The organism is Kitasatospora sp. NPDC051853, assembly GCF_044452665.1.
GTDB lineage: Bacteria > Actinomycetota > Actinomycetes > Streptomycetales > Streptomycetaceae > Kitasatospora.
The window spans coordinates 750,154-805,750 of record NZ_JBITBY010000001.1 but is presented as its reverse complement, the minus strand read 5'-3'; the positions used below and the strand labels follow the sequence as shown (position 1 = coordinate 805,750).

The 55,597-nt window shown below is 74.3% G+C and carries 54 protein-coding genes (2 of these 54 running past the window's edge); 26 read left to right on the top strand and 28 right to left on the bottom strand.

Annotation, left to right across the window (positions count from 1 at the left end; all coding sequences use genetic code 11):
* On the bottom strand, window positions 1-429 hold the beginning of the coding sequence (gene tdh, locus ACIA8O_RS03525; RefSeq protein ID WP_396291837.1) for an L-threonine 3-dehydrogenase. It extends 600 nt beyond the left edge of the window; the window shows 429 of its 1,029 coding nt (coding positions 1-429); it begins with the start codon at window positions 427-429; the stop codon falls past the left edge of the window.
* Window positions 430-756: 327 nt separating this feature from the next.
* On the opposite strand from tdh, the gene ACIA8O_RS03520 reads away from it, so the two are divergent.
* From ACIA8O_RS03520 to ACIA8O_RS03500, 5 genes are all read left to right on the top strand, one after another.
* Window positions 757-1,608: a carbon-nitrogen hydrolase family protein gene (locus ACIA8O_RS03520; protein WP_396291836.1), complete on the top strand. Its 852-nt coding sequence runs from the start codon at window positions 757-759 to the stop codon at window positions 1,606-1,608.
* 72 nt (window positions 1,609-1,680) lie between these two features.
* The gene (locus ACIA8O_RS03515; protein ID WP_396291835.1) at window positions 1,681-1,869 is read left to right on the top strand and encodes a hypothetical protein; all 189 of its coding nucleotides are present in this window, start codon (window positions 1,681-1,683) and stop codon (window positions 1,867-1,869) included.
* A 9-nt stretch (window positions 1,870-1,878) separates the two neighbouring features.
* The gene (locus ACIA8O_RS03510; RefSeq protein WP_396291834.1) at window positions 1,879-2,604 is read left to right on the top strand and encodes a hypothetical protein; all 726 of its coding nucleotides are present in this window, start codon (window positions 1,879-1,881) and stop codon (window positions 2,602-2,604) included.
* Window positions 2,605-2,611: 7 nt separating this feature from the next.
* A complete protein-coding gene (locus tag ACIA8O_RS03505) occupies window positions 2,612-3,190 on the top strand; it encodes a GNAT family N-acetyltransferase (protein ID WP_396291833.1) in 579 nt (192 codons plus the stop codon).
* A 48-nt stretch (window positions 3,191-3,238) separates the two neighbouring features.
* Complete coding sequence (locus ACIA8O_RS03500) at window positions 3,239-3,799, top strand: Imm21 family immunity protein (protein WP_396291832.1); 561 nt, start codon at window positions 3,239-3,241, stop codon at window positions 3,797-3,799.
* Here the strand turns inward: ACIA8O_RS03500 and ACIA8O_RS03495 are convergent.
* On the bottom strand, window positions 3,709-4,830 hold the full coding sequence (locus ACIA8O_RS03495) for an ATP-dependent DNA ligase (RefSeq protein ID WP_396291831.1): 1,122 nt from the start codon (window positions 4,828-4,830) through the stop codon (window positions 3,709-3,711). The two genes, ACIA8O_RS03500 and ACIA8O_RS03495, sit on opposite strands and share 91 nt — an antisense overlap.
* Before the next feature lie 110 nt (window positions 4,831-4,940).
* Between ACIA8O_RS03495 and ACIA8O_RS03490 the strand changes: the two genes are divergently transcribed.
* From ACIA8O_RS03490 to ligD, 6 genes are all read left to right on the top strand, one after another.
* Entirely contained in the window at window positions 4,941-5,372 is a 432-nt protein-coding gene (locus ACIA8O_RS03490) for a low molecular weight protein-tyrosine-phosphatase (RefSeq protein ID WP_396291830.1), read from the top strand.
* 196 nt (window positions 5,373-5,568) lie between these two features.
* Window positions 5,569-5,952 (top strand): hypothetical protein, encoded by a 384-nt coding sequence (locus ACIA8O_RS03485; protein WP_396291829.1) that lies wholly within the window; start codon window positions 5,569-5,571, stop codon window positions 5,950-5,952.
* A complete protein-coding gene (locus ACIA8O_RS03480; RefSeq protein ID WP_396291828.1) occupies window positions 5,952-6,998 on the top strand; it encodes a hypothetical protein in 1,047 nt (348 codons plus the stop codon). The genes ACIA8O_RS03485 and ACIA8O_RS03480 overlap by 1 nt, the downstream gene beginning before the upstream one ends.
* Before the next feature lie 91 nt (window positions 6,999-7,089).
* Complete coding sequence (locus tag ACIA8O_RS03475; protein ID WP_396292113.1) at window positions 7,090-7,497, top strand: roadblock/LC7 domain-containing protein; 408 nt, start codon at window positions 7,090-7,092, stop codon at window positions 7,495-7,497.
* Window positions 7,498-7,564: 67 nt separating this feature from the next.
* On the top strand, window positions 7,565-7,906 hold the full coding sequence (locus ACIA8O_RS03470; RefSeq protein WP_396292112.1) for a hypothetical protein: 342 nt from the start codon (window positions 7,565-7,567) through the stop codon (window positions 7,904-7,906).
* Window positions 7,907-7,981: 75 nt separating this feature from the next.
* Complete coding sequence (ligD, locus tag ACIA8O_RS03465; RefSeq protein WP_396291827.1) at window positions 7,982-8,995, top strand: non-homologous end-joining DNA ligase; 1,014 nt, start codon at window positions 7,982-7,984, stop codon at window positions 8,993-8,995.
* 33 nt (window positions 8,996-9,028) lie between these two features.
* Here the strand turns inward: ligD and ACIA8O_RS03460 are convergent, their stop codons facing one another.
* Together ACIA8O_RS03460 and ACIA8O_RS03455 are read right to left on the bottom strand one after the other, a co-directional pair.
* Window positions 9,029-9,625, bottom strand: coding sequence for a GNAT family N-acetyltransferase (locus ACIA8O_RS03460; protein ID WP_396291826.1), 597 nt, complete (start codon window positions 9,623-9,625; stop codon window positions 9,029-9,031).
* Between the two features lie 20 nt (window positions 9,626-9,645).
* A complete protein-coding gene (locus ACIA8O_RS03455) occupies window positions 9,646-11,010 on the bottom strand; it encodes a hypothetical protein (protein WP_396291825.1) in 1,365 nt (454 codons plus the stop codon).
* 237 nt (window positions 11,011-11,247) lie between these two features.
* Here ACIA8O_RS03455 and ACIA8O_RS03450 point away from each other — a divergent pair, with 237 nt between their 5' ends.
* Window positions 11,248-11,691: an ATP-binding protein gene (locus ACIA8O_RS03450; protein ID WP_396291824.1), complete on the top strand. Its 444-nt coding sequence runs from the start codon at window positions 11,248-11,250 to the stop codon at window positions 11,689-11,691.
* A gap of 20 nt (window positions 11,692-11,711) precedes the next feature.
* Window positions 11,712-12,350, top strand: coding sequence for a GNAT family N-acetyltransferase (locus ACIA8O_RS03445; RefSeq protein ID WP_396291823.1), 639 nt, complete (start codon window positions 11,712-11,714; stop codon window positions 12,348-12,350).
* On the opposite strand, the gene ACIA8O_RS03440 is transcribed toward ACIA8O_RS03445, so the two are convergent.
* Together ACIA8O_RS03440 and ACIA8O_RS03435 are read right to left on the bottom strand one after the other, a co-directional pair.
* Window positions 12,341-15,523, bottom strand: coding sequence for a tetratricopeptide repeat protein (locus tag ACIA8O_RS03440; RefSeq protein WP_396291822.1), 3,183 nt, complete (start codon window positions 15,521-15,523; stop codon window positions 12,341-12,343). The two genes, ACIA8O_RS03445 and ACIA8O_RS03440, sit on opposite strands and share 10 nt — an antisense overlap.
* 54 nt (window positions 15,524-15,577) lie before the next feature.
* A complete protein-coding gene (locus ACIA8O_RS03435; protein ID WP_396291821.1) occupies window positions 15,578-15,874 on the bottom strand; it encodes a trypco2 family protein in 297 nt (98 codons plus the stop codon).
* A gap of 387 nt (window positions 15,875-16,261) precedes the next feature.
* Between ACIA8O_RS03435 and ACIA8O_RS03430 the strand changes: the two genes are divergently transcribed.
* Window positions 16,262-17,284 carry a hypothetical protein gene (locus ACIA8O_RS03430; protein WP_396291820.1) on the top strand — a complete coding sequence of 341 codons (1,023 nt, stop codon included), beginning with the start codon at window positions 16,262-16,264 and terminating at the stop codon, window positions 17,282-17,284.
* A gap of 19 nt (window positions 17,285-17,303) precedes the next feature.
* Here ACIA8O_RS03430 and ACIA8O_RS03425 read toward each other — a convergent pair whose 3' ends face one another.
* Window positions 17,304-18,092 carry an aminotransferase class IV gene (locus ACIA8O_RS03425; protein ID WP_396291819.1) on the bottom strand — a complete coding sequence of 263 codons (789 nt, stop codon included), beginning with the start codon at window positions 18,090-18,092 and terminating at the stop codon, window positions 17,304-17,306.
* A 132-nt stretch (window positions 18,093-18,224) separates the two neighbouring features.
* Between ACIA8O_RS03425 and ACIA8O_RS03420 the strand changes: the two genes are divergently transcribed.
* Window positions 18,225-18,893: a hypothetical protein gene (locus ACIA8O_RS03420; RefSeq protein ID WP_396291818.1), complete on the top strand. Its 669-nt coding sequence runs from the start codon at window positions 18,225-18,227 to the stop codon at window positions 18,891-18,893.
* 14 nt (window positions 18,894-18,907) lie between these two features.
* Here ACIA8O_RS03420 and ACIA8O_RS03415 read toward each other — a convergent pair whose 3' ends face one another.
* The 5 genes from ACIA8O_RS03415 to ACIA8O_RS03395 all read right to left on the bottom strand — a co-directional run bounded on the left by ACIA8O_RS03415 (window position 18,908) and on the right by ACIA8O_RS03395 (window position 25,479).
* Entirely contained in the window at window positions 18,908-19,873 is a 966-nt protein-coding gene (locus tag ACIA8O_RS03415; RefSeq protein ID WP_396291817.1) for a hypothetical protein, read from the bottom strand.
* Window positions 19,874-20,122: 249 nt separating this feature from the next.
* Window positions 20,123-20,746 carry a hypothetical protein gene (locus tag ACIA8O_RS03410; RefSeq protein WP_396291816.1) on the bottom strand — a complete coding sequence of 208 codons (624 nt, stop codon included), beginning with the start codon at window positions 20,744-20,746 and terminating at the stop codon, window positions 20,123-20,125.
* Between the two features lie 167 nt (window positions 20,747-20,913).
* Complete coding sequence (locus ACIA8O_RS03405) at window positions 20,914-22,098, bottom strand: 8-amino-7-oxononanoate synthase (RefSeq protein WP_396291815.1); 1,185 nt, start codon at window positions 22,096-22,098, stop codon at window positions 20,914-20,916.
* A gap of 161 nt (window positions 22,099-22,259) precedes the next feature.
* On the bottom strand, window positions 22,260-22,781 hold the full coding sequence (locus ACIA8O_RS03400) for a hypothetical protein (RefSeq protein ID WP_396291814.1): 522 nt from the start codon (window positions 22,779-22,781) through the stop codon (window positions 22,260-22,262).
* Between the two features lie 88 nt (window positions 22,782-22,869).
* On the bottom strand, window positions 22,870-25,479 hold the full coding sequence (locus tag ACIA8O_RS03395) for an ATP-dependent Clp protease ATP-binding subunit (protein ID WP_396291813.1): 2,610 nt from the start codon (window positions 25,477-25,479) through the stop codon (window positions 22,870-22,872).
* 239 nt (window positions 25,480-25,718) lie between these two features.
* On the opposite strand from ACIA8O_RS03395, the gene ACIA8O_RS03390 reads away from it, so the two are divergent.
* The 5 genes from ACIA8O_RS03390 (at window position 25,719) to ACIA8O_RS03370 (ending at window position 32,268) form a co-directional block, all read left to right on the top strand.
* Window positions 25,719-26,942, top strand: coding sequence for a glycosyltransferase (locus tag ACIA8O_RS03390; protein ID WP_396291812.1), 1,224 nt, complete (start codon window positions 25,719-25,721; stop codon window positions 26,940-26,942).
* Between the two features lie 139 nt (window positions 26,943-27,081).
* Window positions 27,082-28,845: a SpoIIE family protein phosphatase gene (locus ACIA8O_RS03385; protein ID WP_396291811.1), complete on the top strand. Its 1,764-nt coding sequence runs from the start codon at window positions 27,082-27,084 to the stop codon at window positions 28,843-28,845.
* A 258-nt stretch (window positions 28,846-29,103) separates the two neighbouring features.
* Window positions 29,104-29,865 carry a hypothetical protein gene (locus tag ACIA8O_RS03380; protein WP_396291810.1) on the top strand — a complete coding sequence of 254 codons (762 nt, stop codon included), beginning with the start codon at window positions 29,104-29,106 and terminating at the stop codon, window positions 29,863-29,865.
* A 126-nt stretch (window positions 29,866-29,991) separates the two neighbouring features.
* Window positions 29,992-31,545, top strand: a complete 1,554-nt coding sequence (locus ACIA8O_RS03375) for an APC family permease (protein ID WP_396291809.1) — start codon at window positions 29,992-29,994, stop codon at window positions 31,543-31,545.
* A gap of 9 nt (window positions 31,546-31,554) precedes the next feature.
* The gene (locus tag ACIA8O_RS03370) at window positions 31,555-32,268 is read left to right on the top strand and encodes a TetR/AcrR family transcriptional regulator (RefSeq protein ID WP_396291808.1); all 714 of its coding nucleotides are present in this window, start codon (window positions 31,555-31,557) and stop codon (window positions 32,266-32,268) included.
* A gap of 94 nt (window positions 32,269-32,362) precedes the next feature.
* On the opposite strand, the gene ACIA8O_RS03365 is transcribed toward ACIA8O_RS03370, so the two are convergent.
* The 3 genes from ACIA8O_RS03365 to ACIA8O_RS03355 all read right to left on the bottom strand — a co-directional run bounded on the left by ACIA8O_RS03365 (window position 32,363) and on the right by ACIA8O_RS03355 (window position 35,049).
* Complete coding sequence (locus ACIA8O_RS03365; protein ID WP_396292111.1) at window positions 32,363-33,043, bottom strand: response regulator transcription factor; 681 nt, start codon at window positions 33,041-33,043, stop codon at window positions 32,363-32,365.
* A gap of 345 nt (window positions 33,044-33,388) precedes the next feature.
* Window positions 33,389-34,348 (bottom strand): hypothetical protein, encoded by a 960-nt coding sequence (locus tag ACIA8O_RS03360; protein WP_396291807.1) that lies wholly within the window; start codon window positions 34,346-34,348, stop codon window positions 33,389-33,391.
* A gap of 134 nt (window positions 34,349-34,482) precedes the next feature.
* Window positions 34,483-35,049 carry a hypothetical protein gene (locus tag ACIA8O_RS03355; protein ID WP_396291806.1) on the bottom strand — a complete coding sequence of 189 codons (567 nt, stop codon included), beginning with the start codon at window positions 35,047-35,049 and terminating at the stop codon, window positions 34,483-34,485.
* A 188-nt stretch (window positions 35,050-35,237) separates the two neighbouring features.
* On the opposite strand from ACIA8O_RS03355, the gene ACIA8O_RS03350 reads away from it, so the two are divergent.
* From ACIA8O_RS03350 to ACIA8O_RS03330, 5 genes are all read left to right on the top strand, one after another.
* Window positions 35,238-36,581 carry a sensor histidine kinase gene (locus ACIA8O_RS03350; RefSeq protein WP_396291805.1) on the top strand — a complete coding sequence of 448 codons (1,344 nt, stop codon included), beginning with the start codon at window positions 35,238-35,240 and terminating at the stop codon, window positions 36,579-36,581.
* Window positions 36,582-36,678: 97 nt separating this feature from the next.
* The gene (locus ACIA8O_RS03345) at window positions 36,679-38,124 is read left to right on the top strand and encodes a choice-of-anchor A family protein (protein WP_396291804.1); all 1,446 of its coding nucleotides are present in this window, start codon (window positions 36,679-36,681) and stop codon (window positions 38,122-38,124) included.
* A gap of 303 nt (window positions 38,125-38,427) precedes the next feature.
* Window positions 38,428-39,138 carry a peptidoglycan-binding protein gene (locus tag ACIA8O_RS03340; protein WP_396291803.1) on the top strand — a complete coding sequence of 237 codons (711 nt, stop codon included), beginning with the start codon at window positions 38,428-38,430 and terminating at the stop codon, window positions 39,136-39,138.
* Window positions 39,139-39,184: 46 nt separating this feature from the next.
* Entirely contained in the window at window positions 39,185-40,546 is a 1,362-nt protein-coding gene (locus ACIA8O_RS03335) for a PAS domain-containing protein (RefSeq protein WP_396291802.1), read from the top strand.
* 40 nt (window positions 40,547-40,586) lie between these two features.
* Window positions 40,587-41,594, top strand: a complete 1,008-nt coding sequence (locus ACIA8O_RS03330; RefSeq protein WP_396291801.1) for a lytic polysaccharide monooxygenase — start codon at window positions 40,587-40,589, stop codon at window positions 41,592-41,594.
* 27 nt (window positions 41,595-41,621) lie between these two features.
* On the opposite strand, the gene ACIA8O_RS03325 is transcribed toward ACIA8O_RS03330, so the two are convergent.
* Entirely contained in the window at window positions 41,622-42,263 is a 642-nt protein-coding gene (locus tag ACIA8O_RS03325) for a hypothetical protein (protein ID WP_396291800.1), read from the bottom strand.
* Window positions 42,264-42,383: 120 nt separating this feature from the next.
* On the opposite strand from ACIA8O_RS03325, the gene ACIA8O_RS03320 reads away from it, so the two are divergent.
* Window positions 42,384-43,679 carry a cytochrome P450 gene (locus ACIA8O_RS03320; RefSeq protein ID WP_396291799.1) on the top strand — a complete coding sequence of 432 codons (1,296 nt, stop codon included), beginning with the start codon at window positions 42,384-42,386 and terminating at the stop codon, window positions 43,677-43,679.
* Between the two features lie 55 nt (window positions 43,680-43,734).
* Here the strand turns inward: ACIA8O_RS03320 and ACIA8O_RS03315 are convergent, their stop codons facing one another.
* From ACIA8O_RS03315 to ACIA8O_RS03260, 12 genes are all read right to left on the bottom strand, one after another.
* Window positions 43,735-44,985: an ATP-grasp domain-containing protein gene (locus tag ACIA8O_RS03315; protein ID WP_396291798.1), complete on the bottom strand. Its 1,251-nt coding sequence runs from the start codon at window positions 44,983-44,985 to the stop codon at window positions 43,735-43,737.
* 34 nt (window positions 44,986-45,019) lie between these two features.
* A complete protein-coding gene (gene ddaH, locus ACIA8O_RS03310) occupies window positions 45,020-45,886 on the bottom strand; it encodes a dimethylargininase (protein ID WP_396291797.1) in 867 nt (288 codons plus the stop codon).
* 39 nt (window positions 45,887-45,925) lie between these two features.
* Complete coding sequence (locus ACIA8O_RS03305; protein ID WP_396291796.1) at window positions 45,926-47,179, bottom strand: acyl-CoA dehydrogenase family protein; 1,254 nt, start codon at window positions 47,177-47,179, stop codon at window positions 45,926-45,928.
* Between the two features lies 1 nt (window position 47,180).
* Entirely contained in the window at window positions 47,181-47,750 is a 570-nt protein-coding gene (locus tag ACIA8O_RS03300; protein WP_396291795.1) for a flavin reductase family protein, read from the bottom strand.
* A 20-nt stretch (window positions 47,751-47,770) separates the two neighbouring features.
* Window positions 47,771-49,135: an FAD-binding oxidoreductase gene (locus tag ACIA8O_RS03295; protein ID WP_396291794.1), complete on the bottom strand. Its 1,365-nt coding sequence runs from the start codon at window positions 49,133-49,135 to the stop codon at window positions 47,771-47,773.
* Window positions 49,128-49,475 carry a hypothetical protein gene (locus ACIA8O_RS03290; RefSeq protein ID WP_396291793.1) on the bottom strand — a complete coding sequence of 116 codons (348 nt, stop codon included), beginning with the start codon at window positions 49,473-49,475 and terminating at the stop codon, window positions 49,128-49,130. The genes ACIA8O_RS03295 and ACIA8O_RS03290 overlap by 8 nt, the downstream gene beginning before the upstream one ends.
* Entirely contained in the window at window positions 49,472-50,779 is a 1,308-nt protein-coding gene (locus tag ACIA8O_RS03285) for an acetyl-CoA carboxylase biotin carboxylase subunit family protein (RefSeq protein WP_396291792.1), read from the bottom strand. The genes ACIA8O_RS03290 and ACIA8O_RS03285 overlap by 4 nt, the downstream gene beginning before the upstream one ends.
* Window positions 50,776-51,897 (bottom strand): NAD(P)/FAD-dependent oxidoreductase, encoded by a 1,122-nt coding sequence (locus tag ACIA8O_RS03280; RefSeq protein WP_396291791.1) that lies wholly within the window; start codon window positions 51,895-51,897, stop codon window positions 50,776-50,778. The genes ACIA8O_RS03285 and ACIA8O_RS03280 overlap by 4 nt, the downstream gene beginning before the upstream one ends.
* A 1-nt stretch (window position 51,898) precedes the next feature.
* A complete protein-coding gene (locus tag ACIA8O_RS03275) occupies window positions 51,899-53,485 on the bottom strand; it encodes a class I tRNA ligase family protein (RefSeq protein ID WP_396291790.1) in 1,587 nt (528 codons plus the stop codon).
* Window positions 53,482-53,862, bottom strand: a complete 381-nt coding sequence (locus ACIA8O_RS03270) for a cupin domain-containing protein (protein ID WP_396291789.1) — start codon at window positions 53,860-53,862, stop codon at window positions 53,482-53,484. The genes ACIA8O_RS03275 and ACIA8O_RS03270 overlap by 4 nt, the downstream gene beginning before the upstream one ends.
* The gene (locus ACIA8O_RS03265; protein ID WP_396291788.1) at window positions 53,862-55,148 is read right to left on the bottom strand and encodes a SidA/IucD/PvdA family monooxygenase; all 1,287 of its coding nucleotides are present in this window, start codon (window positions 55,146-55,148) and stop codon (window positions 53,862-53,864) included. Before ACIA8O_RS03265 ends, ACIA8O_RS03270 begins: the two co-directional genes overlap by 1 nt.
* A gap of 191 nt (window positions 55,149-55,339) precedes the next feature.
* Window positions 55,340-55,597 carry the 3' portion of a hypothetical protein gene (locus tag ACIA8O_RS03260; RefSeq protein ID WP_396291787.1) on the bottom strand. It continues 264 nt past the right edge of the window, so only the last 258 of its 522 coding nucleotides appear in the window; its start codon lies beyond the right edge, outside the window; the stop codon is at window positions 55,340-55,342.

The window sequence follows — 55,597 nt, the reverse complement described above, 5'->3', positions numbered from 1 at the left end:
CACGTCCAGGTCGACCGGCACCCGGTGCACCCAGACGTTGGAGGCGGGCAGCGCGACGTACTCGGCGAAGGCACCGTCCCGGTTGACGCCCAGGCCGATCGTGTTGCGGCACAGGTGGCGGCGGCCGGCCAGGCAGTTGCGGCACTTGCCGCAGACCAGGTGACCCTCACCGCTGACCAGGTCGCCGACGCTGACGTCGGTGACGCCCGCGCCGATCTCGGCCACCTCGCCGACGAACTCGTGACCGATCGTCATGGGCGTCTTGATGGTCTGCTGCGCCCAGCCGTCCCACTTGCGGATGTGCAGGTCGGTGCCGCAGATGCCGGTCCGCAGCACCTTGATCAGCACGTCGGTGGGGCCGATCTCGGGCATGGGGACGTCGGTCAGCCAGAGCCCGGGCTCGGCCTTCTGCTTGACGAGTGCCTTCACGGCGACGGCTCCTGACGCACGGTGGGACGGATGCGGGCGTGCCGGTGCGGCCGGAGCACGGCTGGTCGCCGGGGCCGCGCGGGCACTGTGCAATCTGCCTGCTGGGCGGCGTCCCGGTCCATCGAGGAATTCTTAACGCCCGCCACAGCTCGGCTTCACGATCGTGCCCGAGGTGCGCTGCCGCACCGCTGTGCCGTGCCGGGGATCACCCGGACGCCGTACGCCGCCTGCCACTCCGTCAGATCCGCGCCGCCCGCGCCCCGGCTGCGCCTGTAGCACCCGATCCTCCTTTTCTCCCCTTACCCACCCCTGCTAGGTTGACGGTCCATGGATGATCTCCGCGAGCTGCCCACCACCCCCCTCACCCTGAGCGCCGGCCAGGCTCCCTGCGTCCCGCTGGACATCCCCGCGAACGTGGCCACCGCCGCCGAACTGGTCCGCCGCGCCGCCTCGGAGGGCTCACAGCTGCTGGTGCTGCCCGAGCTCTTCCTCACCGGCTACGAGCTCCCCGGCATCACCGCCTCCCCCTCCACCCTGACCATCCACGCGGACGACCCCCGGCTGGACCCGCTGGCCGCCACCTGCGCCGAGACCGGCACCGGCGTGGTCGTCGGCGGCCCCACCCGGCACGCCGAGACCGGCCAACTGCGCATCTCCGTCCTGGTGTTGGGCCGCGACGGCCGCTTCGTCACCCAGTACGACAAGCAGCACTCAACCCCGCGCGAGCGCTCCCTCGGCATCTCCCCCGGCACCCACGGCTGCACCGTCACCCTGGACGGCTGGCACCTCGGCCTCGGTATCTGCTGGGACATGGGCTTCCCCGAGCACGCCCGCGCCGCCGCCCTCTCCGGCACCCACGCCTACCTGGTCGGCGCCATGCTCGGCCGCGGCAGCGGGGCCCACCAGCGCACCGCCGTGATGCCGGCCCGCGCCCTCGACAACACCAGCTACGTCCTGCTCGCCAACCACTGCGCGGTCAGCGGCCCGTACCACGGCTGCGGCGGCAGCGCCGTCTGGAACCCCGACGGCACCCTCCTCACCGAGACCGCCGACACCCCCACCGTCGTCACCGCCACCCTCGACCCGGCCGCCCTCGCCGCCGCCCGCGAGGAGGACCCGGTCCTGATCGACCCCTCCCTCAGCGCCCCGGTCCACCCCCGGACCTCCGCCGTGCTTTGAGACTTCCGGGCCCGTCTCCCCGCCCTTTCCGCTGAAACCTTCACAGGGAAGTTCAATGGAAGACTCGAAGGCATGCGATTCGTCCTCGAAGTCGACCTGACCGAACCGACCCTGCGAGCCGACCCCCACGCCGAGCTCGGCCGCATCCTCCGCTACTGGGCCGGCAACCTCCACCACTACCCCCTGGAACCCGGCACCCAGGAGACCCTCACCGACTCGGCCCACCACCCCGTCGGCACCTGGAGCTACCGCCTGACGTAACCTCGGCCGATGCCCGCACCGATCCCCGCCGTCACCACCCCATTCGGCCCGTTCACCCACTCCGTGACGATGGGGCCCCGCCAACGGCCCGTCGCCCCGGGCGGCTGTCGGGAGCTGCCCGGCGGCGGCCTGGTCTTCCACTGGGACGACCCGGCCGCCGAGGTGGAGCTCCTGCTCACCGCCTTCGAGGCCGACCCGGGCAACCTCGACTACCTCCTCCCGGTGGACGTCTGCCGCGGCGCGGTCTGGCGGGTGACCGCCCGTCAGCCGGTCGACCGGCTCTGCCTCACCTCCGCGCTCGCCGGACTGCCCGAGGGCGCCGAGGCCGACTACGAGGGCACCCAGTCCACCGCGGCGATCGGCGTCGCCGCCCCGGGGCTGGCGATGACCATCGCTGCCCCGGACGAGGAGTGGCTCTGCCAGCGGGCCGAACCGCCCCGGCAGGGCGTGCCGGTCCACTTCGCGAAGCTGCTCGACGGCGTGTACGAGCACCGACACATGGGCCGTTGGGGCGTCGAGTACCTCTGGAGCAGCCCCGGATTCGCCTGGGTGCTTCCCCCGCTGCGGCCGGGGGACGAGGTCCTCCTGGAGACGAACGTGTGCTGGCGCACCACCTCGCCCGACGAGGACCCCGAGGACAGGAGCACCTGGTGGGCCGCGACGACTCCCTCCTGGGACATCCTCGCGGCGGCCGGCGGAAATCCGTTTGGCCCGGGGCCCGCCACCCGACCATGATCTGCTGATGGAGACCCCCCAGCGCGTGATCCGCGTCGACGACGGCCTGACCCTGCGGTCCTACGAACCCGAGGACTTCGCCGAGCTCCGCCGGGTGATCGAGGAATCCCTCGACCACCTGGTTCCGTGGATGCCCTGGGCCTCCGAGGACACCCCGGAGCGCACCGCGGAGTTCGTCGACTCCCGCGCCGAGAGGTGGGCCGCCGGCACCGACTTCACCTACGCGATCCTGCTGGACGGCGCGATCGTCGGCTCCACCGGCATCTTCCGCCGCGAGGGCGACCCGGAGGAGCGGCGCGAGATCGGCTACTGGCTGCACCCCCGCGCGACCGGTCGCGGCATCGTCTCCCGCACCACCCGCGCCCTCACCCTCGAAGCCTTCCGCCTCCCCGAGGTCGCCTACGTCGAGATCGTCCACGACCCCGCCAACCGGGCCTCCGGCGCCGTCCCCGCCCGCCTCGGCTTCACCGACCTCGGCACCACCCCCGCCGAGAAGCTCGCCCCCGCCGACACCGGCGAGGACCGCCGCTGGCGCCTGACCCGCGATCAGCTCCCCGTCCTCACCGGCGGGACCCCTCAGCGCTGACCCCTCCCCCCGGCGGGACCGCCACCACCCGGATGCCATCATGGCGGGATGATCAGGTCCCGCCGGGTGGAGCGCATCCGTCAGCAGCAGCAGCCCGCCGCCCCCGTCACGTCGCTGACCTGGCTCGACCGGACCGACTTCGCGCGCTACGCCCTCGTCCCCGAGCAGCTGGTGCCGGAGTGGACCGGCGGGGAGGCCGACGAGGTCATCGGCGAGTACGCGGGAGCCGTCCGGTGCGCCGGTCACGACGTCCTGGTCCTGGGCGGCGAGCCGCTCGCGGTCACCTGGCTCCCGGAGCACCTCCTCTTCGCGCGCTGGATCAGCGCCGACGACGACACCTCCCTGCTGGCCGGCCTCGAACCCGCCCTGGCCTCCGACGCCTGGGAGGACGTCGTCACGGTCGAGCTCGGCGGACGGTACGTGCTGACCGACGCCGCGTACGACGGTGAGCACATCCTCGGCCTCGACGACACGGAGCAGCAGCCGGAGCTCATCCGCCTCGAACTCCCCGCCGGGCGTTACCGGGTGCAGTCCCTCCTCCTCGAACCCGACCCCGAGTCCTCGTTCCAGTTGGAGCGGCTGCTCCCCAGCACCTCCGCCAGGTCGTAGCCGACCGGCTCCTCCAACTGCTCGTAGGTGCAGGACTCCGGGGTGCGGTCCGGGCGCCACCTCTTGAACTGGGTGGTGTGGCGGAAGCGGGTGCCCTCCATGTGGTCGTAGCCGACCTCGCAGACGCGCTCGGGCCGCAGCGGCACCCAGGACAGGTCCTTGCCGCCGGTCCACCGGCTCTGGCCGCCCGGAAGGCGGGCGGCGGCCTGGGCGCTCTCGTCCCGCCACGCCGCCCAGGGGTGGTCCGCCCCCTCCTCCAGCCTCAACTCGGCCAGTTCCTCGACCAGTTCGGCCCGCCGCTCCATCGGGAACGAGGCACAGACACCCACGTGCTGGAGCCGCCCGTCCGCGTCGTGGAGGCCGAGCAGCAGGGAGCCCACCACCGGCCCGCTCTTGTGCTCGCGATAGCCGGCCAGCACGCAGTCCGCCGTCCGGGCGTGCTTGATCTTGTACATCGACCGGACCCCCGCCTGGTAGGGCTGGTCGAGCGGCTTGGCCACCACCCCGTCCAGCCCGGCCCCCTCGAAGCGGCCGAACCAGCGCCGCGCCACCTCCAGCTCCGTGGTGGCGGGGGCCAGGTGGACCGGGGGCCGCACCCCGTCCAGTGCCCGTTCCAGCGCCGCCCGCCGCTCCGTCAGGGGCCGTCCGTCGTACGCCTCGTCCCCCAGTGCCAGCAGGTCGAAGGCGACGAAGGAGGCCGGGGTCCGCCCGGCCAGCGTCCGCACCCGCGAGGCGGCGGGGTGGATGCGTTCCAGCAGCTCCTCGAAGTGCAGCCGCCCGTCGTGGGCGATGACGATCTCGCCGTCGACCACGCACCGCTCCGGCAGTTCGGCCCGGACCGCCTCCACCACCTCGGGGAAGTAGCGGGTGAGCGGCTTCCCCGTCCGGCTGCCGATCTCCACCTCCGCGCCGTCGCGGAAGACGACCGCCCGGAAGCCGTCCCACTTGGCCTCGTACTGCATGCCGCCCGGGATCCTCGTCACCGCCTTGGCCAGCATCGGTGGGACCGGCGGCATCACTGGCAGCTCCATGCCCCGATCCTGGCGCCCCGTCAGCCCGCCCGCCCCTGGGGCGCGGCCGGGCGGGCGGATATGCTCTGTGTACGGGGAGTCGGGACACACGCGCCGAGAGGTGGCCACCGATGGCCGACGAACCGTCACGCCCCCGCCGGATCCTGGTGGTCTGCAAGGGCAACATCTGCCGCAGTCCGGCCGCCGCCGCGATCCTGACGGCCCGCTCCCCCGACCACCCCGAGGTCCGCTCCGCCGGCACCACCCACTGGCACGTGGGCGAGCCGGCCGACCCGTCGATGGTCGAGACCATGGCGGGGCTCGGGTACGACCTCTCCGGCCACCGGGCCGTGCTGCTCTCCCCGGAGCTGGTGGAGTGGGCGGACGAGCTGATCGCGGTGGACGCGGAGACCGCCCGCGACACCCGCCGGCTGGCCGGACCGGGGCGGACGGTGCTCCAGCTCTCGGCCGCGGGCATCTTCGACCCGTGGGGCGGCACGCCCGCCGACTTCGCCCGGACGGTGCGCGAGATCGAGGCCGCCCTGGACGACCACCTCGCCTGACCGTTCGTCAGAGAATCCCACTATCACGCCGGTCGGCCCGACGGAGAGATTCGGGCATATGCCCGACGAGTATGACGGATTCCTTCCCGCCGCCACCCGGGCCGGGCTAGCGTTACGTCCCGCAGAGGTTACCGCGAGTGAGCGCGGTGCCGCAGGCGTGCTCTGCGACGGGTGCGCGGGAGGGAAGTGCTGCCCGGTGCCGGGAATCGATGACTGCCTTGCCGAGGCCATGGGCGTGCCGGGCGCGCTCGGGGTCAGCCTGGTCGACTGGACCAGCGGCCTCGCCCTCGGCACCGCCGGGGAGGGCCCCGGCGGTGACCACGAGACCGGCGCGGCGGACGCCACCGAGCTGGCCCGGGCCGTCACCCAGGGCGCCTCGTTCACCGACCCGTCGGCCGGCACCGCCCCCGCCGAGGACCTGATCCTGAGCTCGGCCGGCGCCTACCACCTGGTCAGGTTCCTGGAGACGGACTTCGACAGCAGCCTGATCCTCTACCTGCGGCTGGACCGCGAGCGCGCCAACCTCGCCATGGCCAGGCTCCGACTCGCCGCCATCGCCGACCAGTTGGTGCTGGACTGATGCCGCTGACCCGGCCCGTGGAGGCCGTCCGCCTACCCCGTCGGCGCCGCTCCGGCTGCGCCCCGGCCACCCCCTTCGAGCACGAGCTGGCCGAACTGGCCGCCCGCCGGGCCACCGGCGTGCTCACCGGGGAGCACGGCCGGGTGCACCTGGACCAGGGCGCGGTGGTCTACGCCGAGAGCCACTCCGCCCCCGGCGTGGAGGCGCTGCTCACCGGCTGCGGCCGGATCAGCTCCGCCGAGTGGGCCTCCCTGCTGGGCAGTTGCTCCGCCACCGGGCGGCCGCTCGCCGAACTCCTGGTCCGCTCCGGCCTGGTGACCACCTCCGAGCTGCAACTCTGCCTGACCACGGCCGTGTTGGACGCCGCCTTCTTCGCCCTCGGGCACGCCGTGCGCCGCCCGGTCTTCACCCCCTCGGCCGTCCCGCTGCTGGCCCTGGCCCGCCCGATGACGGTCCGCGAGCTGCGCGCGGCGGTCGGCCGCCGCCGGGCCCTGCTGGACCGGGTCTGGCCGGCCCCGCCCGGCGAGCACGGCCCGGTGCTGCGCCGCCGCACCGGCGGCGGCCCGGCCCACCCGGCCCGCGGCTGCACCCTGCGCCGCCGGGCCGTGCTGGAGGCGGCCGACGGGCTGCGCACCCCGTCCGAGATCGCCCTGCTGCTCGGCCGCTCGGCCTTCACCACCCTGCTCGACCTGCGCCACCTCGCCGCCGTCGGCCTGCTCGAAGCCCCCGCCGCGGCCCCGGCCTCCCCGGTCACCGGCCTCACCCCCGCCGTGGTCCCGGTGGTCCCGGTGGTCTTCCCGGTCGCCCCGGCTGCCCCGGTCGCCCCCACGGCCCCCACCCGGCAGGTCCCCTCGGTACCGCCGCCCCGCTCCGCGCCACCGGCCCCCACCCGTCCGACGGCCGCCGTCCCGGTGATCACCTCACTGCCGACGCCGACGGCCCCCGGCCGGCCCCCGGTCCCGCCCCCCTCCCCCGCGTACGACCCGTCAGATCCGCACGTCGCTCTGCTGCTCCGCATCCGAGCCGGCCTGGAGGCCCGACTGTGACTTGCCCGCCCACCCCGACCGCCCGGTCGACCCGTCCCTCCGAGTCATGAAGCGCACCTTGCGACAGTTCACGGCCCGGAAGCCACCCGCCATGATCGACCCGGAGGCGCTCGCCGACCCCGGCCTGCACGCCGAGCTGCGCGGTCTGCGCGCCCGGGTCCCGCACCTGACCGGCAGTCTGATCGCCACCACCGACGGCCTGGTGGTGGCGCACGACGCCGCCACCCTGGAGCCCTCCGGCGTGGCCGCGCTCACCGCCGCCGCGCTCGGCGTCGGCGCCCGGCTGGCCGAGGCGACCGGGCAGGGCGAGTTCCGCGAACTGATCACCCGCGGCGAGCGCGGCTACACCGCCACCTACGCCGCCGGGGCCTACGTGGTGCTCACCCTGCTGGCCGGGCCGGAGGCCAATCTCGGGCGCCTCCACCTGGAGGCCCGCCGCGCCGGACAGCGGATCGCCGACCTGACCGACCTCGCCCTCGAACGCAACCCCCGTACCTGACGCCCCCGTTCACCCATCTTCCAAGGAGAACCCCGTGGTCACGACCGACACCGCCCTCAAGGACATCATGGCCTCGATCGACGGCGCCATCGGCGTCGCCCTGGTCGACTACACCAGCGGTATGGCCCTCGGCACCCTGGGCGGCAGCGCCGAGCTGGACCTCAACGTGGCCGCCGCCGGGAACACCGACGTGGTCCGCGCCAAGGTCCGGGCGATCGAGCTGCTCGGCCTCAAGGAGGCCATCGAGGACATCCTGATCACCCTCAGCACCCAGTACCACCTGATCCGGCCCCTCACCAACCGCTCCGGCAAGGGCCTGTTCCTCTACCTGGCGATCGACAAGAACCGCGCCAACCTCGCCATGGCCCGCCACCAGCTCAAGCGCGTCGAGGCCGAACTGGAGGTCTGACGGACCGTCCGCCCCGGCACCACTCCCGGCCCGCCCGGCGGGCGCGGCCGAGGAGTGGGGCCTAGCGTGAGGCGCATGGCGAGCAGCACGGCGGTCGAACTGGACGTGGACGGCCGTGCGGTGCGGCTCTCCCACCCGGACAAGGTGTACTTCCCGGAGCGCGGCTACACCAAGCGGGACGTCGCCGAGTACTACCTGGCCGTCGCCCCCGGCGCACTGCGCGGGCTGCGCGAGCGCCCGACCACCCTGCAGCGCTTCCCGGACGGCATCGAGGGCGAGTCCTTCTACCAGAAGCGCGCCCCGGGGAACGTGCCCGACTGGCTGCCCACCGCCCGGATCGCCTTCCCGAGCGGCCGCACCGCCGACGAGATCTGCCCCACCGAGGCCGCCGCCGTGCTCTGGGCGGTCAACCTCGGCTGCCTCACCTTCCACCCCTGGCCGGTGCGCCGCGCCGACCCCGACCACCCCGACGAGCTGCGCATCGACCTCGACCCGCAGCCCGGCACCGACTTCTCGGACGCCGTCCGCGCCGCGCACCGGCTGCGCGAGGTGCTGGACGAGCACGGGCTGCGCGGCTGGCCGAAGACCTCCGGCGGGCGCGGCCTGCACGTCTACGTGCCGATCGTCCCCGCCTGGACCTTCGCCGAGGCCCGGCGGTGCGTGATCGCGCTCGGCCGGGAGCTGGAGCGCCGGATGCCGGAGCAGGTGACCACCAACTGGTGGAAGGAGGAGCGCGGCGCGCGCATCTTCGTGGACTACAACCAGATGGCCCGCGACCGCACCATCGCCTCCCCCTACTCCGTCCGCCCCCGCCCCGAGGCCACCGTCTCCACCCCGCTGCGCTGGGAGGAGCTCGACTCGGTCTCCCCCACCGACTTCACCATCCGCACGGTGCCGGCCCGCTTCGCCGAACTCGGCGACCCGCACGCCGGGATGGACGACCACGCCTTCCGCCTCGACCCGCTCCTCGCGCTGGCCGACCGGCAGGCCGCCGACCACGGCCTGGGCGACCTCCCCTACCCGCCCGACCACCCGAAGGCCGAGGGCGAGCCGCCCCGGGTCCAGCCCAGCCGCGCCCGCAGGCACTGACCCCGCGAGCACCGGGCCGGTGAGCAGGGGCCGCTATCCGCAGTGCGGGGTGCTCAACTGCCGTACCGCGCCCGGCCGGAGCAGCATCGCGTCGTACTCCGGCGACTCGGGCGCGTGCCGGATCCGGCCGCCGATCACCTGGTAGCCCCAGCGGGGGTAGGCGCTGCGGGCGGGCTCGTTGTCGTGGATGCAGGTGAGGGTGGTCCAGCGCTCGGGGCGGTGGCGGACCATCTCGTCGTGCAGGCTGCGGCCGATGCCCCGGTTGCCCAGGCTCGGCAGGACCATCAACTCCCGCAGCCAGAAGACGTCCTGTGCCGTCGCGGCGGCCAGCGCCGCCGCCGGGCGGCCCGTGCCGAGGCTGACCCACCAGGCCCGGTCGGCCGGCAGCGTGACCCCGTGCACCAGCCCGACCAGCCGGCCGTCCGGCCGTCCGCCCACCCTGGCCGTCACCGTCTCGAAGCCCGGCATCTCCATCGCCCCGCGCAGCCGCTCCTCGAAGGAGTCCACCGAGAAGAACGGGTCCCCCGCGTACGGCTCGACGCCGTAGACCACCCGGTAGACGTCCACCAGGTCGTCGAGGACCTCCTTCGCCTCCTGGCCGTGGTGGTGCCGGAACTCGATGTTGTGCACGTGCCTGTCCTCCGCCCGGCTCAGGCGGTGTAGACCGCCAGCCGCTCCGTCGTCTCCCTGACCTCGGCCAGGGCCTGATGAGCCGTCAGTTTCTCACGGACCAGCGACAGTTGACGTTTGTTGCGGGCCGAGGCCATACCGCCCTCGATCAGCCGCAGCGACTCCTGGGCGGCCGCCACCGTGCGGTCCACGTCCCGGTCCTGGAGCGCGGCGTAGGAGAGCCGGGCCAGGCACATCCCCCGGTTGCGGGAGTGCGCGATGTGCTGGAGCTGCGCCGAGCGCTCCAGCAGCCGCACGGCCTGCCGGTAGTGGCCGAGGTCGAGCCGGCACATGCCCTCCAGGCAGACCAGTTCGGCCTCGTTGAGGAAGCGCACCCAGTCCGGGTCCCGTTCGGTGGTGCCCCGGCCGAAGGCCTGCCAGGCCCGGCGGATCGCGGCGGCGCAGGCGGTCTCGTTGCCGAGCCGCCCGTAGCCCTGTGCCTCCCGGATCGCCAGCAGCGCCGCCACCCGGGGCGGCGCGCTCCACTCGGCCGCGTGGGCCTGGGCGATCCGGGCGTAGCGGACCGCTTCCCGGGGCTTGCCGAGGTCGACGCTCTGCCGGGCCATGTTGGCCAGGGTGCGGGTGGCGAGCGGGTCGTTGCCGGAGAGCACCGCGGTGTTGAGCGCCTCGGAGAAGTACACCCGGGCCTCGGTCTGGCGCTCCGCGTCGTAGCAGAACCAGCCCAGCGAGGTGGTCAACTGGCCGGCGATGTCGTGGAGTTCGCGCCCGGCCTGCTCGCCGTAGGTGGCGTGGTCGATGAGGTCGTGCACCCGCAGCAGCTGGGCGCGGGCCGAGCGCCAGAGCAGGTCGCCGCCGAAGCGCTGGTCGATGGCGTCGAGGTCGAGCGCGGTGGCCCGCAGCTCCTCGATCTCGTCCCTGCCGATCCGGGCCCCGCCCTGCGCGGCCACCGGGGACGCGTCGAGCCAGGGCAGGCCGCCGAGGGCGGCCGTTCCTACCGTTCTGAGAGCCTGACGGCGGTTCACTGGTCCGTGCTGGTCTTCCGTGTCGAAGTCGTCGGTGCCGTAGCTGTCCACGGCGCCGGTCCCGGCTCCCCCGATGGTGACCACCGGTGCCAGTACCGCCGGCCCGCCCCGGGCCACGAAGCCGAGCGCCTCCGGCCCCCGGTCGAACGCGGCCCGCAGGGCCGAGGCGTGGTCCGGCCGGGGCCAGGGCGGGGCCGGCGCCTCCCAGCGCCGGTAGGTCCGCACGTTCACCTGGAACCCCCGGCTGGCCAGCACCCGCTGCCCGGCCGTGCTGATCCCCGCGGCGGCGGCCTCCTGGGAGAACCAGCCCTTGGAGATCCTGGCCGCGTAGAGCAACTCGTTGCCCGGCGGTCGTCGCCCCATGGTGCCCCCTCGGTGTCCCCAAGCCCTGCGCTGCTCCGTCCGTGAACAGTGATCACGGTAGAGGAGTCCGCAGCTCACCCGGCCCGCCCGTCCCCCGGACGAGCGACTCCTCGCCGAACCCGCCCCGTGCGTGCCCTCGCTATGCCCTCCCCGTGCCCTCGCGCCGGACGGCTCCGCCCGCCACCCTGGGTCAGCACAGGAGCCGGGCGCTCCCGACCGACTGGAGCGATACCGGTGATGACGACACTTCAGGTGTGGGAGACGGAGTTCCCGGCCCAGGCGCAGGCCGCGCGGGCGGCGCGCGGCTGGGTGCGTCAGGTGCTCACCGAGCACGGCTGGACGCCGGACCGGGCCGACGACGTGGTGACGATCTGCTCGGAGCTGGTGACCAACGTGCTGCTGCACGCCCCCGGCCACCGCTCCGGCATCCCCGTCCGGCTGGAGCTCGACCGCCTCGGCGGCTCCTGCCGGCTGGAGATCAGCGACGGCCGGGCCGAACGCGGCCCGGTGGTCCGCCCGGCCGGGGTCCGTGACCACGGCCAGGGCATGCGGCTGGTGGAGGCGCTGGCCGCCGACTGGGGCGTGGTCGCACGCGGCGGCTCCAAGACGGTCTGGGCGGTGGTGCTGCACGGTTCGGTCCGCGGCGCCCCGGCCGAGGGGGTGCCCTCCGGCGTCTCGTAGGCCGCGTCTAGAGTGCGGTCATGCTGAAGAAGATCTTGGACGCCGCCGCGGCCGGCCACTTCCCGCCCGGGGACGGCTCGGTGACGGTCCTTCCGCAGCCGAACACCCGCGACGCCGGGGTGATCGCCTTCAGTGCCCACGCCGTGGTCTTCACCGACCAGGACCCGGACTGGGTCCGCGCCGCCGTGGCCGCCGCCCCCGCCGACGTCTTCGCCGCCCCGATGAACCCGCACTTCCTGGCCGCCTTCGCCGACCGCACCGGCCGCCGGATGGACACCATCGACCTCCTCTCGGCCGGCTCCCGCCTCCCCGGCGACCCGCCGCTCCCCCTCACCCCGGTCACCGACCGGGAGCACCCCCGCGTCCTCCGCGCCCTCGCCTACCGCGAGGACGTCCGGGTCTGGACCGCCCCCGGCGGCGTCCTCGTCCTCGGCCGCGGCGTGGCCGGCCGCTGGGAGTGCGCGGTCGAGGTCTCCCCCGACTCCCGCGGCCGGGGCCTCGGCCGGGCGCTGGCGGTCAGCGCCCGGCACCTCCTCCCCGAAGGCGACCACGTCTGGGCCCAGCAGGCCCCGGGCAACGTCCTCAGCGTCCGCACCTTCCAGGCGGCGGGCTTCCGCCCGATGGGCTCCGAGGCCCTCCTGATCCCCCGTCAGCCCTGAGCTGACGACGGCAACGGATTCTCAGCCAGCCACCGCCGGACGGCGGCCGCCTCCTCCGCGCGGCCTGCGACGTCGAGCATTCTGGCCTGCAACGTCAGCAGATGAATGAACTGGGGGACGAGCGAGGGCATCTCCTCAAGGTGGGACCGGAACAGTCCCTCCGCCTCGGTCACCGCTTCCAGCGCGCCGGACTCGTCACCCGCTACCGCCAACAGAACGCCCCGGATCGACTTGGCTTTGGCCAGACTTGGCTCGAACGCGGGCGGGTTGTCCGCGACCAACCGGTGATAGATCTCCACTGCCTGGCCCACGACCGTCAGGGCCTCACCGGTCGCTCCCAGCTGCGCGTATCGGACGGCGAGATTGGACAACGAGCGAGCGAGGTCGGGCTCGTGCGTGACGGGAGACTCCGCCACCAGCCGAATTCGAATCTCCACCGCCTGCAGCTCGGCTTCCAAGGCCTCTGCATGCTTCTCCAGCTCGCCCAGGTGGTTGCCGAGGTTGGACAGCGAGGCCGCGAGCTCGGGCTCGTGGACAGACGGGCTCACCCACGCCAACCGACGGCGGATCTCCACCGCCTCCTCCGAGACCGCCAACGCCTCGCCGCGCCGCCCCACCTCCCCCAACCGGACACCCAGGTTGGAGAGCGCGACCGCGAGGTGCGGCTCGTGCGCGATCGCGTCCCGCCGCGCCAGTCGGCGATACGACTCCACCGCCCGCTCCGTGACTGCCAGGGCGTCCATGTTCCGGCCCACCTCCGCCAACCACACACCGAGGTTGGACAGCGTGGCCGCGAGCTCGGACTCGTGCTCGACCGGATCTCGGACGACCAACCGACTCCGGATCTCCACGGCCTGCTCCGAGACCGCCAACGCCTCACCGCGGCGCCCCACCTCCCCCAACCGGGCGCCCAGGTTCGAAAGCGAGCGGGCGAGTTCGGGCTCGTACACGGCCGGGGCCTCACGCGTCAGCCGACGGTAGATCTGCACCGCCTCCTCTGAGACCGCCAACGCCTCACCGCGCCGCCCCACCTCCCCCAACCGGACACCGAGGTTCGACAGCACGAGAGCGAGGTCAGGTCCGTGCCCGGCCGGATCCTCCTCGGCCAACTGACGGCTTGTCTGGGACAAGGCGAATCCGAGGCGGATCGCCAGGGGCGCAATGATGCGCGACGGATGCGGCAGGGCCGCGCCGATGACCACCGCCGCCTCGTCGGACAGCCTGGGAGCAGTGTCGAGAGCCGTGTCGAGGGTGGCCAGAACGGCCTCGCTCTCGGCAGCCCGCCCCGAGTCGTAGTGGGCGGTGGCGGCACGGGCCAGGACCGTGACGGTCTGGGCCTGCTGGCCGGGGTCGGCCGCGGTGAGGAGCGCTGGCAGGGTGACTCCATTGCGGGCGAGGACGCGGGAAGCGTGGTACTCGGCAATGCGGTCCGGTTGGAGCGAGCCCCAGAAACGGTCCGGATCCGCGGGATAGAGCGTGGCAAGCCAGCTGACGGTGCGTTCAATCCTGTCAGCGGGCAGGCCCGGAAGGGTGGCGAGGACACTGGTGGCGTCGGCGGCGGTGGAGGCCCCGCACAGGGCGGCTACCGCGACAGCACCAGCCAAGATCGGAGTGGGCAGGGCGAGTCGGAAGGCTGGTGCGTCGGCGCTGTCTGTCCAGAAGCGCTCCTCGTGCTCCAGCAGGACCTCTTCCGCCGGGGTGCTGGTAGCCGCAAGCACGGGGCGGGGGCCACCCTGGAGGAGGGCGACCAACGCGGTCAGCTGCAGGGTGAGGGCGTTGTCGTAGCGGGAGTGCCCCAGGTCCTCGGGGGGCATGACCGTCCCTGCCAGAGCATCCCAGCCATGAGCCAGCACCGACGGGACCCTCGGCAGTAGTCGCGCCAGGTCCTTCGTCGCCTGCCGGAACGCCTTCTCCCGGTCCCGGACGGGTCGGCCGTGCGGGATCAACGGGGCTAGCGGCACTACCGGCGCCGTGACGAGCAGCCGCCGCACCGGCGGCGCGGCGCTCAGGGCGTCCGTACGCCACTCGCCGTCCGACCGCGCGAGCAGCAACAGCCTGACACGGTGTCGGGAGCGGTACAGGTACCCGACCACCTGGCGCAGCAGGCGAGGGCGGGTCTCGGCGTAGTCGACGACCAAGAGCAGCGGCAGCTGGGTAGCGAGCGACGCCAAGTCCGGCGCGGTGTCGTGATCGGTGAGGTCGGGGCGCAGGTGGCCAGCGGCCCACCCCTGGCGGCCAAGGGTGTCGGTGAGTCGGCGGGCCAGGCGGGTCTTGCCCTGGCCGCCTGGTCCGGTGAGGATTCTGATTGCGATGCTGGCGGGGCCCTCGTCGCACCAGGTACGCAGGTCGGCGAGTTCGTTGTCGCGGCCGTGGAAGGTGACGGCCTCGGCGTCCGCGCGGAGCAGTGCGGCGGGCGATTCGAGGTCGCGGTCGGCCGTGGCGGGGCTCAGCAAGCGGACCGGTTCGGCCGGTTCGAGGATCGGGGTCCAGCCGGTGTGCTCGGTGATCAGCGCGTGGAAGGCCTCATCGGCCAGCAGCGCACTGATCGGGGTCGCGGTCAGGCGGGTGCCGTCCTCGGCCCGCCGGTCACGCCGGACGACGCCGCACAGCAGGTCCTGGCCGTGGCCGTCCTCGGCGAGGACGGCGGCTCCGGAGATGCCCGACCACCGGCTGCCGACCTTGGCTGGCGGGCCGACTGGCGCGGGGGTGGTGCTGGAGACCTCGTAGCGGCCCGCCAGTTCACCGGTGCCGGGGACGATGTGGCCGGTCACCTGCTCGTCCAGACGGCGGCCGTCCTCCGGGTCCTTCTGGAGGCGGGGGAAGCCGGTGAGCGCGACCGGGTGCGGGCGGGTGCCGATGAGGTGGCCGTATCGCTGCGGCGGACGGATCAGCAGGTCGCTCAGGGAGGCGGGGACGTGCCAGTCGGCGTCCTCGTCCACCTCGAGGAGCGCGGCGTCCACGGTGCCGTCCAGCCGCCGCCACCGCACCGTCGCGGGGAACTGCCGCTCGGAGCTGTCCGGCAGACGGACCGTCACCGTCCCGGGCCCGCCGCTCGGGTCCATCCCGTCCAGGACGTGGTCGGCCGTCAGAACCAAGCGCGGTGCAATCAGGAACCCCCTCGCCGCCGTACCGGCTTGCCTCACCCGGATCTGCACCCGGCGGTCGAACTCCATCAAACCCCCCTGCCTCTTGCCGACCCCACTCATCGACCCGCCCGCGCGGCCCCGCTACTCGGTGTCGCTCACGTCAATGTCCCCACCACCGGGCTGGTGCGGGGTCAGCTTCACGGTCACGCTGTGGGTGGCCTTGCGGCTGTCCTCCCTCTTGCCCCCGAGGCTGATCACGCTCCACCGCAGGCCGCCGTTGACGCCCTTGGTACCGGTCAGCTCCAGCCCCAGGTTCAGGGTGATCTCACCCATCATGAATAGCACCCCCTGGTCCCCGGACCCCGCCGGGTCGGTGATCCTGCGCTGGGCCTCAGCGATCTGGTCCCGGAGCAGCGTGACCGCGTCTGCTAGGTCCATCCACTCCTCGTCCGAACTTCCCATGCCCGACTCCCTCCTGATTGTCCGACGCCCGTGCCCGCGCGTCCCTATCCCGGAGTAAATCGCACGAACCCCACCCGAGTCGGGCCATTCGAAAAACCCGGACCCGCGCGGATGACGATGGACCTGCGGCCGCTGTACGACCGGACCGACGACGAAGCCTTCAGCTGCCTGGTGTCGAGCGGCCCGCAGACCCAATTGGGGGCGATGTTGGAGACTGGTGACCTCCGCGGTGCTGCCTGGGCCGAGATCGCCGGGATACTCCGAGGCGCTCCTGATCCCCCGTCAGGCCTGAGCCAGCGGCGCGACCGTGACTGCCCGTGACCCCTCGGACGGGGTCCACGGCTTGCCGTGGGAGGTAGTGCCGTGTGCACTCCGTGGTACGGCCTGGTCCGCGATGTCCGGGCGTCCTGGCAGGTCACCGAGCCCACCGAGGAGCACCCGATGCGTCCGATCGTCCACGGCCTGCTGGCCACCGCCCTCGCCGCGACCGCGGCCCTGGCCGCCGGCCCGGCGAGGGCCACGACCGCGCACCACGTCCTCCCCTCCCCGGTGTTCGGCGTCACCATCGACGACGTCGAGGACATCGAGCAGGTGGTCGCCGCCGAGGCGACCCTCCCGCACCGGCCCACCACCCGGGTCGTCTTCGACGACCGCGTCGCCCCGGACCACTACCGGGCCCCGGTGGAGCGGCTCAGGACGGTCAGTCACGTGATGGGCGAGCTCCTGGACTCCGACCACCTGCGGGGCACCAGCGTCACGGCCTACCAACAGCGCGCCCGGGCCTACGTCGACGCCCTGGGCGGCAGCGTCGACGTGTGGGAGATCGGCAACGAGGTCAACGGCGACTGGACAGGCCCGTACGGCTCGGTGGCGCAGAAGATCCGGGCCGCCTTCGACGTCGTCGAGGCCGCGGGCGGGCAGACCGCGCTCACCCTCTACGAGAACAGCTACGCACCGGACCACTGCGGCGACGGGCCGGACGAGCTGACGCCGGTGCAGTTCTCGCAGCAGTACGTGCCGGAGGCGATGCGGGCCGGCCTGGAGTACGTGTGGCTGTCGTACTACCCCACCCAGTGCTCGCCGACGACCTACCCGTCGGCCGCCACCGTCCGCGCCGAGGTGGAGCAGCTGCACGCCCTCTACCCGAACGCCCTCATCGGCTTCGGCGAGGTCGGCCTCCCGGCCAAGGTCCGCCCCTCCACCCTGGCCAAGGCCAGGACCGTGATGAACTGGGCCTACAACCTCGACCCCGGCCTCGACTACTACGTCGGCGGCTACTTCTGGTGGTACGCCTACCAGGACGCCTTCACCGGCCGCCGGCTCCTGCTGCCCGACCTGCGCGGGGCCTTCCTCAACCAGGCGGCGGCGCTGGGCACGGCCGGCTAGTGCCGCGCCCGGCACCGGCTCAGAGGGCGTCCCAGGGCACGGTGGCCCAGGCGGCGGTGAGGACCTCGACGAGCTCCGAGCCGTCGCCGGGCAGGGTCAGTCCGTCGATGCTCGCCAGGGGTTGGGCGGGGCAGTGCGAGTTGGTGGCGACCGCCGCGCGCAGCGGCGGGAGGTCGGCCGGGGTGAGCGGGAGGACGGCCCAGGGCAGTCCGAGCCGGGTGAGGCCGCGGCGCAGGAGCAGCATGGTGATGCCGGGCAGGGCCTCCCCGTCCGGCCAGAGCACCCGGCTGCCGTCCCAGAGGGCGAGGTTCCACACCGACCCCTCGCGCAGGCGGCCGTCCCGGCCGAGGAACAGGACGTCGTCGTACCCGGCCGCCCTCGCCCGCAGGGCCTGGTGGGTCAGGCCCATGGTGGCGAGGTGCTTCAGGTGCGGCAGGTCGCGTTCGTAGGTCGCCGTGCGGACCCGCAGCGGCGGCCGCGGTTCCTCGGTGACCGGGTCGGCGACCGCCACCATGAGGTCCGGTACCTGCGGGACGCCGACCTGCGGGACGACGGTCACCTGCACCGAGGCGTCGCGTTCGCCGCCCAGCGCGTGCCGCACCAGCCCCCGGATGCGGTCCTCGTCGTGCTCGGCCTCCGCGCCGAAGAACTCCCGGGTGCCCGCTTCGAGCCGCTCCAGGTGCAGGTCGAGGCCGCGCACCCGCCCGCCGCGCACCTGCATCGAGGTGAAGTGCCCGTAGTTCCAGGTCGCCACCCGGTACACGTCCGCGACCTCCGCGGGCCGGCCGTTGATCTCGATGTTCCGCACCCGCGCCATGCTGCCACGTCCACGCACGGAGAAGATCATCCCCCCTCGACCGCCGCCCGCCCCGGGGCCACGCGGCACACCTCGCGGTGAAATTCCGTCAGCGACCGGGCCCGGACGGGATAGCGTCCCGGCATGACCAGCCACACCATGACCAGCCCGGCGCAGCCCGTGACCGCCGACGACCTCGACCGGGCCGTCCAGCTCGCCCTCGCCACGCTCCGGCAGGCCCCGGCCGCCACCGACTGGGACGGCACGGCCGGCTCCCTCACCTGGACCTGTTGGGAGACGGTGGAGCACCTGGCCGACGACCTCTTCGCCTACGCCGCCCAACTCGGGCCGCGCAGGCCCCCGTTGACCGGGGAGGTGCCGTTCGTCTGGGCGGCCCGGCGCGAGGGCGGCCCGGCCAACGCGATCCATGCGGACCGTTCGGCCGGGCCGGAGGGGCTGCTCCAGGTCCTGGAGGCGGCCGGTGCCTTCCTCGTCGCACTGGTGCGGGTCTCGGCACCGGAGGTGCGGGCGCACCACGGCTTCGGGATCTCCGACCCGGAGGGCTTCGCCGCGATGGGCGTGGTCGAGACGCTGGTGCACACCCACGACCTGGCGGAGGGGCTCGGGCTGGCCTGGGAGCCTCCGGCCGAGCTGTGCGCGCGGACGGTGGCGCGGCTGTTCCCGGAGGCCCCGGCCGGGGAGGACCCGTGGCGGACGCTGCTCTGGTGCACGGGGCGCGCGGACCTGCCGGGGCATCAGCGCCCCGTCCGCTGGCGGTGGGACGGCCGTCCGGCCGCCGAGCGGACGGGGTGAGGGGGCGGCCCGGTTCAGGAGTGGATCGCGGCCCGCAGCAGGTTCGGGTCCGGCGGCTGCTCGAAGAAGGCGCCGCTGGTGACGTACACGTCCTCGCCGCAGACCGCGACCGAGGTCGGGTTGGAGAGCCCGTCCTGCTTGGTGAGCACCACCGTGCGGGTGCCGCCGGTGGTGACGTGGACGAGTTCGCCGGCCACGTTGCGGGCGGCGAGCAGGTCGTCCTGGTGGCCGGTGAAGTTGAAGTCGTCGATGCCGTCGAGGCCCTCGTGGCGAATCTCGACCGGCCCGGGGCTGGCGTCCGGGTCCGAGCCGACCGCGATGCGCAGCACGGTGCCGCAGTCGGTGTTGGAGACCCAGACGGCGCCGTCGTGGAAGCGGGCCCCGTTGGCCCCGATGAAGCCATTGGGCCGCAGGTCGGGGTGGATCGCCCAGGCCAGCGGCACGCCGCCCTCGACCGGGACCCGCCAGACCACGCCCATCACCGAGTCGGCGGCGTAGAGCATGCCGTGCTCCTGGTCGAGCGTCAGGCCGTTGGGGATGCCGTCCGGCGGCAGGGCGGCGATCTGCTCCGGCGCACCGCCGGGGCGGATCCGCCAGATGCCGGTGAGCTTGGTGCCGGTGACGTAGTTGACGTAGAGGGTGCCGTCGTCGGCCCGGACGATGCCGGTGAGCGCGGCGTAGCCGAAGAGCGGCGTGGCGGGCTTCTCCTCAGCCGGAAGGGTGGCCAGGATCTCGACCTTGCCCTCGCGGCTCACCCTGGCCACCTGGAGACTGCGCAGCAGGGTCAGGTCCGCACTGCCGTCGGGCTCCAGTGCCACGTTCTCCGGCAACTGCCCGGTGGCGAAGTCGAAGTGGGCGGCGACGTACGGATCGGAGAGCGGCGGGGCGACGGCCACGGCCGGGGTGGGCGCGAGCAGCGTCAGCGCGAGGGCTGCGGCACCGAGGGCGCCGGCTCCGGCGAAGCGGGTGGAGCGGTACACGGGGACTCCTTGCGGGGGACACGCCGGGCGCCGGCGACGTCCACGGGCCCGGCCTTGCCCACAGCAGAGCACGCCCGTCCCGTCCCCGCCCGTCGGCCCGGCGGCCGTCCGGGGCCTGACGGCCCGCCACACCGGGCTCCCGGTGCCGCATGTCCCCCGCACGGCGGACACCGGTTCGGTCCTGTCCGGCGGGCAGCGGGCCCCGGGGTGGACGCCGCACCGTCCACCCGGCGGGCCGACCGCCGCGGCTCAGCGCTGGGCGTTGTAGAAGCCGATCAACAGCGCTCCCCACCAGCCGAGTTGGGAGACCAGGGCGGAGAGGCCGCCGCGCAGCAGCAGCGGCCGGGGCGGCCGTTGCTCGCCGTAGCGCTCCAGGCGGCGCTGGAGGGCGCCGGCCTGGACGCCGTTGAGGGCGATCAACAGGACCAGCACCAGCTTGAGTTGGGTGAGACCGGAGTCGAGGTGGGGCTCCAGCAGGACGCCGCTGAGGGTGAGCCCGGCCAGGCCGCCCCAGATCGGGACGTGCAACGGGGCCGCCAGGTCGAGGACTTGGCACAGGGTGCGGCGGCCCAGCAGCCAGAGGGTGCCGACGTAGTCGACGGCCAGGACGGCACCGAAGCCGGCCACCAGGGAGACCAGGTGGACCAGCAGGGCTGCGGTGTGCAGCGGCGGGGCGGCCCGGACGTGGGCGGCCGTCCAGGCGCTGGCGGCCCAGAACGCGGCCAGCCCGAGGCAGAGCAGACCGTGGCGGACGGCGGCGCCGGAGGCGGGGGCTTCGGCGGCGGCCGGTGCGGCGACCGACGCGGGGGCCGGTACGGGGGCATGGCTGAGCTCACCGCCGTGCGCGGGCACGGCAGGGTCGGACTGAGGCATGGGGGTGCTCCCGGGTGGGGGTCCGGCAGACAGCGGCAGTGTCAGGTCAGGGTTCCGCTTTCCTGCCGACCCCGTCAATAGGTCTGGACCAATCGAGGAGGCGTCCCCTCCGCCGGCACCACCCGGGAGCACACGAACGGTTCAGGTGCGACCCGCCCGGAACCCCGTCAGGGCGCGGTCCGGCGGATCACGGCGACCGCCTCGGCGATCTGAGCGTCCGTCAAGTCGCCCCGGGCGGTGAGCCGCAGGCGCGAGATGCCGTCCGGCACGGACGGCGGGCGGAAGCAGCCGACGGCCAGTCCGGCGGTGCGGCAGTCGGCCGCCCAGCGCACGGCCGCCTCGGGCCCGGGGGCCCGGACGGAGACCACGGCGGCGTCCGGCATGCTGGCGTCCAGCCCGAGGGCGGTCAGCCGGGCGGAGAGCTGCCGGGCCACCTCGCGGGCCCGCTCGGCGCGCTCCGGCTCCGCCCGCAGCAGGCGCAGCGCGCCCAGCGCGGCGCCGACCGCGGCCGGGGCCAGGCCGGTGTCGAAGATGAAGGTGCGGGCGGTCTCGGTCAGGTGCCTGATCACCCGTCGGGGGCCGAGCACGGCGCCGCCCTGGGAGGCCAGCGACTTGGAGAGCGTCACGGTGGCCACGGTGTCGGGCGCGCCGGCCAGCCCGGCGGCGGCCAGTGCGCCGCTGCCGCCGGGGCCGAGCACCCCGAGGCCGTGCGCGTCGTCGATCAGCAGCGCGGCGCCGTGGGCGCGGGCGGCGGCGGAGAGTTCGCCGGTCCGGGCGGCGTTGCCGTCCACCGAGAAGACCGAGTCGCTGACCACCAGGGCGCGGCGGTGGCTGCGGGCGGCGAGCGCGGCGGCCACCGCGGCCGGGTCGTCGTGCGGGGCGCGGTGCACGTCGCTGCGGGAGAGGCGGCAGCCGTCGATCAGCGAGGCGTGGTTGTTGGCGTCGGAGACGATCAGGGTGTCCGGGTCGGTGAGCGCGGTGAGCGCGGCCAGGTTGGCGGCGTACCCGGAGGAGAAGACCAGCGCGGCCTCGGCCCCGCAGAAGTCGGCGAGCTCCTCCTCCAGCTCGGTGTGGAGCGCGGTGGTGCCGGTGACCAGCCGGGAGCCGGTGGAGCCGCCGCCCCAGCGCAGCGCGGCGTCGGCGGCGGCCCGGGTGACGGCGGGGTGGTGGACCAGGCCGAGGTAGTCGTTGCTCGCCAGGTCGAGGACCGGGTCCTCGGCGGGGCGGCTGCGCAGGGTCCTGGTCAGCCCGGCGGCGGCGCGCAGCTCGGCCGCCTCGTCGAGCCAGTCGAAGACGGTGGCGGGGGCGCTGGTGGCGGCGCTGGTGGCGGCGGGCCGGGCGGAGTGGACCATGGCCCGCACTCTGTCACCCGCCCGGCCCCACGACAACGCCCGCCCGGCCGGGCCGCCACCGCCGCACCCCGTCTGACCTGCGGACGAAGCCTCACGCCGGGCGGCGCGTGTGGCTCAGTTCACGCCCCGGCCGAGCGCCCGGCCACCCTGCTGAGGGCCCGTCAGGGCCGCCTGCGCGGCGCCTCGTCGTCGGGCCCGTCCGGGCCGGCGAAGTGGAACGGGCCCCCGAGGTGATCGGCCGGCGCCCGTCCGGCCCGCCCGGCGGCCACCGCCGTAGCCGGCCGGCCGCCGAGGTCCACCCCCTCGCCCAGGTGGCGCTTGGCCACGGACCAGTGGACGTGGCCCGGGCTGCGCTCCTCCGCGGGCTGCTCGGTCAGGGCCGGCCGGATGACGAACCAGTCGTGGACGGTGTCCCCGTCCCGGACCGCCTCGATGGCCGGCACGCGTCCTTCGCAGCCGGCCACCTTGCGGGCCGGCGACTCCAGGTCGAGGGGGCTCTCCGGCCCGCGGGCGATGCGGTCCCGGTGGTACGCGTAGCGGTCACCCACGATCTGCCCGGCGTCGCCGATGCCGAGGCCGTCGGTGGCGATCCCGAGGTCCAGGACCAGCCGTACCGCGCCGAACCGGGAATCCTGCAGCACGTGGCCGTCGATCTCCGCGCGGATGCCGGCCGGCCCTCCCACCACGCGGCCCTGGCCGTCGTGTCCATCCGTGCCGTGGTCCCTGCCCCCTTCGGTTCCGGCAGGGACCACGGCACTGCCTGACAGTGGCTCAGACCACCGGTTTGACGTCGGTCCCCTCGCCGAAGGCGGCGGCCGCGTCCTCCTCGGTCGCCGGGGGCCGGTCGGCGGCCGCCCGTTCCTCCGCCTCGACCTCCTGGGTGGACTTCGGACGGCCGATGGAGACCGTCAGCTCGTCCCGGCCGGGGTCCGCGTCCGCCACGATGGTGTCCCCGGGCCGGAGTTCGCCGCCGAGCAGGAGCGAGGCGACCTTGTTGTCGAGCTCGCTCTGGATGGTGCGGCGCAGCGGCCGGGCGCCGAAGGCGGGCTGGTGGCCGTGGGCGACCAGCAGCTTGCGCGCGGCCTCGGTCACCTCCAGCTCCATGCCCTGGGCGCGGACCCGCCGTTCGCTGCCCTTGAGCAGCAGGTCGACGATCTCCGAGAGGTCGTCGGCGGTGAGCGCGTCGAAGATGACGGTGTCGTCGATCCGGTTGAGGAACTCGGGCGGGAAGTGCGCCTGGAGGTCGCCCATCAGCGCGTCCCGGATGGCGGCGGTGTCGCCCTGGGCCGCCAGGATGCGCTGGGCGCCGATGTTGCTGGTGAGGATGACCACGGTGTTGCGGAAGTCGACGGTGCGGCCCTGGCCGTCGGTGAGGCGGCCGTCGTCGAGCACCTGGAGCAGGGTGTTGAAGACGTCGGGGTGGGCCTTCTCCACCTCGTCGAAGAGCAGCACGCTGTAGGGCTTGCGGCGGACCTTCTCGGTGAGCTGCCCGGCCTCCTCGTAGCCGACGTACCCGGGCGGGGCGCCGACCAGCCGGGAGACGGTGTGCTTCTCCTGGAACTCGCTCATGTCGAAGCGGATCAGCCGGTCCTCGTCACCGAAGAGCAACTCGGCCAGTGCCTTGGCGAGTTCGGTCTTGCCGACGCCGGTCGGGCCGAGGAAGAGGAAGGAGCCGACCGGCCGGTCCGGGTCACCCATCCCGGCCCGGCTGCGCCGCACCGCCTCGGAGATGGCGACCACCGCCTCGTCCTGGCCGATCACCCGGCTGTGCAGGGCGTCCTCCAGCTTGAGCAGCCGGTCCTTCTCGCTCTCGGTCATCTGGGCGACCGGGATGCCGGTCCGGCGCGAGAGCACCTCGGCGATGTCGTCCACCGTCACCGCCATCACGCCCTCGCGGCGCTCGGCGATCCCGGCCAGCTCGGACTCGGCCTCGGCGATCTGCTTCTTCAACTCCCCCGCGCGGTCGAACTCCTCGGCCGAGACCGCCTGGTCCTTCTCCCGGCGCAGCTTGGCGATCCGGTCCTCCAGGCCGATCGCCGGGGTGGACTTGCCGAGCGACTTCAGCCGTACCCGGGCGCCGGCCTGGTCGAGCAGGTCGATCGCCTTGTCGGGCAGGAAGCGGTCGCTGACGTAGCGGTCGGAGAGTTCGGCGGCGGCCACCAACGCGTCGTCGGAGAACCGGACCTGGTGGTGCTCCTCGTACGCGTCGCGCAGGCCCTCCAGGATCTGGACGGTCTCCGCCACACTGGGCTCGGGCACCAGCACCGGCTGGAAGCGGCGCTCCAGCGCGGCGTCCTTCTCGACGTGCTTGCGGTACTCGTCGATGGTGGTGGCGCCGATGACGTGCAGTTCGCCGCGGGCCAGCGCGGGCTTGAGCATGTTGCCCGCGTCCATGGCGCCCTCACCGCCCGCCCCGGCGCCCACCACGGTGTGCAACTCGTCGATGAACAGCACCAGTTGGTCCGAGGACTGCTGGACCTCGTCGATCACCCCCTTGAGCCGCTCCTCGAACTCGCCGCGGTACTTGGCGCCGGCCACCATGCCGGAGAGGTCCAGCGAGACCACCCGGCGGCCCTCCAGCGTCGCGGGCACCTCGCCGGCCACGATCCGCTGGGCCAGGCCCTCCACGATGGCGGTCTTGCCGACGCCCGGCTCGCCGATCAGCACCGGGTTGTTCTTGGAGCGGCGGGAGAGGATCTCGACCGTCTGCTCGATCTCCTCGGCCCGGCCCACCACCGGGTCGAGCTTCCCGGCCCGGGCGTCGGCGGTGAGGTCGCGGCCGTACTCGTCCAGGGTCGGGGTGGTGCTCGGCGCGCCGGCCGGGACGCCCTCCGCCGCGGCGGCCCGCTCGGTGTCGGTGCGCAGCCGCTTGAGGTCGCTGCCGCCGGAGGTGAGCAGCTTGGCCGCGCCCGAGTCCGGGTCGTCCAGCAGCGCGCCGAGGATGTGCTCGGGGCCGATGTACGAGCCGCCGGAGGCCTGCGAGCGGGCGTGCGCGGAGCGCAGCACCCGCTTGGCGGCGGGGGTGAGCCGGGGCTCGGCGGAGGGGGTGCCGGAGACGCCCGGCATCACCTTGGCGATCTCCTCGCCCAGCCGGTCCGGGTCCACCCCGGCCTGCACCAGCAGGCCGCGGGCCGGTTCGACCAGCGTGCAGGCCCAGAGCAGGTGCCCGGTGTCGAGGTCCTCGCTGCCGTCCTCCTCGGCCCGGGCCTGGGCCCGGCCGATCAGTTCGCGGGCCGAGTCGGAGAGCAGCTTGCCGATCGGCACCCGCTGGACCGCCGGGGGCGAGGAGGAGGGGGACATCCCGAAGAAGCGGTTCAGCAGGTCGGAGAACGGGTCGGCACCGTCGCCGGCGCCGAAGGAACCGAAGGGGGGCATGGACATAACCGGTACGGCCTCCTAGACCCCCCGTCAGATGGCGTGACTGCTCCCCATCCGACCACCGGTCCGGGCCGTACTCCCTGTGCTGCTGCGCCATCCGGGCAAGAAGGGCGCCGCACTCCCCGCCATGATCAACTTATAGTGCGTCAGGGGGCTTGCGGCAAGCCCCCCTTGGCAGCGCAGAATCACCGTCCTGACCGTTGACCACCGAATGATCACCGAAATCTCCCGGGGGAACAGACATGCGCGTCCTACTGCTGGCCTACGGATCACGCGGCGACGTGGAGCCGATGGCGGGCCTCGGCCTGGCGCTGCGCGAGCGCGGCGCCGAGGTGGTGGTCTGCGCGCCGCCCGACTTCACCGGGCTGATGGCGGAGAGCGGCCTGCCGCTGGTGCCGATCGGCCGCTCGCTGCGCGAGCTGGCCGCCGAGGCGATGTCCGGCCAGGCCCCGCCGATGACCATGCGGGAGCGGGCCGCGCTGCTGATCGAGCAGACGTACGGTCAGGTCCGGCCGGCCGCCGAGGGCTGCGACCTGGTGGTGGCCACCGGGCTGGTCCCGGCGGCGGCCGCCGCCCGCACCGCGGCCGAGGAGCTCGGGCTGCCGTACGTCTTCGTCTCCTACTTCCCGAGCTACCTGCCCTCCCCGCACCACCCGCCGCTGGCCTGGCCCGGCCACCCGCTCCCCGCGGGGGAGAGCGACAACGAGGTGCTCTGGGCCCGCAACGCCGAGGTGCTGGACGAGCTCTTCGGCGGCGCCGTCAACGCGCACCGCGAGTCGCTCGGCCTGCCCGCCGTCGCGGACCTGCGCGGCCACGTGCTGACGGACCGTCCGCTGCTGGCCGCGGACGCGGTGCTCGCCCCCTGGCTGCCCGCCGACGGGCTCGACGTCGTCCAGACCGGCGCCTTCGTCCGGCCCGACACCCGGACGCTCCCGGCCGGGCTGGAGGAGTTCCTGACGGCGGGTGAGGCGCCGGTCTTCGTCGGCTTCGGCTCCATGCCGGTGCGGGACGCCGAGGCGGTGGCCCGCGACGCGGTGGCCGCCGTCCGGGCCCAGGGCCGCCGGGTGCTGCTCTCCCGGGGCTGGGCCGGGCTGGCCGCCGAGGACGCCGCCGACGTCCACGTGCTGGACGAGGTCAACCAGCAGGAGCTGTTCCGCCGGGTGGCCGCCGTGGTGCACCACGGCGGGGCCGGCACCACGACCACCGCCGCCCGGGCCGGCGCGCCCCAGGTGCTGGTGCCCCAGCTGGCCGACCAGCCGTACTGGGCCCGCCGGGTCGCCGAGCTCGGCATCGGCGTGGCGCACGACGGGCCGGTGCCCACCCTCGATTCGCTCTCGGCCGCGCTCGAGGAGGCCCTCGCCCCGGAGACCACCGCCCGGGCCGGCGAGCTGTCCGCCACCCTGCACACCGGGGGCGCGGCCACGGGCGCCCGCCTGCTGCTGGACCTGGCGGGTAGCCGGTCCTGACCGGGGCGGGCAGCCGGTGCTGACCGGGGCGGGCGGCGGCGGTGACGACGGGTGTCCGACACCACGCGCCACTTCTGTCGCCCGCCCCGCCCCTCCGTGCGACGATCCGAGCACTGCCTCCAGCCACGAGGAGGGCCGGGTGTCGCTGGACATACTGAGCGAGGAGCAGGCCAGGGCGCTGCTCCTCCACCTCGGGCGGCTGTCGCCGGACTCCCCCGGGGCGGCCGCCCTGCCCCGCCTGGTGGCCGACCACGCGGTGATGCGGGCGGTGGCCGACGGGACCTCGGTCGGCATCGCGGTCCTCGACACCGAGCTGCGCTACCGCTACGTCAACGGCGCCCTGGCCGCCATGAACGGCGCCCCGGCCGGCGACCACCTCGGCAAGGGCCTGGCCGACGTGATCCCGGGCATCAACGTCGAGCACACCGAGGCCGCACTGCGCTCCGTCCTGGAGACCGGGCGGCCGGTGGTCCACCTGGTCGAGGGCATCACCACCCCGGACGGCTCGGGCCTGGCCCGCTTCTGGCACAACGCCTTCCACCGCCTGGAGAACGACTCCGGCAGCCCGCTCGGGGTGGTCGGCCTGGTCCTGGAGATCACCGAGGACCGCCGCATCCGCGAGGCCCTGGCCCTCGCCTCCACCCGGCTGACCCTCTTCGACGAGGCCGCCACCCGGATCGGCACCACCCTGGACGTCCGGCAGACCTGCCAGGAGCTGACCGAACTGCTGGTCCCCCGGCTGGCCGACCTGGCCGTGGTGGACGTGCTCGACTTCGAGCACCACCACTCCCCCATCCACCCGCACCAGGCCCTCCAACTCCGCCGTCTGGCCCTCTCCGCCGTCCCCGGCCTGGCCGGGGCCTCGCACCGGATCGGCGCCCCCGGCTCACCCGTCGTCCCGAGGCCGGGCTCGGACCTCACCCGCTGCCTGGACGAGCAGCGCCCGGTCGTCTCCGACCTGCTCGGCGCGGACGGCGCCGGGCTGCACGGCCTGCCGCCCGAGCGGATCGCGCTGCACCGCGAGCTCGGCCTGCACTCCGCCTGCCACGTCCCCCTGACGGCCCGTCACGACGTGATCGGCGTGGTCTCGCTGGTCCGGACCACCGGCTCCCCGCCGTTCACCGCCCAGGAGGCCGACCTGGCGGGCGAGTTGGCGCTGCGCGCCGCCAACTCCATCGACAACGCCCAGCGTTACTCCCACGAGCGGCGCAGCGCCGTCCTGCTCCAGCGCGCCCTGCTCTCCGACCCCACCGTGCCCGGCCCCGGTGTGGAGTGCGCCCGGCGCTACCTGCCCGCCGGGGCGGCGGCCGAGATCGGCGGCGACTGGTACGACAGCCTCGCGCTCCCCGACGGCTCCACCCTGCTGACCGTCGGCGACGTGATGGGCCACGGCCTGGACGCGGCCGCCACCATGGCCGAGTACCGCTCCGTCATCCGCACCCTCGCCCTCCAGGGCCTGCCGCCGGAGGCGATCCTGGACGCCGCCGAGCGCACCGTCCAGGCCCTCGGGCAGGAACGGGTCGCCACCTGCCTGACCGTCGCCTACTCCCCCGCCACCCGCACCGCCGCCCTCGCCACGGCCGGCCACCTCCCCCCGCTGCTGATCCCGCCGGACGGCCCGCCCCGCCTGATCGACCTCCCCGTCGGCCCGCCCCTGGGCGCCGGCCCCCGCCCGCACCGCAGCCGCACCCTGCGGCTGCGGCCCGGCTCCGTCCTCCTCCTCTACACCGACGGCCTGGTGGAGCGCCGCGACGAGGACATCGACCAGGGCCTGGCCGCCCTCGCCGCCCTGGACTTCGCCCCGGCCGGCCCCCTGGAGTCCGTCCTCGACACCGCCGTCGCCCTCCTGGTCGGCGCCCGGGTCGGCGACGACGTCTCCCTGCTCGCCGTCCGCACCGCCTGACACCGGGCCGGCCGAGGCCCACCGTCCCCGTAGTGCCCGCGCAGGCCGTGCCACGCCCGGTCCGAGAGGCGGGCGGTGTCGTGGAGCGAGAACGACGCCTGCCGCCTCACCCTGCTCGGCCGCTTCCCGGTCACCGTCCCCGGCCCGCTCACCGACCGGAGCCGGGAGTCGGCGCACTCCACCGGAGCGGCGTTTGGCGGTCCGGGGCCTGGGTAGCGATGCGGCGCCCCGATCATCGGATGAACAGGAGTGTTCCGCGTGACCACCAACCCCTCGACCGAGTCGACGGCCGGGCCGGATTCGGAGACCCGTGACCGACTGGCCAGGGCCCTCCACCTGCCGTACGAGGCCGAGCGGATGCGCTCCCTCATCAACGACGCCGGCTCCCGCTACGACTGGGCGGGCCTGGAGGGCATACCCGGCGACGAGCACCTCGACGACCAGGCCCGGGAGTGGGTGCGCCGACGCCTGGCGGAGATGGACGAGTTCTTCGGATCGGGCGACAACCTCCAGGCCCTGCGGGACTTCAAGGCGACGTCGGAATGGCAGGCCGTGGTGGACAGCGGGTGGATGGCCGCCGACGCCCCGGCGAGCGACGTGGTGCTGGTGCTGGTCCGCGCCGACCGGGTCATGGAAGGCCCCTACGCTCCGCCCACCGGTGAACCACTCTCCTTCCACGTCGACCAGCGGACGGACCAGGGTGCCACCAGCGCGGTGCTGCTCTTCTCCGGCCGTCTGGTCTGGGGCGGGGACGGCGGCCGCGACTACACGGTGAGCGGCAGCCTGATCGCCCGGAGCAACATGACGGGACGTTCCACGGTGTGGCTCCAGTACGGCGCCACCGACGAGAAGTGGCGGGACTCCGAGGAGACCGAGGCCTCCCAGGGCGGCTCGTCCACCCGGGAGATCACGATCACGGGCACCGTCCCGGCCGGCCAGCAGCTCGAACTGCGCCTGGGCACCTGGTCGCACGCCGGCTGGAAGTACTCCCCGAAGCAGACCTTCACCCCCGCGGGCTAGCGTCCGCTTCGCGGCCGCCGGCCGTGACCGGCCGGTGAGCCGGACGGGTGGTTCGGCGGCGCGCGGGCGGCCGGGTCACGCCCCTGGTGCGTGACGGCCGGTCAGGATGCCTCTTCGGGAGGAATCTTGACGCACAGCACGGACGGGCACCACCACCAGCCGGAGCACCACCAGCCGGAGCCGGACCTCCAGGAGAAGGGGCTCAAGTCGGGGGCGGTCGGCCTGGTGGCCAGCGTGGTGCTGAGCGTCTCCTCGGTCGCCCCGGTGTACGCGCTCACCGCCACCCTCGGGCCGACCGTCGCCCAGGTCGGGCTCCAGATGCCGGCCGTCTTCCTGGCCGGGTTCCTGCCGATGCTCCTGGTGGCGTACGCCTACCGGGAGTTGAACCGGGTGATGCCGGACTGCGGGACCTCCTTCACCTGGACCGCCAAGGCCTTCGGCCCGTACCTGGGCTGGATGTGCGGCTGGGGCCTGGTGGTGGCCACCATCATCGTGCTCTCCAACCTGGCCGGGGTGGCGGTCTCCTTCTTCTACCTGATGCTGGCCCAGGTCTTCGAGAACCCGGGCCTGGCCGACCTGGCGGACAACCGCGGCGTCAACGTACTCACCTGCCTGGCCTTCGTCGGCCTGGCCACCGCCATCGCCTACCGGGGCGTCACCCTCACCAAGGAGGTCCAGTACGTCCTGGTGGGGCTGCAGTTGGCGGTGCTGGCGGTCTTCTCGCTGTTCGCCTTCGTCAAGGCCGGGCAGGGGCGCTCACCGCTGGCCATCGAGTTCAGCTGGCAGTGGCTGGACCCGTTCGCGGTGCAGTCCTTCGCCGCCTTCACCGCCGGGCTCTCCCTCTCCCTCTTCATCTACTGGGGCTGGGACACCTCCCTGACCGTCAACGAGGAGACCGCCGGCTCCGCCGCCACCCCCGGCCGGGCCGCACTGCTCACCATGGTGGTGATCCTCACCAGCTACCTGGTCACCGCCGTCGCCACCCAGCGCTTCGCCGGGGTCGGCACCGAGTCCTACGGGCTGGGCAACCCGGCCACCGAGGACAACGTCTTCGCCGCCCTGGCCGAACCGGTGCTCGGCTCGCTCTCCATCCTCATCTACGTGGCGGTGCTGGCGAGTTCGGCCTCCAGCCTGCAGACCACCTTCCTGCCGCCGGCCCGCACCATGCTGGCCATGGGCACCTACCGGGCCATCCCGGCCCGGCTCGCCCACATCCACCCGCGGCACGCCAGCCCCTCCACCGCCACCCTGGTGGCCGGGATCGGCACCGCCGTCTTCTACTCCACGATGACGCTGATCAGCGACAGCGTGCTGGTGGACACCATCTTCACCCTCGGCATGATGATCTGCTTCTACTACGGCCTCACCGCCTACGCCTGCGTCTGGTACTTCCGGCGCGAACTCACCTCCTCCGTCCACTCGTTCCTCTTCAAGGGCGTCTTCCCGCTGCTCGGCGCCGTGCTGCTCACCGCCGTCTTCGCGAAGACCGCCGTCGACACCTGGGACCCGTCCTACGGCGCCGGGACCTCCCTCTTCGGCATCGGCACCGTCTTCCTGATCGGCTTCGGGCTGCTGGGGCTCGGGGTGGTGCTGATGCTGCTCTGGCGCCACCACGCCCCGGCCTTCTTCCGCGGCGAGACCCTGCGGCACGACACCCCGTCCCTGGTGGTCGAGGACTAGGATGCCCGCATGACGGACCCCGGGACGACCATGCCGGCGAACAGGCCGAGGCGCGGTCGGCCGCCCACCAGTCCGCTCACCCCCGCGCTGATCCTGGAGACCGCCCGCGCGCTGGTCGAACGCGAGGGCCCCGACGCCCTCACCCTGCGCCGCCTGGGCACCGAGCTGGGCTCCAACCACACCGCCGTGCTGCGCCACTTCACCGGCAAGGACGAGATCGTGCTCGGGCTGGCCGAGCAGCTGATCGAGGAGGCGCTGGCCGGCTTCGTGCCGCGGGAGGACTGGCGGGACACCCTCACCGCGCTGGCCCGCCGGGTGCGCACCGCCTGTCTGGCCCACCCGGCCGTCGCCGTGCTGGTCGCCACCCGGGTCTCGCGCCGGGCCGCCGAGTTCCGCGGCGCGGACACCGTGATCGGCGCGCTGCGGCAGGCGGGCTTCGGCGAGCTCGACGCCGCGCGCTACTACCGGGTGCTGGCCGACACGGTGCTGGCCGTCTCCTCCTACGAGGCCTCGGTCACCGTCCTCGACGACGAGGCGCGCAGGGGCGACCGGATGGCCTGGCAGCGGGAGTACCTCGCCGTCTCCCCCGTCCGGTACCCGCACCTGGCCGCGGTGGCCGGGCACCTGGCCGCGATCGACGCCGAGGACCAGTTCGAGACGGTGCTCGAACTGCTCCTGGACGCGGTGGAGCTGCGCGCCCTCCGGGCCGCCCGGGAGCGGTGACGGCCGTTTTCGAACCACTGCTGTCACCAGTGGTTCAAAAATGTCCGAAGAGACCCGCCGCCTCCCGGTGACGACCCAGGGGGACCAGCGGGGATCAGCGCGTGACCGGAGCCTCCAGCCGGAAGCCGACACCGCGCACGGTGTAGAGGTAACGGGGGTGGGTGGGGGTCTCGCCGAGCTTGCGGCGCAGCCAGGAGAGGTGGACGTCGATGGTCTGGACGCTGCCGTAGCTGTCCTGCCACACCCCCGCGAGGATCTGCCGGCGCGTCACGACGGTGCCGGGCCGGGCCGCGAGGTAGGCGAGCAGGTCGAACTCACGGCGCGTCAGGTCGAGCGGCACCCCGTCCAGCGCGGCCTCCCGGCGCCGGGTGTCGACCGCCAGGCCGCCGACCCGCAGGACCTCCGAGGCGACGGGCGCGGCGGCGGCGAAGCGGCGCAGCACGGCGGCTATCCGCGCGCTCAGGTGGCTGCCGGAGAACGGCTTGACCAGGTAGTCGTCGGCACCGTCGTTGAGCAGCCGGACGATCTCGTTCTCGTCGTCCCGGGCGGTGGAGATGATGACCGGCACGTCGGTGAGGCTGCGGATCATCTTCAGCGCGTCGGCGCCGTCCAGGTCGGGGAGGCCGAGGTCGAGCACCACGATGTCGCAGCCGGCCGCGGCGACCTCGCGCAGCGCGCCGAGCGCGGTGCCCACGCTGCGCACGGGGTGCCCGGCCGAGGTGAGGTGACGGATCAGCACGGAGCGCACGCGCGGGTCGTCCTCGACGACCAGCACGGTGGGGGCGTTGGGGTACGGAGCCAGGGCTGCCGGTGCCAAGGCCGCCGGAGCGGCCGGCTGCCATGGGGAGGGGTCGGTCATGCTCGGACCTTCTCGTGGGTCGGGGAGGGTGCCCCGGCTCCGACGGCGGTCGAGCGGGCGGGCGGGCGCCGGGGGACAGCGCGAGATCACCCTCAGTGATACATGAGGGCATCTCGGGTTGATCAGCATACTGTCGCCCGGGCGGCCAAAACTGCCAAACGGGATATTCCACAGCGGAGTCCACGCCGCATCGGCACTGGACGCGGGCGGGCCGCCCGGCCGGTCCGGCTACCTTCCGTGACGGCCTCGCGGCCGGTCCCGTCAGCCGGCGGACCAGCGCCAGGGTGCGGGCCCCGCCTCGCCGCGCAGGCAGGCCAGCCGGTGCAGCACCTCGCGCTGGTGCCTGCCGCCGAGGTCGGTCCGGCGGACCTCGCGCATGGTGTCGCCGAGCGCGAGGACCTCCCGCAGGACGGGGTAGCCCTCCCAGTCCGCCGGATCGGCTCCGGCAGAGGGGGCCGGGCAGAACTGCGCATAGGCCGCCACGAACTCCCGGTAGCCTCCCTGGTACCCCTGCACCAGGTCCGAGCGCCAGCGCGCGGCCGCCACGTCCCACTCGCGCTGCCCGCGCACCAGCGGCCTGGTGAGCACCAGCTGACGGGTCCCCAGGTGGCGGTAACAGGTCGCGGGCTGATGCCCCGCCAGGATCGTGGTGGGCGGGCTCGGCCACGCCAGGCCGCACCACAGGTCGGCCAGCCGCACCGCCCGCCGGCGGATCCAGTCCGCGTCGCCCGGCCGCAGCGGGGCCTGCTCCAGCCCGTCCAGCATCCCCTCGAACGGGTCGTGGTCACCGGCCGCCGAGGGCCGCAGCGGCGGGAGCAGGTGCAGGGCCGCGGCGGCGTAGGCGGCGGCCGAGGCGTCGCCCTCCACCCGCCGGCCCCGGGGCCGCTCCCAGAAGGTGACGAACCGTCCGCCGGCCGCCACCGCCCGGTCCGAGCGGGGCAGCAGGACGTCCAGGCCGTAGGCGCCGACCCGGTGCGCGTCGGCCATCAACGGCTGTGCCTGCCAGGCGTGTTCGGGTGGATAGACGTAGGCCACCAGCCCGGCCCGGGGCAGGGCCCAGAGGGCGAACGACTCCTCCTCGCCGGTGTACTCGGCGTGCTCGGCCGGGAATCCGAGCTCGGCCGCAGCCCGGGTGACGGCGCCGTGCTCGGCCTCCATCCGCCGGGCCCGGGCGGCGTTGCCGAGGCGGATCAGGGTACGGGTGCGCGGTCCCGGGGTCATGGGGGTCTCCTGCTGCGGTGTGCCGTGTTCGGGGTGACGGCGGCAACGCTAGGAGGGGCCGGCCCGCGACGGCAGCCCTGTTGGGGATCGCTCAAGAACCCTTGGGGACCCCTTCAGGATCCGGGACCGCGGTCTCACTGCTCGTAGGTCTCCACCAGCGGCGCGTGACCGTTCCAGGTCGCGAAGACCGAGGAGGTGTGGCCGTCCTTGGTGAAGTCGACCCGCAGCCAGGTGTCGGTGCGCCAGGTCTGGACCGCCCAACCGGGGCCGGGCGAGGCCGAGATGAGGGTCGCCGAGTCGCGGCCCAGGGCCAGCGCCACCCGGCCGCCCCGGACGGTGTAGCCACGGCTCTCACCGCCGCCCGCGTCGCCGCCCGCCGTGCCGGTCGCGGTGGGGGTGCCGGGCACGGCGGGCGGCGGTGCGCTCCGGGTGGCGCTCGGACTGACGCTGGGCGCCGGGGTCCTGGCCGTCGGGGAGGCCGCCGGAGTGGCCGGCCCGGTGCCGTTGCCGGACCGCGCCGCCACCGGGGTGGAGACGGGCGGCAGCGCACCGGGCAGGGCGACGACGCGCGTGGGCACGAACACCGCGTCCGGTGGCCCGAAGACCGCCTCGCGCAGGACCAGGTTGACCCCCGCCCAGGAGATCGCGGCCGCCGCCGCGGTGGCGGTCAGCCAGGCCAGGGTGAGGGTCCGCTTTCGCATGACCGCTATCCTGCACCACCACGACGGAATCCGGGAACGGCGGTCCGGCCTCCGGCCGGAACGACGCCCTGGACACCCGTCGGCGAATTCTTCGGCGGCCTTCCGGAGAAAGTACGGACGACCTTGGGGAAAGAGATGTCCTGGATTCGGCCGGAGATGTCCGGGCGGCGTTTCCGGTGAGGGGCGCGATGGCCCGTTTCGCGGTCGCGGTGGCCGCGATGGTCGCGCTCGCGTTCCTGATACCGCTGGCGCTCACCGTGCGCGAGTTCGCCCGGGAACGGGCCTTCACCCAGGCCGAGCAGCAGGCCGCCGCGATCGATCCGGTGCTGGTGGTGACGACCGATCAGGAACAGCTGCGCCGGGCGCTGGCCAGCATCCCGGCCGGCCAGGCGGGCCGGCTCGCCGTCCACCTCCCCTCGGGGGTGGTGGTGGGCGGGGCCCACGCGGACACCGGCCAGGTCGGGGCGGCGGCCGGGCAGGGGCGGGCGTACAGCGCCCGGGTCGCGGGCGGGTACGCGGTGCTGCGGCCGGTGGTCCTGGAGCCGGGGACGGTCGCGGTGGTGGAGGTGTACCTGCTGGACTCCGACCTGACCCGGGGCCTGTGGAGCACCTGGCTGGTACTGGGTGGGGTGGCCGTCAGCCTGGTGCTGATCTCGAGCCTGGTCGCCGACCGGCTGGCGGCCCGCTTGGTCGGTGCCACCCGGGACCTGGCGTCGGTCGCCCGGACGCTCGGCTCGGGCGACCTGGAGGCGGTGGCCGACACCCGCGGGCCGTACGAACTGCGCGAGGTGGGGCTGGCCTTCAACGCGATGGCGGGGAGGATGCGTCAGATGATCACCGCCGAGCGGGAGTTCGCGGCCGACGTGTCGCACCGCCTGCGCACCCCGCTGACCGCGCTGCGCTTCACGGCCGGTGCCCTGGAGGACGGCCCGATGGCCGATCAGGCCCGGGACGTGGCCGACTGGTTGGAGCGCGAGGTCGACGCGGTGATCAGCGACGCCCGGGCCGGCAGCGGGCCGCGCGAGCCGGCCGGCTGCGACGCCGCCGAGGTGCTGGCCGAACGGATGGCCTTCTGGGCGGCGCTGGCCGACGACCAGGGGCGGCGCTGGGACTGGGCCCAGGACCCGGGGCCCGCCCCCGTCCCGGTGGCCCGGGCCGAGCTGGGAGCCGCGCTCGACGCCGTGCTCGGCAACGTCTTCCGGCACACCCGGGCGGGCACCGGCTTCGCGGTGGCACTGCGCTCCGGCCCGCCGGTGGTGATCACGGTCGGGGACGCGGGGCCCGGCATCGCCGACCCGGGGGCCGCCGTGCTGCGCGGCCGGGGCTCCGCGCGGGAGGGCTCCACCGGTCTCGGCCTGGACATCGTCCGGCGGCTGGCCGAGGAGGCGGACGGCTCGCTGCGGCTGGGCCGCGCCGCGCTCGGCGGAGCGCAGGTCGAGCTGACCCTGCCCAGCGGCCCCGGGCCCACCCCGACCGCGGCCCCGTCGGGCCCCGGACGCCGGGCGGCCCGGCGACGTTCGGCCCGGTTGTAGTTTCTTTAGAGTTGCCGCAAAAAGCCTTGAAAACTCCGTTACCACGGCGTTATCAAGCCGCTTTCCGGTGGCTTTCCCGCTGTTAGAGTCCGCTGTCGTGAAGACCGGAACCATAAACCTCGACCGCATTTCCGCGCCGCTGCGCACGGCACTCGCCGCCACGGCCTGCACGGGAATTCTCCTCACCGTCCCGGTGCCCTCCGCCCACGCCGCCCCGGCCGACGGCCGGTCGGCCTCCTGCCCGGCCCGCGGCGAATTCCCGCCGATCGGACACGACCCGAAGTTCACCGACGCCAACGTGGCGCTGTTCGCCGGCGGCGGCTACACCGTCGACGGCGGGGCCGCCGAGGCCGAGGGCCTGCTGGTGGTGGCCGGGAACGCCACCTTCGCCAAGTCCCCCGGGGGCGGGGTGTTCAACGTCGGCCGGGTCGGCGCGGGCTCCGGCATCCTGCCGGCCGGCGGTCAGGTGATGCTGGCCGTCGGCGGGGACCTGCGGATCGCCAAGGGCACCACGCTCGACATCGGCTCCGGCCTGACCGCCGGGCCCGGCTACGGCGGCGCCGTCCGGGCCGGCGGCACCATCGAGGAGCAGGGCCGGCTGGAGACCAACGGCGGCGACCGGCGCTCCGGCACCGGCGCGGCCGCCGCGCTCGACCCGTACGCGGGCTTCGGTGCGACCGTCCAGGCCCAGTCGGCCGCGCTCGGCGCGCTCCGGCCCACCGGCACCGCCCAGCGCTCCGGTTCGACCGTCACCTTCCGCAGCACCGGCTCGTCCAACGGCACCCTCCAGGTCTTCGAGCTCGCCTCCACCGACCTGGACGGGGCGTCCACCTTCGTCTTCGAGGCGATCCCGGTGGACGCCTCGGTCCTGGTCAACGTCACCGGCACGCACCCGGTCTCGGTCGCGCCGATGGCGGTCGGCTACAACGGGGAGCGGGTCGACGTGTACAGCTCCGCACACTTCGGCGAGGCCGCCGCCAAGGTGCTCTACAACCTGCGCGAGACACCGAAGTTGACCCTCGGCGGCGGCGGCAACTTCATCGGCTCGCTGCTGGCCCCGAAGGCCTCCGCCGACCTGACCGCCAGCACCAACGGCCGGCTGTACGTCGGCGGCGACATCCACACCCACGGCTCGGGCAACGAGAGCCACAACTACCCGTGGACCGGCACGCCGGTGTTCTCCTGCTCCCCCACCCCCGTGCCGCAGCCCAGCACCCCGCCGGTCCCCACTCCGAGCCCGTCGACCCCGGCCACCACCCCGCCCGGCACCCCCAGCGCCCCGAGCACGCCCAACTCCCCTGCCGCGCCCAGCACTCCGGCCGTCCACAAGCCCTCCGCGCCGCCGTCCTCCGGCCGGCCGTCCGCGCCGGGCACCCCCGTACCCTCGCCGTCCGGCACCCCGGACACCCCGACACCCGGGAAGTCGCTCGCCTTCACCGGCTCCACCGGCACCTTCGCGATCGCCGGGGCCGGTCTGGCGGCGGTGGCCGCGGGCGGGGCCGTCGTGCTGGCCGCCCGCCGCCGACGCCGCCACGACGGCTGACACCGCGGCCGAGCGGTCGACTCCCCCGAACCGCGGGCGCGGTGGACCCCCCGACACCGCGCCCGCACCCTCCCCCTCCCGCGCCGCACCCGCCCGTCCCGAAGGGACCGCACCATGTCGTACCCGTGCTGCACCGACTGCGGCCCGCCGCGGAACGGCGAAGCGTGCCGCTGCACACCGGCACCGAGCGACCACGTCCCGCTGGTGCGGCCGTACGTGACGACCGTTCAGGTCCTCGAACGGCCCGCGCCACAGGCCGTGCCCCCCGTTCCACCGGCGCCCCCGGCTTCCCCGGATCCCGGCTTGGGCCGGTTCTCCCTCACCCCCGTGACGCCCCGGGCGGCGGCCGCCGCCCGGCCCGGCGGCGCCCACCGGCTCCGGAGCTGGACCGCACGCCGGGCCCGGCTCCTGCTCTCCTCCTCCTGCGCCCTCGCGGTGTGCGGCAGCCTCGGACCGGCCCTGCTCTCCGCACCGGCGGGAGGTCACGCCGAACCGGCGCCCACCACCCTCACCCTGACGCTCCATCCGACCGGAGCCGCGCCGGAGAGCGCCGCTCCCCCACCTACGGCCCCGGCCGCCGTCGAATCCACCGGCACCGCACCGAGCAGCTCCCGGCCCCGCACCACCCCCGCCCCCGCCCGCACACCCACCGCCCGTCCGGCCTCGCCGAAGGCTCCCGGCACGGCATCCGGCACCACCCCCGCACCGACCCCGACTCCCCCGCCCACCACCCCGTCCCCCGTGCCGTCCGTCCCGCCGCCCGCCCCGCCCACCCCGACCTCCGCCCCGGTGCTCCGACGCGGCGACACCGGCCCTCAGGTGCGGCGCCTGCAGACGCTGTTGCTGGAGCTGGCCTGTGCGCCCAACCGCTACCGCATCCCGACCGGAGTGTTCGACGACTGGACCGCCGCCGTCCTGCTCTCCTTCCAGCGCCGTACCGGCATCCGCGGCGAGGACGGCGTCTACGGCCCGGCCACCCGGGCCGCGCTGGAAGCCGCCGTGCCCACCTGCTGACCCCGTCTTCCGACCACCCGACAGCCCACCCCACCGGACGGACACCGTGAACGCCTCCCTGCCCGGCGATGCCCTCGCCACCGTTCTCGACGCCCTGCCCGACCCGGCCCTGCTGATCAACAGCAACGGCACCGTGCTGGCCGCCAACTCGCCCGCCCACCAGGCCTTCCAGGCTCCGGGCACGGTCCTCGTCGGACTGGGCGTCCTCGACCTGCTGCCCGGGCTCGACCCGCGCCGCATCCCCGGCTCGATGCGGCCGACCGGTGGTCTCGGCCCGGTCGAGACGCTCCGGACCACCGCCCGCCGCACCGACGCCACCACCTTCCCCGCCGAGGTCCGCACCAGCGAACTGACCCACGAGCTGGCCGCCCTGCTGCTGCCGCCGGTCGGCCCCGAACCACCCACCGGCCTGCTGCTGCTGACCGCCCGGGACCTGACCGAGCTCAGCCGCGCCCACGCCGAACTCGTCCGGCTGCGGACCGAGACCGAGACGGTGCTGCGCACCTGCTCGGAGGGCGTCCTCGGGATCGACACCGACGGCAACTGCGTGCTGGCCAACCCGGCGGCGCTCCACCTGCTGCGCTACCGGGCCGGCGAACTCGCGGGCCTCCCCCTCCGCTCCCTGCTGCCGTCCGGGGCCACGGCGGCCCCGCCCGCCGTCCTCGCCGCGCTGGCCACCGGCCGGCGCAGCGCCGGCTGTGCGACGCTGCGCCGCAAGGACGGGGTGTCCCTCGCGGTCGACCTGCGGGCCGCCCCGCTGCACCACGAGGGCCGGGTGGCCGGCGCGGTGATGGCCTTCACCGACCGCGGACGCGAACTCTCCGCCGCCGCCGGACAGGCCTACCTCACCGCGGTGCTCCGCAACAGCCTCGGCCCGTCCACCGGAGCCCTCGCCGACCGGCTCCACCACCTCGCCCACGATCCGGCGGCCCGGCTCTGGCCCGAGGCCATCGGCGAACTCCGCCAGCTCTCGGCGGAGTTCGCCCGCTCCCGGGCCGTGGTCGACCAGGTCCTCGGCGCACTCCCGGCCCCGGTGGCGCCGGACGGACCGCCGCGCGCCCAACCGGTGGCGCTGCACCAGGTGCTGCACCGGGCCGCGGACCGGGCTGCGGACCGGGCCACGGAGTGGGGCGACCTCCTCGCCGGGGCCGACCGGGTGCGTCTCACCGTGCACGCGGCGGCCGTCGGGGTCAGCGCCGACCAGCGCCTGCCCGCGGAGCCGCCCAAGCCCTCCCCGCGCCGACGGCACGCCCGTCCCGGTGCCGACGCCCTGCTGCTCGGCCTCGCCCCGGCTGCGGCCCCACCCCCTAGGCCGCCGCTGGCCATCGCCCCGCCGCCCGAGCGGCGCGCCGGACGCCACCGCGCCGCCCCCTCCCCCTCCTCGCCCGGCATCTCCCAGACCGCCTGACGATCCGTCACCACCGGTCCGGCCCCCGAAGGGAAACCTCGTGCCCGTCCTCCGCCGACTCGCCCCCGCCCTGCTGCTCGCCTCCGCCCTGACCGCCACCGCCGGCCCCGCCCAGGCCCACGGCTCGCTCCAGAAACCGCTCAGCCGGATCGAGGGGTGCTACCTGGAGGGGGCCGAACACCCGAAGTCCGCCGCCTGTCAGGCGGCCGTCGCCCTCGGCGGCACCCCCGCGCTCTACGACTGGATGAGCCTGCGGATCGGCGAAGCCGCCGGACGGCACCGCCAATTGATCCCGGACGGAAAGCTGTGCAGCGCCGGCGACCCGACGTACCGGGGCCTGGACCTGCCCCGGGCGGACTGGCCCGCCACCAGGCTGACCTCCGGGGCCGCCTACACCTTCGAGTTCCGGGCCACCGCACCGCACAAGGGCACCTTCGAGCTCTACCTGACCAACGCGAGCTACTCCCCGACCAAGCCGTTGACCTGGGCGAACCTCGACCCGAAGCCCTTCCTCACCGCCACCGACCCGCAACTCTCCAACGGCTCCTACCTGTTGCCGGGCCGCGTCCCCGCCGGGCGCACCGGCCGCCAGCTGGTCTACGTCATCTGGCAGCGCTCCGACAGCCCCGAGGCCTTCTACTCCTGCTCCGACGTGGTCTTCGACGGCGCGGGGACGGCCGCCACCGCACCCACGGCCGCCGTGCCCGGCACCACCGACGCCGGGCACGACCACGGCACCGGCGCGCCGTCGCCCTCCCGCACCCCCGCCCGGACGCCCTCCCCGTCCCGCGCCCCGAGCTCCACCGCGACCCCCACCCCGCCCACCGCCCCGGCCGCCTCCTCCGCGCCGCCGGCCCCGGCCGTCCCGCCCACCGCGCCCCCGACGGCCACCGTCTCCGAGAACGGCCCGCAGCTCGCCCGCACGGCCGCCGACGCACCGGGCGCGCCGGTCGGCCTGGTCGTCGCCCTCGTCTCCGCCCCCCTGCTCCTCGGCGCGGCGGTCCTGCTCCGCCGCCGCCTGCGCCCCGGCCGGGGCAACCACCGCTGAACGGCCGTCAGTTCCGCCCGGCCGGGCTCACCCCGTCAGGGCCGTACGGGCCAGGGAGCGCAGGACGGCCGGGTGGTCCACCGGGTCGCCGTCGCCGTTGGTCGCGCCGAGGTGGGACACCAGCTCCTGGGGGTCCAGGCGGTGGGCCTCGGCGGCGGAGAGGAGGTGCTCCACCGGGGCGGCCGCGGTCAGGTGGAACCGCAGGTCGCGGAGCAGGCCGGCGCGGTCGACGACGTCGCCCATGCCGCAGTCCAGGCCGTCGTCGTCGAGGTCGTCCGGGTACGGGGCGCGGGCCCAGGCGCCGTTCTCGTACCAGTAGACGCAGCCGATCTCGTAGCCCTCGATCCGGTCCCGCAGCTCCTCGTAGGGGAGCCACTCCGGCCCGCCCGCGAGCACGTCGATGGCCGGCTCGTGCCACTTGACCGCGCTGGACTCGTCCTCGCCGTAGAGGACGAAGCGTCCGTCGCCGCACCGGGCCAGCAGCCACCAGGTGCAGCCGCTGTCGTCCCAGTGCAGGCCGTCCTCGTCGATCCAGCGGCCGTGGCGGTGGGCGGAGGGGCGGGCCTCGGCCTCGGTGGTCGCGGTGACGGCGGCGAGCAGGGCCCAGCGGGCCCAGAGCTCCTCGGCCGGTGGGAGGTCGGTCGGCTGTCCGGGCCGGTTGACGGTCATTCAGTGCCCCCGTGTGCGTGGTCGTGCGGTGATCACCGACACGATAGCGGGGTGTCACCGGGCACCGCCGATGGCGTACGGTCCGTACTGACGTGCCGTCGGAGAGTGAGGAGCGGACCGGTGTCCACCGAAGCAGTGACCGCAGCGCTTCCCGTGCCCCAGCTGGACCCGGCGGTGGCGGCCGCCTGGCGGGAGCGGGGCGGTGAGCTGGTGGAGCTCCTGGCCGCCGCACAGCAGGCGTTGGGGCCGGTGGCCGGGGTGCCGGTCGGGGACCGGCCGACGGTGCTGGTGACCGGGCCGGCCGAGGTGCAGCACGTGCTGGCGCACCACCCGGACCGTTACGTCAAGCGCTCGCACCGGGCCCGGATGCTGATCGGTGACGGTGTGCTGGCCGCCACCGGGGAGGCCTGGAAGCGCCAACGGAAGCTGTTGCAGGGGCAGTTCACCGGCACCGGGATGCGCCGGTACGAGCGGCGGATCGCCGCCGCCGCGCGGACCTCCGCCGACCGCTGGGCCGGCCCGGCGGCCGACGGCCGGGTGTTGGACCTCGGCGACGAGATGCGGCGCTTCGCGCTCGACACCATCTGGCGCTCCCTGACCGGCCACCCGCTGGACGAGGCGACCGACCGCGAACTCGGCGCCGTGGCCACGGTGGTGGCCCGGATGCCGGAGCTGCCCGCCGACGCGTCGGACGCCGCGGCGGCGGTGGCCGGGGAGCTGGCCCGGATCGACCTGATCGCCGAGCGGGCCGTCGAGGCCGCCCGCTCGGGCCGGCCCGGGCCGGACGGGCCCGGGCTGCTCGCCCTGCTCACCGAGGAGGGCCACGGGTACACCGACCGGCTGATCCGGGACGAGCTGGTCACCCTGCTGGTGGCCGGGCACGAGACCACCGCCACCACCCTCACCTGGCTGTACCTGCTGCTGGACCGTCACCCCGGCGCCCGGGAGGCCGCGTTGGCCGCCGGGGTGGAGGGCTCGCCGCAGCGGCGCGAGGCGGTGCTCGCCCTGGTCCACGAGACGCTGCGCCTCTACCCATCCGCCTGGCTGCTCCCCCGCCACGCCCTGGAGGCCGATGTGCTCGGCGGCCACCGGATCGAGGCCGGCACCGACGTGCTGGTCTCCCCGTACCTCACCCACCGCGACCCCGCCCGCTGGCCGGACCCCGAACGCTTCGACCCCGCCCGCTTCACCGCCCCCGGCCGCCGCCCCGCCGAACTCGGCGCCTACCTCCCCTTCGGCCTCGGCGCCCGCGCCTGCCTGGGCACCCAGTTCGCCCTGCGCGAGACCGCGGCCCTGCTGGAACTCCTGCTCCCCGCCTGGACGGTGAGCCTGCACAACCCCCCGACCGGGGCCTCCTACAGCATCACCGTCCGCCCCGACGGCCCGGTCCTCGCCACCCTCACCGCCTCCCGCTGAGCCCGGAGGCCGGTACACCGTCCCGCAGGGGAAAGGGCACCGGCCTCCGTGGGGGTCAGCCGGTGGTCCGGACGGTGATGGCGGCCGTGACGGCCTCGGCGTTGGCCAGGGCCTCCTCCGGGGTGGCGCCCCGGGTCATCACCGAGCCGGCGCGGTCCCAGGAGCTGCGCAGCTGACGGACCGTCTGGCCGGGCTCCAGGTGCAGGGAGAGGGAGAGCACGCCCGGCAGTTCGCGGGCCTCCTCCACACCGGTGACGGAGACCACCTCGCCCGGTTCGGCCTGGACGAAGCGCACCGCCGCCCCGCCGGCCGCCTCCTGCGGCAGCGGGTCGGGCCGCCCGCCCTGCATGACGGTGTAGAACTCCGCGGCCAGGTTGATCCGGTAGGCCTCCTCGATCAGCATCGGGATGCCGTCACCGGGGAACCGCCCCGCGCACTCCACCAGGTACGGGACGCCCTCGCTGACGATCCACTCGCAGTGCACCATGCCACTGCCGAAGCCGACCGCCCGCAGCACCTTCCCGGTCTCGGCGACCAGCAGCTCGCCCAGCGCGGCGGAGATGCCCGCCGCCGGGACGGAGTGGCCGAGCTCGATCGGGCGGTCGCCGGGGTAGAGCAGCTTGCCGGTGACGTTGGAGAACAGCACCTCGCCCTCGCGGACCAGCAGCTCGACGCTGAACTCCTCGCCCCGCACGTACTGTTCGACCAGCATCCGCAGCTCGCGCTCGCGGTCGGGCACCAGATAGCCCTCGTCCTGGGTGAGGCAGTCGGCCCAGACCGGCTCCAGGCCGTCCAGGGCGTGCAGCACCCGGGTGCCCACCGAGGCCTGGCGGTTGGCGGGCTTGAGCACCAGGGAGCCGGGGTGCGCGGCGGCGAACTCCCGCACCTCCTCCACCGAACCGACCTCCTGGGAGGCCGGGTTGGCGATCCCGGCGGCCCGGGTGACCTTGCGCAGCAGGGCCTTGTCCCGCATCACCTGGGCGGCGCCGGCCCCGGCGCCCGGCAGACCGTAGCGCTCGGCCAACCGGGCGGCGAACGGAGTGGCGTACTCCAGCAGCGGGGCGATCAGCGCCGGGTCGAGGTCGGGATAGGTGTTGTAGAACTCGTCGGCCGCTCCCGGCAGTTGGTACTCCCACCCGATCAGCTCGCGGAGCATCACGGCCCCGTCCAGGGCGGACTTCAGGTCGCGGTTGCGGATCACGTCCGGTTCGTCGATGACGATCACCGAGCCGGGGGCGAATTCCTTCACCACCGGGAGGACGTTGACGTAGCCGACGATGATCCAGGGCTGCTGCTGCGAGGTCATCGGGTTCTCCTTCGAGGTCGTGCAGACGGGTCGGTCAGTGGCGGAGTTCGAGGGTGCAGCACTTGGCGCTGCCGCCGGCCTTCAACAGCTCGGTGAGGTCGACCCCGTGGGTGCGGAAGCCCCGCTCGCGCAGCTGGGCGGCCAGGCCGGTGGCGGCCTCGGGGAGGATCACGTTGAGACCGTCGGAGACGGCGTTGAGGCCGAAGACCACCGCGTCGGCCTCGGTGGCGATCACCGCGTCCGTGAAGAGGGCGCGCAGCACGGCGCGGCTCTCCTCGCTGAACGCGGCCGGGTAGTACATGACTTCGTCCTGGTCGAGCACGGCCAGCGCGGTGTCCAGGTGGTAGAAGCGCGGGTCGACCAGCTGGAGGCCGACCACCGGGCGGCCGAACAGCTCGGTGGCCTCGGCCTGGGAGCGCGGGTCGGAGCGGAAGCCGTTGCCGGCCAGGATGGCGCGGCCGGTGGTGAGGTAGTCGCCCTCGCCCTCGTTGGGGTACTCGGCCTGGACCACCTCGGCGAAGCCCTGGGAGCGGAACCACTCGACGTAGTGGGCGGATTCGCCGTCCCGCTCGGGGTGGCGGAAGCGGGCGACCAGCACCTTGTCGTCGACCACGGTGGCGCCGTTGGCTGCGAAGACCATGTCGGGCAGGGCCGGGTCCGGGTCGATGGTCTGGACGTGGTGGCCGAGCGAGACCAGCAGGTTGTGCAGCACCTCCCACTGGGTCACGGCCAGGGAGTTGGAGGTGGGCTTGGCCGGGTTCATCCAGGGGTTGATCGAGTAGGTGACGTCGAAGAAGTCCGGACGGCACATCAGGAAGTGGCGCAGTCTGGCCCGGCGGGGCATCCGCGCGGAACGGGCGGCGGGAGCGGAGGCGGCGGCGGGGGTGAGCAGCTCGGTCATGGCGGCGGGTCCTCTCAGGGATGTGTGGGGGGGAGGGGTTCAGCTGGTGATGCCGAGGCTGAGCGGGAACCCGGGCCGGCTGCCGAGCAGGTGGGCACCGGCGGACTGCAGGATCTTGTCCTGCGCCACCACGTGCTGGCACATCGTCATGGTGTCGCGCAGCCAGCGGTCGAGCGGGTTGGGCCGGTAGACCGACGAGGTCTGCATCAGGTCGTAGAGCCGGGTGAGGATGGAGCGGGCGGTGCGGAAGGCGTGCAGCCGGGAGAGCGGCAGGGCGGCCCGCTCCTCGGGGGTGAGGTCGTCCAGGGTGCCGCCGGGGGCGGAGAGCACCTCCCACTGGCGGCGCAGCGCGCCGTAGACGCCCTGGCGGGTGGCGTGGAAGTCGGCCTCGCACTCGGCGAGGGTGACCTGCATGCGCCAGTTGTCGGCCCACCCGGAGCCGCCGGGGCCGGACTTGGCGGTGACCTGGGCGCGGACCCAGTCCAGGGCGGCGCGGGTGGTGCCGAGCGGGACGCCGGGCATGTTGCGCATGTGCACCTCGGGTTGGGCCAGCGGGCCGGCCGCGCCCCGGACGGTGTCGAAGGTGAGGGTGCGCCCCTCGGGGACGAACACGTCCTTGATGGCGTAGTCACAACTGCCGCTGCCGGCCAGGCCGGTGGTGTGCCAGGTGTCGATGACCTCGACCTGGGCGGCGGGCACCATCAGCAGGACGGAGTCCTGCGGGCCCTCGGCGGGGTAGGGCACGCCGTCCTCGAAGACGAAGGCGCCGGAGATCACCCAGTCGGCGTGGGTGATGCCGCTGCCGAACTGCCAGCGCCCGCTGAGGCGGTAGCCGCCCTCGACCCGCTCGGCCCGGCCGGTGGGGAAGAGCAGCCCGGCGGTGGTCATGTCGAGGCGGGGGAACATCTCCTTGGCCACCGGCTCGTCCAGGAAAGCCGCGTAGAGGCCGGAGTCCATGCCGATCATGGCGGCCCAGCCGGCCGAGGGGTCGCCGTAGGCGAGTGCCTCCACCACCTCGGTCTGCTCGATCGAGCTGAGCTCGGGGCCGCCCCAGGAGCGGGCGAAGCCCATCCGGAAGGCGCCGGTGGCGCGGACCGCCTCGACCACCTCGGGGGGAAGGCGGCGGGCCCGTTCGATCTGCTCGCCGCGCTCGCGCAGCCAGGGGGCCAACTCCCGTGCGGCGGCCAGGATTCCGGCGGCGGTGTTGGGGACCTCGGTGGGGACGGGGGCCGGGGCGGCGGGCCGTGCCACGGCGGCGGGGGCCGGGGCGGCGATGGGCGTCGGGTGGGGCATCTCAGGACTCCTTCGCGGCTGAGGGGGCGGAGGGGACGGAAGGGATGGAGGGGGCGGAGGGGATGGAGGAGGCGGAAGGGGCGGAGGGCGGCAGCTGCCGGAAGCCGCCGTGCAGGAAGAGCAGGGGCGGGCGGTGGCCGCCGCCGGCGGTGGCGACCACCTCCCCGATCACCATCGTGTGGTCGCCGATCTCGAAGCTGTCCCGCAGGACGCACTCCAGTCCGGCCATCGCGTCGAGCAGCAGGGCGCCGGTCTCGCTCCCCGGTCTGGCGGGCAGGGCGGCCACCGCCGCCGCCCGCTCGGGACGGCCCCGGGCCAGCGAGCGGGCCAGCGGCTCGGCCTCGGCGTCGAGGATCGCCACCGCCCACTTCTTGGTCTGGAGCAGGTCCCCGAGGAAGCGGGACTCGCGGTGCAGGGAGAGCGAGACCAGCGGCGGGTCGAGCGAGACCGAGGTCAGCGAGTTGAGCGTCACCGCGTCGTGGCGGCGGGTGCCGTCGCGGTCGGCGTAGGTGGTCGCGACGCAGACTCCGGTGGCGAAGTCCCGCATCACGCCGCGCAGATCGGGTGACATGGGGTGGGCTCCTCTCCGTCTCAGACGGCCTGGGGGTGGGTGAAGACCCGGTCCGGGTCGTAGCGGCGCTTGACCTCCTGGAGGCGGGCCAGGTTGGGGCCGTGGTAGGCGGCCAGGGCCCGGGCGGGGGGCAGGTCGGGGTCGGCGAAGTTGAGGTAGGAGGCGTCCCGGGCGTGCTCGCCCATCGCGGTGTGCAGGTCGGTGAGCCAGTCGAGGTTGGCCTGCCGGAGCTCCGCCGGGTCGTCGGGGCTCCAGGAGGTGTCCATGGAGACCAGGAAGAGCACGTCCCGGTGCGGGAAGGCGGTCTCGGTGACCGGCACCCGGTTGATCGCCCCGCCCCAGGTGAACAGTGCCACGCCGGCGCCGTCCGGGTTCCCGCTGCCGGGCCACTTCTGCAGCGCCGTCAGCACGGTGTCGATCGCGGCCGGGCCGATCGGTTCGGTCACCGTCCTGGTGCGGACCGCGAACGGGTCCCCGGAGGTCTCGTGGTGCAGGAAGTCCTTGGCCTCCCAGTACCCCATGTCCTCCACCACCGTCCGCTCCGGGGCGGCGGCGGCCAGCACCGGGGCGAGCAGCTCGCGCAGCTCGCTCGCCGGGCCCAGGTGCTGGCCGATCACCGAGACCGAACCGCCGTCCGCCCCGGTGCGGTTGACCCCGATCCGGGCGGCGAACTCGTCCGGTGCGGCGGCCATGATCCGCTGCATCACCGTCAGCACCACCGGTGCGTCGGCCAGCGGCCAGAGCAGCAGGCAGGTGGAGCTGGGCACGGTGGGGCGGGCCTGGAAGGTGAAGGAGGTGTTGACGCCGAAGTTCCCTCCGCCGCCGCCCTTGCAGGCCCAGAACAGATCGGGGTGCTCGGTCTCGTTGCACCGCACCAACGAGCCGTCGGCCAGCACCAGTTCGGTCTCCACCAGGGAGTCGCAGGTGAGCCCGAAGGCCCGGGAGACGGCGGCCACGCCGCCGCCCAGGGTGAGGCCGCCGATGCCGACCTGGTCGGAGTTGCCGAGCGGCACCGCCAGGTCGTGGCGCTGGAGTTCGGCGTAGAGCTCGCCGGAGCGCACTCCCCCGCCGACGGTGACCAGCTCCCGTTCCCGGTCCACCCGGATGGTGTCCAGCCCCTGGAGGTCGAGCACCAGGCCGCCGGCGGCGGTGCCCTGCCCGGAGTAGCCGTGGCCGCCGCCCCTCGCCACCACCGGCATCCCCTCGGCCCGGGCCCAGGCGACGCCCCGGGCCACGTCGGCGACGCCGGAGACCGAGAGCACCCCGGCCGGGGCCACCCCGGCGTAGCGGCGGTTGAAGGCGGAGCTGCGCTCCTGGTATCCCTCCTCCCCCGGCAGCCGGACCACGCCGTCCACCCGGGCCCGCAGGCCCTCCCAGTCAGGCATCCTCGCCCTCCTCGCCGGTGACCTCGGTCAGGAAGGAGGTGCCGCTCTGCGCGTGCGGACCGTAGCGCTCCCACTCCTCGCGGATCAGCAGGTCCCCGCCCGGGCCGGTGTAGGGGGTGTTGACGGTGTGTCCGGCGATCACCTCGCCGTCCGCCAGCACCATCGTGTACGCGAGCCGGAGCGTGCCGTCGGGGTCGCAGACCCCGTTGACGTTGCCCCGGCGGACCGGGCCGCCCGCGAAGTCCGCCCAGACCAGGTCGTCCGACTGGTGGTAGCGGGCCACCACCCCGTCCGCGGACTCCAGCTTGCGGAACTGCCGTCCGTCGTAGTCGATCCTCATGCGTCCACATCCACGTCCAGCAGTCCGGCGGGCATCTCCAGCACCGCGTCGATCTCCTTGCGGGCCAGCGGCGTGGCGTCCAGCTCCACCGCCGCCAGCGCCGCGTCCAACCGCTCCTCGCAGGCCTCCGGGCCCTCGGCCGTGCAGACCACGAAGGAGTGCCGGGCCAGGTAGCCGCCGGGCGGCAGCCGCAGCTCGGTGCCGGACGAGACCATCGGCTCGGCGGCGGCCAGCCCGGGGAGGCCGACGGGCACCCGGACCTCGCGCACCGTGCAGTCCTCGCCCGGGTAGCCGAACCGGATGCCGGCCACGCCCCGGTGACGCGGGGTCAGGTCGGAGCGCAGCCCGAGGGCGGTCTCCACCAGCACCTCGCCCGGGTCGATCCCGGTGGCCAGCCGTCCCAGGTAGGGGATCAGGTCCCCGCCGAGCCGGCCGTTGACCTCGATCACCACCGGGCCGTACGGGGTGAGCTTGAGCTCGGCGTGGGTCATGCCGTCCTCCACCCCGAGCACCTGGTGGGTCTTGGCCAGCACGTCCAGCAGCACCTGGTCCTGGAGCAGCGGGTCGTCCGCGTCCACCAGGTGGCCGAGCTCCTCGAAGTACGGGTGCAGCCCGGTCCGCTTGCGGGCCACCAGCACGGCGCGGTACTCGCCGCGCTGCACCACGCCGTCCACGCTGATCTCCGGCCCGTCGGCGTAGCCCTCGACCATCGCCCCGCCCCGGTACGGCTCGTCGCCGACCATCCCGGCGTTGGCGGCCACCAGGTACGCCTGGTCGAGCCGGCCCTCGTCCTCGGCCAGCACGACGCCCATCGAGGCGCCGAGCGCGCGCGGCTTGACCACCACGGGGTAGCCGATGGCGGCCGCGGCGGCCCGGGCCGCCTCCGGGGTGTCCACCAACGCGAAGCCGGGCTGCGGGAGTCCGGCGGCGGTCAGCAGGGTGCGGGTGGTGTGCTTGTCCCGGCAGCCGACCACCCCGGCCAGGCCGAGGCCCGGCAGGCCGAACTCGGCGGCCAGCTCGGCGGTTGGCATCACCAGCGGCTCGTCGTAGCAGAGGATGCCGGCCACCGTCCGCCGCCCGGCGATCTCCCGTGCGGCGGTGCGGAGTTGCTCGTGGTCGAAGACGTTGACCACGGTGATCTCGTCGAAGTACGGGGTCTGCCAGGTCGGGTGCAGGTTGTTCACCAGCACCAGCTTCAGGCCGAGTTCGGCGGCCCGGCGGGCGGCCGACTCGATCAGGTACTCGCGGTAGTACCGCAGACCGCTGCCGATCACCAGCAGCACGCGGTCCTCGTCACCGCTCATGGCGTCTCCTCTCCGTGCGACTGCGACTGCACGTGGGGTGCGGGGGAAGGGGTTTCGAAGGGTTCGGGGCTCTCCAGCGCCGCCACGATCCGGTCGGCGACCAGCGGGGCGGTGCGGAAGCCGTCGCCGCCGCTGGCCGTCCTGGCCCAGGTGCCGGGGCCGATCCGGACCAGGTGGGCGGCGCCGGTGCCGGCGTCCACCAGGTAGTGGCAGCGTTTGACCGCCAGCACCTGGTAGCGGTCCGGATCGGTGAGGATCGGCTCGGCCAGCACCTGCTCGGCCCAGCGGAGTTCCTCCTCCGGGGTGCCGTCGGTGGCCAGCTCGGCCTCCCGGCAGACGGCCGCCGAGCTGACCTTGAGCAGCGTCCCGTCACCGGGCGGCAGCAGCCAGGCCAGGCCCTCGCTGCCGATCCGGCCGACTCCCGGGGTGCGCTCCCAGGCCGCCGTCAGCTCCTCGGGCGGCTTGAGGTAGACCAGGGTCTGACGGTGCAGCAGCATCGGCAGGTCGACCAGGTCCTTGGACCACGGGCCGGTGGCGATCAGGGTGAGGTCCCCGGTCAGGGTGCGGGCGTCGGGCAGGTGCACCTCGCCGGTCTCCGGGTCGACGGCCTTGACCTCCTGCCAGGGCATCAGGGTCACGCCCGGGCGGGCGGCCAGCCAGCGGGCCACCGCCTGGAGCGCGTGGTCGGCCAGCAGCACCCCGCCGTGGTGCTCCCGCACGCCCACCGTCCCCTCGGGGAAGCGGACGTGCGGCAGCGCCGCGGGCTCCACCAGGCTGACCGGCAGCCCGGCCTCGGCGGCCACCGCCGCCACCTGCCCGGCCTCCTCGGCCGGCCAGGCCGTCACCATGCCCACCCGCCGGTAGAAGCGGGTGCCGAGCATCGCCTCCAGGGCCAGCCAGCGCCGGTGGGCGACGGCGGTGCGCCGGGAGGCGGCCGGATCGGCCGGGTCCAGCGCGCGGACGGCCCGGTGCTGGTCGAAGGAGGTGGAGCCGGGGTTGGGGATGGCGCCCCGGTCCAGCACGGTGACCCGGTGCCCGGCCAGCGAGCAGCGCACCGCGGTGAGCAGTCCGGTCACCCCGGCGCCGACCACCAGCACCCGGCGGCTCTCCGCGGCCACCTCAGTCACCCCCGTCCGGGCCGGCCGTCCCGACCGGGATGCGGGGCAGCGGACGCACCGTCACCTCGCTGGTGGTGTCCGGACGGCCCGGCGGTGCGGCGGTCAGCGCGCCCGACGCCGCCGCCTCGGCGGCCAGGTCCACCAGGATCGGCGCCGCGCAGCGCAGCACCGTGCGCACCTGGTGGGCGAAGTCGCCCTCCTGGCCCTCCGTCACCTCCCAGCGGTCCAGCCGGCCGAGCTGCTCGGCCAGCGTCTCGGCCGCCCGGTTGAGGCTGAAGCCCGCTCCCTCGAAGGCGGCGGCGAACCTGGCGGTGATCCGCTCGGCGGCGGCCCGGGACGCGGCCGAGACCGGCAGGGTGCGCCCGGCCAGCTCTGCGTCCTTCGCGGCGATCCGGTTCCACGGCGCGACCAGCCGGGCCCCGGTGACGGCGGCCAGCTGCTCCCAGCCGAAGTTGGTGCGCTGGTACTCCGGGCTGGTGGCGGCCAGGTGGTAGCGGCCGACGTCCCGGGGCAGCCGGTCGGCCAGCTCCTGCCCCCAGACCAGGTGGCCCCGGCTGGTGGAGAACTTCTGGTGGTCCAGCTCGTAGAACTCGTTGGTGACGAACCGTGCGGGCAGCGCGTAGCGGCCGTCCAGCGCCATCAGCATCGCCACGCCCGCGACCGCGAACGGGAAGGTGTTGTCGAAGCCGAGGAAGTAGACCACCTCCGTCCCGGCCTCCGGCCACCACAACTGGTCGTCGGCCTGGAGCACTTCGCCGCGCCGCTCGGCGCCCAGCGCGGTGGTGTACATCGACCAGGCCATGGTCTCGGCGTTGGGGTTGATCACCTGCCCGGGCACCTCGGGGAACGGGGCGGGGATGCCCCAGGCACCGGGGTGGGTGACCGGGAAGTCCGGCAGCGGGGCGGCCAGCATCTCCCGCAGGGCCTGCGCCATGTGCGGGCGCAGCGCGGCGCCGGTGCGCTCGAAGTACTCCCGCAGCCGTTCCCGGTACTGCTCCAACGGCAGCACCAGCACCGGGAGTTCGCGCAGCTCCAGCTCCTCGTCCGGGGCCTCGGTGGAGCGCGGGGCGATCAGGTCGCCGGCCGCCAGCGGGTGGCCGCAGCTCTCGCAGAGCCCGGCGCAGCCCTCGGTGAGGCAGACCGGGCAGCCGCCCTTGACGAAGCCGTCCACCAGGTACTCGCCGGTGCTGGGCCGGTAGGGGAAGCGCACCGGCTTCAGCTCCAGCTTCCCGGCGGCGTGCAGACGGCCGTGGAAGTCCAGCACCAGCTTGGTGAAGCGCTCCTCGTCCCGGCTGAAGCCGTCCACCGCGATGCCGAGGGCGGCCAGGGTGGCCTCGATCCGGGCGGTGGAGTCGGCCACCAGGTGCTCGGGCTCGGTGCCCAGGCGGCGGGCGGTGGTGACCACGAAGGTGGAGGTGTCCTGGGCACCGGTGCCGAGCACGGCCTCGCGGCCGGCCGCCCGCTGGTGGCGGGTGAAGACGTCGGCGGCCAGGAAGGGCCCGGCCAGGTGGCCGAGGTGCAGGTCGCCGTTGGCGGTCGGCGCGGGCGAGACCACCGCGACCCGTCCGCGCTGCTGACCGGCCGTCACGACGCGGCCTCCGCTCCCAGGTGGCGGGCCAGGAAGTCGGCGGCCATCGGGGCGTCCCACCAGATGCCGTAGTACTCGAAGTCGGCGTCCGAGCGGTTGACCACCCGGTGGGTGGAGCCCGGCGGCAGGTGGACGATGTCGCCCGCCTTGAACTCGCGCTCCACCCCGTCCACCACCAGGGCGCCGTCACCGCTGAGCGCGATGAAGATCTCGTACTCGTGGTGGCTGTGCGGGTCGGACGCGCCGCCCGCCCGCACCACGCACCACGCCCCCTCGAACGGGGAGTTGAGCGGGGCCCAGGGCTTGAGCCGCTCGCCCTCGATGCCGTAGGCCGGGGTCAGGTTGGCCCGGTCGAGTCTGCGGATCTCCGGCTCCATCAGTTGCCTCCGATCGTGGCGGCGACGCTGCGGCGGTCGAGCAGGTCGGTGGTGATCTCGTGGGAACGCTGGGCGAGCACGCTGAGCAGGGAGTCCGAGATGCCGTGGGTGGCCTCGTTGAAGCCCTGGAGGTAGAGCCCGCCGCGCCCGGCACCGGTGCCCAGCTCCACCCGGTAGCGGCGGTTCACCCCGACCTCCTCGATGCCGAGCTGTCCGGCCAGGTGACGGACCATCGCGGGCATCCGCTGGTCGTAGCCCGTGCCGAGCAGCACCAGGTCGCAGCGGAGCGGCTCGACCTTGCCGGTGCGGCGGTCGCGCAGCTCCAGCACCACCTCGCCCTCCTCCTCGCGGGCTCCCACCACCTCGGTCATCGGGCGGACGGCGGAGCGCGGGGTGCCGTCGAGCTTCTGCCGGTAGAGCATCGCGTAGGTGTCGTCGAGGAAGGGGGCGGCCAGGCCCGCGTAGTTGGTCAGCCGCAGCTCGTCCAGGATCTGCTTCCTGGCCGCCGGGTCGGTGCCGTGGAACTCGTCGACGAAGGACGGGAAGAAGAGCTCGTTGACGAACTTGCTGGTCTGGTAGTTCATCAGGCCGATGGAGCGGTGGACCAGGGTCGGGGTGCTCAGCGGCAGGTCGTCGTGGACCGCGACGAACATCTCGGCGGCGCTCTGCGCGGCGCCTATCACCACCACCCGGGTCGGCCGGTCCACCGGGTGGCGGGCTATCCGGGTGGCGTACTGGGAGCTGTGGATCACCCGGTCCTGCGGGAGTCCGGCGAAGACCTCGGGCACGTGGGCGTCCCGGCCGGTGCCGACCACCAGGTCACGGGCGTCGACGGTGTCGCCGTCGGCCAGGGTGACCCGCCAGCCGGCCACGGTGCCGTCGTCGGCCAGCCGCGGTGCCACCGAGGTGGCCGCAGCGTTGTGGCGCACCCGCACGTGGTCCAGGGAGTTCGCCACCCACTGGAGGTAGTCGGAGAGTTCGCGGCGGTAGGGGTTGAAGGTGCCGAGGTTGACGAACTCGTCCAGCCGGCCCTGCTGGTGGAGGAAGGCCAGGAAGGAGAAACGGCTCTGCGGGTTGCGGAGGGTGACCAGGTCCTTGAGGAAGGAGACCTGGCTGCGGGCGAACGGCAGCAGGAGGTTGCGCTGCCACTTCACGTCCGGGTACTGCTCCAGTATCAGGGTGTTCGCGGCCAGTCCGGCCGAGCCGGACTCCTCGATCGCCACGGCCAGGGCCAGGTTGGAGGGGCCGGCGCCGATCGCCAGCACCTCGACCTCGTGGTTGGTCATGCGCTGTCACCACCTCACTGCTCGTCCCGCCGCCCGTGGGGAAGCGGTTGGGGTGAACCGCCGTTCCGGTGTCCGGGCGGTTCGTTGGGACGAGTGAAGCGAGGGGCGGAATTGGTCGGCAGTCTTGTCCGGGAGCGCCGATCAACCCCGCCGGCGCGGGAGTTGATCGGCCGGAGGTGCCTGCTGCCCCCTCAGAGCCTCGACGCGATCGCACCGGCCAGCGTGACGAGGCCGGCGCGGATCCGGGCGGAGCTCTCGTCGGGCACTCCCTTGTCGGCGAGGGGGTCGAAGGCATAGTTGACGGCGAAGTTGACCGAGCCCTTGCGCACGTACAGGTGGGCACCGATCTTGGCCTGGTCGTACAGGGCCAGGTCACCCACTCCGGGCACCGGCGTACCGGGCTTGGTGGCCTGGCTGACCTCGTAGGGCAGCAGGTTGACGATGACGAA

Coding starts and splice junctions, on each gene's coding strand:
- ligD (WP_396291827.1), top strand. CDS start 7,982: ATGGCGAGCAGCACGGCGGTCGAACTGGACGTGGACGGCCGTGCGGTG.
- ACIA8O_RS03490 (WP_396291830.1), top strand. CDS start 4,941: ATGGCCGACGAACCGTCACGCCCCCGCCGGATCCTGGTGGTCTGCAAG.
- ACIA8O_RS03450 (WP_396291824.1), top strand. CDS start 11,248: ATGACGACACTTCAGGTGTGGGAGACGGAGTTCCCGGCCCAGGCGCAG.
- ACIA8O_RS03455 (WP_396291825.1), bottom strand. CDS start 11,010: ATGGGGCGACGACCGCCGGGCAACGAGTTGCTCTACGCGGCCAGGATC.
- ACIA8O_RS03405 (WP_396291815.1), bottom strand. CDS start 22,098: ATGGTCCACTCCGCCCGGCCCGCCGCCACCAGCGCCGCCACCAGCGCC.
- ACIA8O_RS03445 (WP_396291823.1), top strand. CDS start 11,712: ATGCTGAAGAAGATCTTGGACGCCGCCGCGGCCGGCCACTTCCCGCCC.
- ACIA8O_RS03500 (WP_396291832.1), top strand. CDS start 3,239: ATGATCAGGTCCCGCCGGGTGGAGCGCATCCGTCAGCAGCAGCAGCCC.
- ACIA8O_RS03480 (WP_396291828.1), top strand. CDS start 5,952: ATGCCGCTGACCCGGCCCGTGGAGGCCGTCCGCCTACCCCGTCGGCGC.
- ACIA8O_RS03395 (WP_396291813.1), bottom strand. CDS start 25,479: ATGTCCATGCCCCCCTTCGGTTCCTTCGGCGCCGGCGACGGTGCCGAC.
- ACIA8O_RS03355 (WP_396291806.1), bottom strand. CDS start 35,049: ATGCGAAAGCGGACCCTCACCCTGGCCTGGCTGACCGCCACCGCGGCG.
- ACIA8O_RS03360 (WP_396291807.1), bottom strand. CDS start 34,348: ATGACCCCGGGACCGCGCACCCGTACCCTGATCCGCCTCGGCAACGCC.
- ACIA8O_RS03325 (WP_396291800.1), bottom strand. CDS start 42,263: ATGACCGTCAACCGGCCCGGACAGCCGACCGACCTCCCACCGGCCGAG.
- ACIA8O_RS03305 (WP_396291796.1), bottom strand. CDS start 47,179: ATGCCCCACCCGACGCCCATCGCCGCCCCGGCCCCCGCCGCCGTGGCA.
- ACIA8O_RS03315 (WP_396291798.1), bottom strand. CDS start 44,985: ATGACCTCGCAGCAGCAGCCCTGGATCATCGTCGGCTACGTCAACGTC.
- ACIA8O_RS03270 (WP_396291789.1), bottom strand. CDS start 53,862: ATGGAGCCGGAGATCCGCAGACTCGACCGGGCCAACCTGACCCCGGCC.
- ACIA8O_RS03510 (WP_396291834.1), top strand. CDS start 1,879: ATGCCCGCACCGATCCCCGCCGTCACCACCCCATTCGGCCCGTTCACC.
- ACIA8O_RS03440 (WP_396291822.1), bottom strand. CDS start 15,523: ATGGAGTTCGACCGCCGGGTGCAGATCCGGGTGAGGCAAGCCGGTACG.
- ACIA8O_RS03515 (WP_396291835.1), top strand. CDS start 1,681: ATGCGATTCGTCCTCGAAGTCGACCTGACCGAACCGACCCTGCGAGCC.
- ACIA8O_RS03390 (WP_396291812.1), top strand. CDS start 25,719: ATGCGCGTCCTACTGCTGGCCTACGGATCACGCGGCGACGTGGAGCCG.
- ACIA8O_RS03295 (WP_396291794.1), bottom strand. CDS start 49,135: ATGCCTGACTGGGAGGGCCTGCGGGCCCGGGTGGACGGCGTGGTCCGG.
- ACIA8O_RS03350 (WP_396291805.1), top strand. CDS start 35,238: ATGGCCCGTTTCGCGGTCGCGGTGGCCGCGATGGTCGCGCTCGCGTTC.
- ACIA8O_RS03420 (WP_396291818.1), top strand. CDS start 18,225: ATGACCAGCCACACCATGACCAGCCCGGCGCAGCCCGTGACCGCCGAC.
- ACIA8O_RS03265 (WP_396291788.1), bottom strand. CDS start 55,148: ATGACCAACCACGAGGTCGAGGTGCTGGCGATCGGCGCCGGCCCCTCC.
- ACIA8O_RS03505 (WP_396291833.1), top strand. CDS start 2,612: ATGGAGACCCCCCAGCGCGTGATCCGCGTCGACGACGGCCTGACCCTG.
- ACIA8O_RS03495 (WP_396291831.1), bottom strand. CDS start 4,830: ATGGAGCTGCCAGTGATGCCGCCGGTCCCACCGATGCTGGCCAAGGCG.
- ACIA8O_RS03290 (WP_396291793.1), bottom strand. CDS start 49,475: ATGAGGATCGACTACGACGGACGGCAGTTCCGCAAGCTGGAGTCCGCG.
- ACIA8O_RS03300 (WP_396291795.1), bottom strand. CDS start 47,750: ATGTCACCCGATCTGCGCGGCGTGATGCGGGACTTCGCCACCGGAGTC.
- ACIA8O_RS03370 (WP_396291808.1), top strand. CDS start 31,555: ATGACGGACCCCGGGACGACCATGCCGGCGAACAGGCCGAGGCGCGGT.
- ddaH (WP_396291797.1), bottom strand. CDS start 45,886: ATGACCGAGCTGCTCACCCCCGCCGCCGCCTCCGCTCCCGCCGCCCGT.
- ACIA8O_RS03520 (WP_396291836.1), top strand. CDS start 757: ATGGATGATCTCCGCGAGCTGCCCACCACCCCCCTCACCCTGAGCGCC.
- ACIA8O_RS03435 (WP_396291821.1), bottom strand. CDS start 15,874: ATGGACCTAGCAGACGCGGTCACGCTGCTCCGGGACCAGATCGCTGAG.
- ACIA8O_RS03470 (WP_396292112.1), top strand. CDS start 7,565: ATGGCCTCGATCGACGGCGCCATCGGCGTCGCCCTGGTCGACTACACC.
- ACIA8O_RS03285 (WP_396291792.1), bottom strand. CDS start 50,779: ATGAGCGGTGACGAGGACCGCGTGCTGCTGGTGATCGGCAGCGGTCTG.
- ACIA8O_RS03475 (WP_396292113.1), top strand. CDS start 7,090: ATGATCGACCCGGAGGCGCTCGCCGACCCCGGCCTGCACGCCGAGCTG.
- ACIA8O_RS03410 (WP_396291816.1), bottom strand. CDS start 20,746: ATGCCTCAGTCCGACCCTGCCGTGCCCGCGCACGGCGGTGAGCTCAGC.